Here is a 44,912-nt window from a genome sequence, read left to right as displayed (position 1 = left end):
GCGACAGGCAGCGGGGATTGAGCTAGCGCTGACGAAGCTGAAGCTGTTGCCGGATTTGCGCAGCCCATCGACGGTGAAGAACGGAGTCGCCGGGTCGACGGCCAGGGTGCCGCTGTCGTAGCCTTTGCTGCGAACCACATCGATGACGAGCGCCGTCGGGTCCTCGTGCTCCTCCCAACAGCGGATGTCGGTGCCGAATTTGAGGTATTCCCGGGTCTTCGGCTCCTCGAAACTGGGGCTGAGATAGGCGACCTCGCCCTCCACCGGGATGACGGCGCCATGCAGCCGCTCCGTCAGGTTCAGCGCAACGCCGGTGAAGTAGCGCAGGTTGGTGGAGGTATCGAGGTAGAGCGCCGTCACGCCTTGCTCCCGCATCAGGCGCTGCGCCTTTTGAATGCGCTGCTGATACTCCTCGACAGGAATGGGCGTGACGCAGCCCGTCATGGGCTTCATCCGCTCCAGCTCCGCCGCGAAGGTCGAGCCACCGACACCGAGTACCATGTGCGCCAATCCCTGGGTTGCGACGGGGCGCGACGCTAGGCGACCAGCTCGCCATGCGCTAGGGGCAATGCAGATTGCCCGGCGTCGCCGGTCATGGCACGCTGATTGCTCCCCACGATGGTCATGTCACACCGGATGAGACTGGACGGCCCCTCGCATGCGTGACTCTTGGCGTGACCGGTCGGGCCGGGTGGCGGTGCATGCGCTCGTCGTGGCCGGGGCGGCGGTGATTTTCGTGCCGCTGGTGCTGACGCTCTATCTGAGCGTGTTCGACGAGCCGCTGATCGTGTTCCCGCCCCATGGCTACACGCTGCGCTGGTATGCGCGGATTTTGCCGGAATTTGCAGCACCGCTGGAGACGAGCCTGTGGACGGCGGGTGTGGCCGTCATCGTGAGCCTCGTGCTGGGCGTGCCGGCGGGCATCGGCCTGTCGCGCTACCGGTTTCGCGGGCGGGACGGGGTCGCCACGCTGCTGCTGGCGCCGCTGACCATTCCCGGCGTCGCCATCGGGCTGGGCATCTACGTGCTGGCGGTGATGATCGAGGAACGGACGGAGATGGCGCTGTCCGGATCGGTTCTGCTGATGGTGGCCGCCCATGTGGTGATCACCCTGCCCTGGGTCGTGCGGCTGTGCCTCGCCTCGCTGGCAAACCACGATCGCGCGGCGGAGGAGGCGGCGGCCAGCCTCGGCGCACGGCCGCTAACGGTCATCTGGCGGGTGACGCTGCCGGCGATGCGCGGCGGGATCGTGGCTGGGGCGCTGTTCGCCTTCATTTGGTCGTTCGAGAATTTGGAGATGACGCTGTTTCTCACCGCACCCGGCGTCACCACGCTGCCGATCGCCGTGCTGTCCTACCTGCAGTATCATATCGACCCGCTGGTCGCCGCGATGGCGGTGGCGCAAGTGGTGCTGGTGGGCGCGGTATTGCTGATCCTTGACCGGCAGGTGCCGGTGGCGCGGGCGCTCGCATGAGCCGGCTGCAACTGGATCGGCTGGGCAAGAGCTACGGCACATCCGTCGTGGTCGATTCCGTCAGCCTGGATATCGCGCAGGGGGAAATGGTGGTGCTGCTGGGCCCGTCCGGCTGCGGCAAGACCACGACGCTGCGGATGATCGCCGGGTTCGTGGCGGCCAGCAGCGGCGACATCCGGCTGGATGGCAGCAGCATCTTGAACCTGCCACCGTACAAGCGCGACTTGGGCCTGGTGTTCCAAAGCTACGCGTTGTTCCCGCATCTGTCGGTCGCACGCAACGTGGCATTCGGGCTGGAGATGCGGGGCGTGGCACGCGCGGCGCGGGAGGCTCGCGTAGCGGAGATGCTGCGCCTAGCCCGGCTGGAGGCACTGGCGGAACGGCTGCCGAAGCAGCTTTCCGGCGGCCAGCAGCAGCGCGTGGCGCTGGCCCGGGCGCTCGCGATCGAGCCGCGGGTGCTGCTGCTGGACGAGCCGTTGTCCAACCTGGACGCGGCCCTGCGTGGCGAAGTGGGCCGCGACATTCGCCTTCTGCAACGCGAGAGCGGCCTGACCACCATCATGGTGACGCATGACCAGGACGAGGCAATGGCGATGGCCGATCGCCTGGTGGTGATGAAGGACGGCCGCGTGCAGCAGACCGGCACGCAGGAAGATCTATACGAGCGGCCTGCGACGCCGTTCGTCGCCGGCTTCATCGGTCGCAGCAACATGCTGCCGGGCACGCTGACGAATGGCATGGTGGTCGCCGGCGACGCCACGCTGCGGCTGGCCGGGCAGTTCGCCGGCACTGGCGCCTGCACCCTGGCGCTGCGGCCGGAGCGTTTGTCGCTGGCCCCCGCCGGCACCGACGGACCCGGCACCGCGCCGGGCATCGTGGAACTGGCCAGCTATCTGGGCCCGGTGCGCGAATATCTGGTGCGCCTGGGCCAGGATGTGCGGGTGCTGGTGCGCGACACCACGGCCCGGCCGACCCCCCTGCTCGCCGCCGGGGAGGCGGTGACGATCCAATGGGACACCGGGGCGGAGCGTCTGTTCGACGCGGCCGATGCCCCCATGCCCTGTCTGCAAGACGACCCCACCGAAGCAAGGATCACCCATCATGTCTGACGCGTTCCGCCTGCCGCGCCGTGCCTTGCTGGGCGGCGCCGCCGCATTGCCGCTGCTCGGCCGCGGCGCATCGGCCGAGGAAACCATGGTCATCGCCACCTGGGGCGGCGACTATGCCAATCTGCTGAAGGCGAACGTGGAAGAGCCGTTGATGAAGCCGCAGCAGATCGCGGTGACGCAGGATATCAACGACGAAGACCCGCGCGTGGCGAAGATGTATGCATCCCGCCGGCTGCCACGCGGCGCAGATGACGTGATCAGCCTGCAGGCGGTGCGTGGGCACGAGGTGGGCGCCGCCGGGCTGGTGGAGGCGATCGACGTGGCCAACGTCCCGAACCTGGCGCATGTGCTGCCGAACCTGAAGTCGCCGTTCTACGCGCCACATATCTGGAGCCCCCAGGTCATCATCTACAACCCGGATAAGGTGAAGGAGCCGCCTAAGACGTTCACCGATTTGCTGGACCCCAAATATAAGGGTCGCGTGGGCGTGGGCGACATCAACTACTTCTACATCATGATGGCCGCCGCCCTGGCCGCCACCGGCGACGTCAACAAGGTGGATGCGCCGGAGACCAAGGCATTGGCGTTGAAACTGAACGCCAACGGGCTGCGGCTGTATCCGTCCACCGACTCCATCGGCGCAGGCATCAAGTCGGGCGAGATCGACGTCGGCATCATGTGGCTGGCGCGGGTCATCATGTGGCAGAACGCCGGCATCCCGGTGAAGGCGCAGTTCCAGACCGAGGGTTCGGTGCTGTACATTTCCGGCATGGTCGTGCCGAAAAACGCGCCCAACAAGCCGGCGGCGTGGAAATACCTGAACGCCATGTTGGAGCCATCGGCGCAGACGCGGTTTGCCGAGCGCATGGGCTATTTGCCGACAGTCGATAACTGCAAGCTGACGGGCAAGGTCGGCGAGCAGCTTGCCCTGCCCGACCCGGCGCCGAAGCTGGCACCGCCGAACTACGACATCACCGGCACGCTGCAGGGACCGCTGTCGGAGTGGTGGAAGAAGAACATGCAGGCCTAGCGGGATGGAAGCCGTCGCTGCCAAGCTGCCCGTCGCCTATGGCGAGCGCCAGGCTCGGGCGGCGACGGCGTTTCTGTCGCCGGCGCTGCTGGTCGTCAGCATCATGCTGGTGGCGCCGCTGCTGCTGGTGATCCGGTTCAGCCTCAACCGATATGACCCGCAGGAATTGATGATCGAGGCGTTTACCGGCGCCAACTACCTGCGGTTCGTGTCGGACCCGTTCTACGTGGCGGTGCTGCGCACCACGCTGGGTGTGGCGTTTGCGACCACGGTGATCTGCCTGCTGCTGGGGCTGCCGATGGCGTATCGGCTGGCGCGGATGACCAGCCGGTGGAAGACGTTCTGCATGTTGTGCATCGTCCTGCCGCTGTTCGTCAGCAGCGTGGTGCGCATGGTGGGATGGATGATCCTGTTCGCGCATGGCGGGGTGATCGACAATCTGGCGCGCTGGGTGACCGGGAATGGGTTGGAGCTGATGTTCACCCCGTTCGCAGTGGTGATGGGCATCGTGTCGGTCAATTTGCCCTACGTGGTGCTGACGGTGCAGAGCACGATCGAGACGATCGACCCGCGGGTGGAAGAGGCAGCGCAGAGCCTGGGCGCGGCCCCGGGTCGCAGCTTCTGGCGGGTGGTGTGGCCGTTGGCGCTGCCGGGCATCGCGATTGCGGGGATCCTCTGCTTCATCCTGGCGATGAATGCCTACGCGACGCCGTATTTGCTGGGCGGTCCGCGGTTCCAGATGATGGCGCCGCTGATCTATCAGGTGTTCACCAACAACAACGACTGGCCATTCGCCTCCGCCATGGCGATCATCCTGATGGCGACGACGCTGGTGCTGACGGCGGGCAGCAGTCTCCTGATCCCTCGCCGCTATCGCGGGTGAGCGTTCGCGTTCGGCAATGCGTGTTGCCAGCATCGGGCGCGGTGGCGGCGATGCGGGAGTTGGCGCGGTTCGGCGTCACGGAGTTCGTGCTGCTGGGTGACGAAACTTCGCCGCCTGCTTTGCCGATTTCAGTCCGAACGACGTATCGGCCCAAAATGCCAGCGGCGCAGGATGTGTTGGAGGATCGGTTTCTCCTATGCGAGCCGGGCACGATGCTGAACTTCAACCTTGCTCGCTTCTTGGCGGCAGCCGTTCCTGGCCGCAGCTGCGTCGCTTCTGGCACCGGGCTGAGCCTGCGTGTCCAAGCCGGCAGCCAGCCGCCACTCTCGATCGCGGTCGCTTCGTTGCCAACACAATCGCCGCGCCCGGCGCTGTTCCTGGACCGGGACGGCACCATCAACATCGACCACGGCTATATCGGCACGCGGGAGCGGTTCGAATGGGTCGATGGCGCGCTGGAGGCGATCCGCATGGCGACCGATGCCGGGTGGCACGTCTTCGTCGTCACCAACCAATCCGGCATTGCGCGCGGAATGTATGACGAGCCGGCGCTGGTGACACTGCACCGCTGGATGGTGGATGAAATCCGCGCCACCGGCGGCAATATCGACGACATCCGGGTCTGCCCGTTTCACGAACAGGCGAGCGTGCCGCAATACCGCCGGGCGAGCGACTGGCGCAAACCCGCCCCAGGCATGATCCTGGACCTGATCGCCCGATGGAGCCTGGACCCGGCGACCTGCGTACTGGTGGGCGATCAACCGACCGACATCGCCGCCGCCGACAGCGCCGGGATCGCCAGCGTCCTCTTCACCAGCGGCAACCTGGTCGACACCGTGGCGCCCCTGCTGGGCCGCGCCTAGTCTGGACGCCCCCACTGCGCCGCCGCACACTGGTTCCAAACGCTGGAAGCGACGCATGACCCTGGACGAGACCCACGACACCGCCCGGCGAAGCTGGGTTCCCGGTGCCGACGACAGCGATTTCACGCTGCAGAACCTTCCGCTCGGCATCGTCGGCCCGCGTGGCGCCCCGCCCCGCCCGGGCATCGCCATCGGCAACTCGGTGCTGGACCTGGTGGCCGCCGGGCTGCTGCCGCCAATGGCGACGCTGAACGAGTTTCTGGCACAGGGCCGGAGCGCCCGGCAGGATCTGCGCCAGGCCGCGTGGGCGTTGCTGGAGGCATCTTCACCCTCCCGCCCCGATCTGCTGCACGCGCTGGCGGATTGCACGGTGCATCTGCCCTGCGCGATCGGTGACTACACGGATTTCTATGCGGGCATTCACCACGCCACGAACGTCGGCCGGCTGATGCGGCCCGACAATCCGCTGGCGGCGAACTATAAGCACATGCCGATTGCCTATCACGGCCGGGCATCCTCGATCCGCGCCAGTGGTGCGCCAGTGCGCCGCCCCAACGGCCAGCGCAAACCCGGCAAGGCGACGGAGCCGAGCTTCGGCCCCTCCCGCAACCTGGATTATGAGTTGGAACTGGGCGTGTGGATCGGCCCCGGCAACACCGACGGGACGCCGATCGGCATCGAGAATGCGGCCGACCACATCGCCGGGTTCTGCCTGCTGAACGACTGGTCGGCCCGCGACATCCAGGGGTGGGAAGCACAGCCGCTTGGGCCGTTCCTGGCCAAGAGCTTCATCACCACCATCAGCCCCTGGATCATCACGCCGGAGGCGCTCGCCCCCTATCGCTGCGCCGCCATGATTCGGGCCCCCGGTGACCCGGCCCCGATGCCATACCTGCTCGCCGCATCCGACCAGGCGGCCGGCGGGCTGGACCTGGCGCTGGGCGCGACCCTGTCGACGGCCCAATCGCGTGAAGCCGGGGCGGCCCCGCACCGGCTGACCCAGAAAGGCACATCGCGGGACCTGTATTGGACGGTGGCGCAGATGGTGGCGCACCACACCAGTAATGGCTGCGATCTGCGCCCGGGGGATCTGTTCGGCTCGGGCACGATCTCCGGCACCGCGGTCGAGGCGCGGGGCAGCTTGCTGGAAATGACCGAGGGCGGGCGGCAACCGATCCGGTTGGGCAGCGGCGAGGAACGGCGGTTCCTGGAAGACGGGGACGAAGTGGCGCTGACCGCTCGGTTCGGCAGGGCCGGGTTCGGTCCGTGCGTCGGCCGGGTGGTCGGATGAAGCACGCCCCGAACGCCAACGAAATCCACGACGCCGAATTGAGCCGGACGGAGCGGCTGTGCCGCGCCATCGCCGAATGGACGGGCGCGCCGGTCGCGTTGATGCTGGCGATCATTGTGCAGTTGGTCTGGATCACGGTCGGGATTTGGACGCGGCTGGACCCGTTCCCCTTCGTGTTCCTACTCACCGTCTCCAACGTCATCCAACTGATCCTGATCTTCGTGATCGCCGTGGCGCAGCGCCAACAATCCCGCCACGACCAGATCCGCGCCGAAACCGATCACGAAGCGTTGTGCCGGCTGCTGCTGGCGCAGGAGGCGCAGGGGAAAATACTGGCAAGTCTGGCGGCACGGCAGGGTGTCGACGTCGCGGACGTCGCCGTCGCACATACTTGACGCCCTTCGGTCCCCCCGCGAGGGTTCGGCCAACGAAGTGAGGGAAACGGTCATGGCAAAAATCGGCTTTATCGGGCTGGGCAATATGGGCGCGCCGATGGCTGCGAATTTGCTGCGCGCCGGGCATAGTGTGCGCGGGTTCGACTTGTCGCCGGCCGCCAGCGCCGCGGCGACGGATCTTGGTCTGGATCTGGCGGCCTCCGCGACCGAGGCAGTAAGCGGGATGGACATCGTCATCACCATGCTGCCTGCCGGCAAGCACGTTGCCGCCTGTTATGCCGACATCCTGCCGGCGGCCAAGGCGGGCACGCTGTTCATCGACTGCTCCACCATCGATGTCGGGGCTGCCCAATCAGCGCACGCCGCCGCCGCCGCCGCTGGGATGGCCAGCGTGGATGCACCGGTGTCCGGTGGCGTTGGCGGCGCGCAGGCGGGCACGCTCACCTTCATGGCGGGCGGGGCGGAGGCGGCGTTCGCCCAAGCGGAGCCGATCCTGACCGCCATGGGCAAGAAGATCGTCCGCTGTGGCGAGGCTGGCGCCGGGCAGGCGGCAAAGGTTTGCAACAACATGATCCTGGGCATCTCCATGATCGCCGTGGCGGAGGCGTTCGTGCTCGGTGAGAAACTGGGGCTGACGCATCAGGCGCTATTCGACGTCGCCAGCACCGCGTCTGGCCAATGCTGGGCGCTGACCAGCTATTGCCCGGTGCCAGGCCCGGTGCCCGCGTCGCCCGCCAACCGGGATTACGTGCCCGGTTTCGCCGCGGCGCTGATGCTGAAAGACCTGAATTTGTCGCAGGACGCCGCGGCCGCATCCGGCGCGCAGACGCCGCTGGGCGCCCATGCCGCCGCGATCTACCGCAAGTTCGCCGAGCACGAGGCGGGTGCCGATTTCTCCGCCATCATCAAGGCCGTGCGGGACGGCACCGCCGAGTAGCGGTTGCGGGCCAGGCCCCGACCTGGCTTCATGGCGGCAAGAAGACCAGAGGAGCCGCCATGAAGCTGTATGATTCGGTTGGGCCGAACCCGCATGTCGTTCGCATGGTGCTCGCCGAGAAGGGCATCGAGGTGCCGAAGCAGCGCATCAATTTGCGCGACCGGGAGAACCGCCAAGGCGACTATCTCGCCATCAACCCGATGGGCGAGTTGCCCGCGCTGGAGTTGGATGACGGCACGGTGCTGACCCAGATTACCGCAATTGCCGAGTATATCGACGAGACCCACCCCTCCCCGCCGCTGATCGGCACCACCGCGGTGGAACGCGCGCAGACCAGGAAATGGGTGCGCTGGGTGGATTTGAACGTGCTGGAGCCGCTGACCGCCGGGTATCGCTACAGCGACGGGCTGGAATTCTTTCGCGACCGGGTGATCCTGATCCCGGAGGCGGCGGACGGCCTGAAATCCATCACACGGCATTGGCTGGGCTGGTTGGACGGACAAATGGCCGGCCAGCCATTCGTGGCTGGGGAGCGGTTCACCTTGGCCGATATCACCCTGTTCTGCTTCACCCGGTTCGGCAGCAAGGTCGGCCAGCCATTGGACCCGGCGTGGACCAATCTGGCCGCCTGGTACGCCCGCGTGGCGGAACGGCCCAGCGCCCGAGCCTAACCGGATGATCCCCGCGACCCGCCGGGTGATGAACCTGTCGCACTTCCTGCGCCAGGCTGCGCGGCGCCAGCCGAATGATGTGGCAATCGTGTGGGGCGAGGCGACATGGACCTGGCAGGATTTCGATCGCCGGGTCGACGCAATGGCAGCGGCGCTCGCCGCACGCGGCATCGGCAAGGGCGACCGCGTGCTGGTGCAGTCGACCAACTGCAATCAGTTGCTGGAGTCAATGTTCGTCTGCTTCCGCATCGGCGCGGTGTGGGTGCCGGCGAATTTCCGCCAGACCCCGGTGGAGGTCGCCTACCTCGCCCGGTCCAGCGGCGCAGTTGCGATGCTGTGCGGCGCGTTGTTTCCGGACCATGCGGTTGCCGCGCAGCAGGCAGCGCCCGATCTGCGGCTCGTGGTTTCCATCGGCGGCGCCGGGCCGCTGGAGGCGTATGACGATCTCGTTGCCCAGCATCTTGGCGCCGACTACCCGGCAGCGGATGTGGAGCATGACGATCCCTGCTGGTTCTTCTTCACCTCCGGCACGACGGGGCGGCCGAAGGCAGCGGTGCTGACGCATGGGCAGATGGGCTTCGTCGCCACCAATCATCTGTGCGATCTGATGCCGGGCACGACGCCCGACGATGCCTCGCTGGTGGTGGCGCCGTTGTCGCACGGGGCCGGCATTCATCAATTGGCGCAGGTGGCGCGCGGGGTGAAAACGGTCATGCCCGGCGGGCAGCGGCTGAACCCGGAGGACGCCTGGGCAATGGTGGAACGCTGGCACATCACCAACATGTTCACCGTCCCCACCATTCTGAAGCTGCTGACCGAACACGAGGCGGTGGATCGCTACGACCATTCCAGCCTGCGCCACGTGATCTACGCCGGGGCGCCGATGTATCGGGCGGACCAGAAGCACGCGCTGCGGAAGCTGGGCCCGGTGCTGGTGCAGTATTTTGGGCTGGGCGAAGTGACGGGGAACATCACGGTCTTGCCTCCGCATCTACACGATGCGGAGGATAGGCCAGGCCTACGCCTTGGCACCGCCGGGTATGAACGCACGGCGATGCAGATCCAGATCCAGGGTGATGACGGGCGCGAACTGCCCGCGGCCGAGACTGGCGAGATCTGCGTCTGCGGCCTGGCGGTGTTCGCCGGCTATCACGACAATGCCGAGGCGAATGCGAAGGCGTTCCGCAATGGCTGGTTCCGCACTGGCGATTTGGGCCACATGGATTCAGCAGGGTTCTTGTTCATCACCGGTCGCGCATCGGACATGTATATCTCCGGCGGGTCGAACGTGTATCCGCGTGAGGCGGAAGAGGCGATGCTGACTCACCCGGCCGTCGCCGAGATCGCCATCGTCGGCATGCCCGACCCGACATGGGGCGAAATCGGCATCGCCGCCGCGGTGTTGCGACCCGATGCCACGGTGGACGAAGCGGCGCTGCTGGCCTGGCTGGACGACAAGGTGGCGCGCTACAAGATTCCCAAGCGTATTTTCTTTTGGGAGGAACTGCCTAAGTCGGGCTACGGCAAGATCACCAAGAAAACGATCAAGGAGGAGTTGCTAGCGCGGGGCTGCCTGCCGCCTGCCGAATGATCGCCTGCGGCACGTCGTATTCGCACAGTGTTCGCCAATGCCGGTCCAGGTCGCCGGTGAACAACCCGCGCGTGAGCCCCGACACCAGCTTGGGCACGGCCGTCGTCATCGCATTGATGGAGGAGCCGGAGGGGCCGAAGCTCATGGTGGAGGCGATGTTGAACAGATGGATGTCGCTGATCCAGTCGGCGTTGCCAGGGCAGCGCGGTACGAAACTGTAATCCTGCGCCAGATAGGGGAAGCGGCCGAGGCGGTCGTCCCGTTCTTCTTCCGGCGGATCGTAGCGGTCGCACCAGCGGGCGATGTCGGCGGCGATGCGGGCGAGTTCCGGGCGCAGCGCGAAGTCCATTTCCACGCCCGTACCGCAAATCAGGAAATCCGCGGTGAACGTGCCGATCGGAGTGTCGATCTCGACACCATCGCCGGACGGTCTTGCGGCTGTCCACGCCGCGCCGGTGCGCAGGTGGAACGCCGGATGGCGGGCGCAACGGTCGTAGGTCGGCTGCGGAAAGCCCTCGCGCAGGCCGAGGATGCGGCTCATGAAGCGCCAGCGCCACTCGTCGTCGAGGTCGGACAAATGGCGCAGGAAGCCGGTGAAGGTCAGCCAGCGATAGGGCTGGATCACCTGCGGCTCGGCCCGGCGGCAGTAGAGCGAGACGTCGGCGGCACCCGCCTCCAACGCCATCGCCGCATTGTCGAAGGCGGAGGCGCCGGCCCCCAGCACCGCCACGCGCTTGCCGCGCAGGGCGGCGAAATCGATGGGGTCGGCGGTGTGGGCGCGCAAGTGCGTGGGCAAAGCGGCGACGAAGGGCGGCATCCACCAATGGCCCGCGCCCTCCTGCCCCGTCGCCAGCACGAGCTTGCGGGTGTGGCGCACAATGCCGTTCAGCGTGACGGCGAGCAGGCCGCCGGGGGCGGGCGCGATGTCGGTGACAGTGGTTTCGCTCTGCACGGGAACGCCGACGGTGTCGCGCACCCAGCCGAGATAGGCTGCCCAATCCTGCCGGGTAATCAGATCCAGCGCCGCCCAATGCGCGGCGCCGTATCGCGCCTCGTGCCAGCATTGATAGCCCAGGCTCGGCAGGTCCAAATCCGGCCCGGTGTAGTCCTTCGGCGAGCGCAGCGTGTGCATGCGGGCGTAGCTGAGCCACGGCCCCTCCTCGTCGCGCCGGGCACGGTCGACCACCAGGATATTCGGCACATGCGCACGCAGCAGCCCGATGGCGATGCCCAGGCCGGATTGCCCGGCGCCAACCACCAGCACATCCAGCGCCGGCTCGCCGTCGGGGCCGATATGCGGTTGCAGCCAGGGCATGCGCGGGTGGGCGATCCGCGCCAGATCATCCCGCACCCGGGCCGCCAGCGTATCCAGCTGGCTCATCCTTCGGCGACTTGCAGCAGCGGTGCGGTGGCGTGTGGATCGAAATGCGGGATCGCGTCGAGCAGGCTGCGCGTGTACCCGGACTGGGGGTTCTCGAACACGGCCGCGCTCGGCCCCGCCTCCACCACCTTGCCGTGTTGCAGCACCACCAGGTCGTCGCACAGCATGCGCACCACATTCAGGTCGTGGCTGACGAACAGCATGGCCAGATCGTCTTCCTTCCGCAGGCGGTCCAGCAATTGCAGGATCACCGCCTGGATCGACACGTCCAGCGCCGCGGTCGGCTCGTCCAGCACCAGCAGGCGCGGCCGGGGCGCAATGGCGCGGGCGATCCCGACGCGCGCCTTCTGCCCGCCAGAGAGTTGATGCGGATACCGCTCCAGCAGATCCATTGGCAGCCCGGCGCGGGAGGCGGCTTCGTGCACCCGCGTGGTCAACGCCGCCCCGTCGCGCATCTTTTCCAGCCGGCGCAGCGGATGGGCGATGCAGTCGAACGCCGTGAAGCGCGGGTTGAGGCTGTCATGCGGATCCTGGAACACGATCTGCACGTCGCGCCTGCGCGGGGAGCGGTGGAAGTCGTTGGCCGGGATGGCGGAGATCGACTCGCCCTGGAAGATGATGTCGCCGCCATCCAGATCGATCAGCCGGCAGATCAGGCGGGACAGCGTGCTCTTGCCCGAGCCGGATTCGCCGACCAGGCCCAAGCTGCCGCCAGGCGGCAGGCTGAACGACACGTCGTCCACCGCGCGCACGTCGCCGGTGAAGACTTTCAGCACATGGCGAAGGTCCAGCAGCGGGCCGGTGCCGGGCGGGCGTTGGATGACGCTGGCGGGGGCGACCGGTTCCCCCTGCGCCAGGTCGGCCAGGGTGGAACGCCGTGTTGGGGAGGCGGCGATGAGCCGTTGCGTGTACGGGTGTTTTGGCGCCTGGAACAGCGTGGCGGTTGGCCCCTGCTCCACCATCAGGCCACGCTCCATCACCGCGATTTCGCCGCAGTAGCGGGCGGCTAGGCCAAGGTCGTGGGTGATCAGGATCATCGCCATACCGCGCTGGGCGGTAATGCCGGCGAGCAGGTCCATCACAGCCTTTTGGGTCGTCACGTCCAGCCCGGTGGTGGGCTCGTCGGCGATGAGGAGCGCGGGTTCGCAGGCCATTGCCATGGCGATCATGACCCGCTGACACATGCCGCCGGACAGTTCGGCCGGGTAGGCATGCAGGCGCTGCTCCGGATTGCGGATCAATACGGCGCGCAGCAACTCCAGCGCCTGCGCCCGGGCGGCGGAGAGCGTGATCGGCTTGTGGGCGCGCAGCACGTCGACGATCTGCTGCTCCACCGTGCGGATCGGGTTGAGCGCCGAGCGCGGGTTCTGGAAGATCATCGACATCGCGGCGCCGCGCAGGCTGCGCAGGTCGCCATGCTTCGCCCGGGTGATGTCGCGGCCCTGGAAGACGATGCGGCCGGACGCGATCCGGCCAGCGCGGTCCAGCAGGCGCATGACCGCGAGCGAGGTGACGGATTTGCCGGAGCCGCTTTCGCCGACGATGCCGAGCGTTTCCCCGGCCTTCAGGGCGAAACCGATGCCATGCAGGGCGGCGACCATGCCGTGCCGGGTGGAGAAGCTGACGCGGAGGTCCTCGACCCGCAGAAGGTCGGTCACGTGCGCATCCTCGGGTCCAGGATGTCGCGCAGGCCGTCGCCCAGCAGGTTGAAGAACAGCACCGTCAGCATCAGCGCCAGGCCGGGGAACGCCACCAGCCACCACTTGCCGGTGGTGATGAAGCGGGCGCCCTCGGCCACCATGATGCCCCATTCCGGCGTTGGCGCCTGGACGCCCAGGCCGATGAAGCTGAGCCCGGCGGCGTTCAGGATGGCCCAGCCGAGATTGAGCGAGATTTGCACCGCCATCGCCGGCAGCACGTTCGGCAGCAGGAAGCGCAGCACGACGGAGAGGTGGCTGTCGCCGCAGGCGCGCGCGGCCTCCACCCAGCCGGCGTTGCGGCGCACGTTCACCTCGGCGCGGGCGAAGCGGATGTAGAATGGCAGATTGATCACCGCGGTGGCGATGATGATGTTCTCCATCCGGTTGCCCAAAGCGGCCACCAGCGCCATGGCCAGGACGAAGAGGGGAAACGCCATCAGCACGTCCACGAAGCGCCCGACCCACCGGTCCAGCCGGCCGCCGCGATAGCCACAGAAGCCGCCCACGACGGCGCCGACCACGAAGGAGAGGCCGACTGCGGTGACGGCGATGAACAGGTCCAGACGCGCCGCGGCGACGATGCGGCTGAAGATGTCGCGGCCCAATTGGTCAGTCCCGGCCCAGTGCGCTGCATCTGGCGGGGCTAAGGCGTGGGCTACGTCGGAGGCGATCGGGTCGTAAGGCGTCAGGAACGGCGCAAAGATCGCGATCAACACCAGCAGCGCCGTGCCGAGCGAGGCGATGGCGGTGACCGGGTTGCCGCGCAGGATGAACAGCACGTGCCTGGCGGTGCTGGTGCGCTGGATCGCGGCGGCGCTCATTCGATCGACACCCGCGGGTCGGCAATCCCGTACAGCACGTCGATCAGCACGTTCACCAGCACGAAGATCGTCGCCATCAGCAGCACAAAGGCCTGCACGGGCGCGTAGTCGGACGCCAGTAGCGCGTCCAGCGCGTAGGACGCGACGCCGGGCCAGGAGAACACTTTTTCCACCAGCACGTTGGCGCCCAGCATGGTGGAGAAGACGATCCCAGTGATCGTCAGCACTGGCAGCAGCGCGTTGCGCAGGGCGTAGGTGATGACGACCCGGCGGCGCGATAGACCGACCGACTGCGCCGTGCGGATGAAATCGCTGCCGAGCACCGCCAGCATCGAGGCCCGTGTCATCCGCGCCAGCGGCGCCAGCACGAACAGCGCCATGCTGATCGCCGGCAGCAGCAATTGGGTGAACGCCGCCCACCAGCCGGACCAGTCCCCGGTCATGGCGAAATCCACCAGGTAGAAGCCGGTGATGTCAGGCGGGGTGGACGCAAAAATATCCAGCCGCGCCGTCGGGTCGGGCGCCCAGCCGAGCAGATAGTAGAACACGTAGATCAGCAGCAGCCCCGACACGAAGGTGGGCACGCAGACGCCCAACGTGCACAGCATCCGCACGGCGTGGTCCACTGGCGAGCCCGGCCGCAACGCCGCCGCCACGCCCAATGGCACCGACAGCAACAGCGCGATCACCAGGGCGGTGAAGGTCAGCTCCAACGAGGCTGGTAGCCGCCGCTCCATATCCTGCGTCACTGGTTGCCCGGTGGTGAGTGAGTGGCCGAGATTGCCGGTGGCGACATCGGCCAAATAGCGGGCGAGTTGGATCGGGATGGGCCGATCCAGGCCCATCTGGTGGCGGATCTGCTCGATCTCCTCCTTCCCGGCGCTAGGGCCGGAGGCGAAGAACACCGCCGGGTCACCCGGCAGCACGCGCATCAGCACGAAGGTCACCACCACCACGCCCAACAGCGCCGGGATGGAGGATAGCAACCGACGCCCCACCCGGCGGGCGATGCCGGATAGGACGCTCATGCTGGGCTCCGCGACGCGGTCAGCCTAGACCCGCTTCAGGTCGCGGAAATCGGCCTGGCGGTAGAATTGGTAGGTGTAGCCGTCGATCGACTTGGCCATGACGGCGTCCTGATTGGGCTGCCACAACAGGACCAGCGGCACCTGCTCGGCGAAGATTTCGATCATCTTCTTGCACTCGGTCTCGTATTTGGCCGCATCGGTTTGGAAACGGGCGTCCGCCGACAGATCCTCGATGTCGGTGTTCTTCCACGAGGCGAAGTTCCAGCGCTGGTCGCGGGTAAAATACAGGTAGAAATAGTAGTAGGTCGCCGGCAGCCAGGCGGTGGCGCCGTCGGTGTAGAAGGGCAGCTTCTTGTCCGACTCCATAGTGTTGAACTCGGCATCCGGCTTCTTCTGGATGTCCACCTGGATGCCGACCTTGCCCAGCGCTTCCTTCACCAACGCCGCCATCGGTTCGGCCGTGGCGGCCTGTCCGGCGCTGATGGCGAAGGTCGTATTGAAGCCATTCGGCATCCCAGCCTCGGCCAGCAGCGCCTTGGCTTTGGCGACGTCGGTCTTGAACGGCATCGCCTGGGGGAAGCCGCTGCTGGTGGGCGTGCCCTTCCAGGACCCGTCATACAGCTTGGCGCCGCGGCCGAAGATCGCGGCCTTGAACATGTCGTCGTACGGCAGCGCGGCGGCGACGGCTTGGCGCACCTTCACATTGTCGAACGGCTTCATCGTCGTGTTCATGGTGATGTGGGTGAAGCCGTTATTCTGCGGGATCGAGGCGACCTTGGCCTTGGACGATTGCTCCATCGTCGGCATGTCGCTGGCGGCCAAGTCGATCGACAAATCGGCGTCGCCACGCTCGATCAGGTTGGCGCGGGTCGCCGGCTCCGGCACGGTCTGCAGGATGATGCGCTTGAAGTCCGGCAGCTTGCCATCGGCGCTGCCAACCCATTTCTCGTTGCGGCGCAGGATAACGCTCTCGCCGGCCTTGTAGCTCTCGATGATGTAGGCGCCGCTGGCGGCGGTGTTGGTCTTCAACCATTCCTGCGCCCACGGGTCGTCCGCGGTGGCGTGCTGCTTGGCCAGCTTGCTGTTGATCATGATGGCGTAGCAGACGCAGAGGTTGGACAGGCCCAGCCGGTCCGGCTTCGGCAGCGTCATTTCCAGCGTCTGCGGGTCGACGATGCGGAACTGGTCCGCACTGGTGATCGACCCGGTGGACATCTGCGGCGGGGCCAGCGACTTGGCCAGCACCATGCGGTCCAGCGACCACTTGATGTCCTCGGCAGTTACGGGGGTACCGTCGTGCCAGGTGGCATCGGGGCGCAAATGGATAGTGACCTTCAGGCCATCCGGGCTCATCGTGTAGCCCTTGGCGAGTTCGCCGCGGATCACCGTGGGGTCGAACGTCCAATATTCGCCGAACTTCTTGCGGCCGAAACTGAACAGCCGGTCATACACGTTCATGCTGAGCCCGAACGATTCGCGGGTGGCGCCCGGCATCGTCGTGTCCAGCGTGTTGATCGTGTTGCCGGTGACATACCGCAACGTTTCCGCCCGCGACTGGCCGAAGGCGAGTTGCGGCCAGGATGCCAACCACGTGGCACCGGCCGCGCCCTGCAGGACCGACCTACGATTGATCTTCATAACTTCACCACCCGGGGCTGCTGGAAAAGGATAAGGGTGGCGCTTCGTCCCACAGGCTTTTGATTTCGGCTAGTCTTAAAGGGCTGGCTGGCCGGGTGCAATCGGCTCAGCGCCGGGCCGGGCGGTCCAGCCCCAGATGGTCGCGCAGGGTGTTGCCGGAGTAGTCGGTGCGATACAGGCCGCGCTTCTGCAGGATGGGGATCACCTGGTCCACGAACTCGTCGAACGCGCCGGGGAAGTGGGCGGGCAGGATGTTGAACCCGTCGGCCGCGCGCTCCACGAACCATTGTTCCAGCGTGTCGGCGACCGATTCCGGGGTGCCGCACAGCACCCAATGCCCGCGGGCGGCGCCGGTGAGGTTATACAAATCCCGCAGCGACATATTCTCCCGCTTCGCCTTCGCCAACATGGTGCGGGCGAAGCCATGGGAGGTGTCGGGCAGCGGCAAATCCGGCACCGGACCGTCCAACGAGAAGCGGGACATGTCGGTGCCCATGCGGTTGGACAGCATCTTGATCGCATTGGTCGGCGTCACGAAGCTCTGCAGGAAGTCCAGCTTCTGCTTCGCCTCTGCTTGGGTGCTGCCGAGCACGGGCATGACGCCGGGCAGGACGGAGATGTCGGATTGCGGGCGGCCATACTCCGCCATGCGGGATTTGAGCGCCGCGTAGCCCGCCTTCGCCTCGCCGAGGTCCTGCACGACGGCGAACACCACGTCCGCGGTGCGGGCGGCGAGCGCCAGGCCGGGGTCGGAGGCGCCGGCCTGCAGCACGATGGGGCGGCCCTGGGGGCAGCGGCCGATGTTCAGCGGGCCGCGCACATCGAAATAGGCGCCGTGGTGGTTGAGTTTATGCACCTTTGCCGGGTCGATATACTGCCCGGTCTCGCGGTTGATGGTGATCGCGTCGTCTTCCCAGCAATCCCACAGCCCGTTCACGACATCGACGAACTCCTCCGCGATGACGTAGCGCTGGTCGTGCGCCGGGTGGGTGCGGCCGAAATTGCCCGCTGCCTCGGGGCCGGAGGAGGTGACGGCGTTCCAGGCGGCACGGCCGTTGCTCAAATGGTCCAGCGAGGCGAAGGCGCGGGCGACGGTGAACGGCTCGTTGTAGGTGGTGGACGCCGTCGCCCCCAATCCCACGTGGCTGGTGGTGGCGGCCAGGGCGGCCAGCATGGTGATCGGCTCCAGCCGGACGGTGAAGGACGGGTGGGCCGCCGGGTCGGCGGACAAGCCGTCGCCCAAAAACAGCAGGTCGAACTTCCCACGCTCGGAAATACGGGCGATGTCCTGCACGACGGACAGGCTCTGGAACGTGTCGAACGCGCCGGGCACGCGCCAGCCGGCGATGTGATTGCCGGTTCCCAGCACGAACACGCCCATATGCATTTGCCGCTCGGTTGCCATTCGCCGTCCTAAACGTGTTCGCCCAATGCTGCGGTGCGTTGCAGCATGGGTCAATCGGGGCATAGGCTGCGGCATGGACCAGGACATGACAGCGCCGCCCGCCGTGCTCGGCTGGTTGCAGGCCCGCCAGGGTGAGATGCTCACCCTATTGGAGACGCTGGTGAACAGCGACTCGCCCTCCCGCGACAAGGCGGGGGTCGATGCGACGGGGGAGATCCTGAAACGGTTCTTCGCCGCGCACGACATTCCCGTCGAGATAGAGGGGCACGAGATCTACGGCGAGGCGATCCATGCCAGCGTGCCGCAGGCGGGCGCCAACGACACGCGGCCGATCCTGCTGATGGGCCATCGCGACACGGTATTTCCGCCGGGTGAGGCCGGGCGGCGACCGTTCAAGATCGAGGGCGATCGCGCCTACGGACCCGGCGTTGCCGACATGAAGGCCGGGCTGGTGATCAACGCCTTCGTCATGGCGGCGTTCAAGGCAGTCGGCGGGCATCCCGGCCCGCTGGCAGCGCTGATTACCTCCGATGAGGAAATCGCCTCCCCCTCCTCCCGTCCGATCATCGAGCGTGTGGGGCGGGAAAGCCGCGTGGTGCTGAATGGGGAGCCGGGGCGCGCCAGCGGCAACATCGTGTCGGGCCGCAAGGGCAGCGTGTTCATGCGATTCGCGGTGGCCGGGCGGGCGGCGCATTCGGGCGGCAATTTCATCGAGGGTCGGTCGGCGATCGGCGAATTGGCGCACAAGATCGTGGCGCTGCACGCGCTGACCGATCTGGAGCACGGTATCACGGTGAATGTCGGGCTGGTTGCCGGTGGGCAGACGGTGAACACGGTGGCGCCGAGCGCCACCGGCGAGATCGATTTGCGCTACGTCCATGCCGCCGACCGGGCATTTGCGCTGGAGAAGATCGGCGCGATCATGGACCACAGCACCGTCGCCGACACCACGGCGACGTGGGAGATCCTGGGCGAGTTTCTGCCGATGGAGATGACGCCGGACGCGCAGAAGCTGATGGATCTGTATGTCGAGGTGTCGGGCGAACAGGGCTTCACCGTGGGCGGCGAGTTCACGGGGGGCTGCGCGGATAGCGGGTTCACCGCAGCCCAGGGCACGCCGACGCTGTGCGGCCTGGGGGCGGTTGGCGGCAAGGCGCACACGGTGGACGAATACATGGAGGTGCCGACTTTGCTGACCCGGGCACAGGCACTGGCCGCATTGATCGCGCGGCTGGGGGAAACCGGGCTTTGAGCCAGGCGGTCTGCGACCCCGTCACGCTGGAAATCCTGCGTGGCGCGATCCGGGCCGCGCAGGCGGAGATGGAGGCGCTGCTGGAACGCACCGCCATTAGCGCGTTCATTCGCGAGAAGAAAGATTTCTACACCGCGCTGTTCGACGCCACCGGGCAATTGGCGGTCGGCTCGAACGTGCCGATCTTCGGCGACGTGGCAGCGCCGGTGCTGGCGGCGTTTCCGCCGGCGGGAATGCAGACCGGTGATCTGTATTGGTTCAACGATTGCTACAGCTCGCACGGGGCAGTGTCGCACAGCAACGACCAGGTGTTCCTGGCGCCGGTGTTCAGCGGGGCGACGTTGTGCGCCTTTGTGATGGGGTGGGCGCATTTCGCCGATATCGGCGGGTTGCGCCCTGGCTCCATCAGCCCCGATACGACGGATATCTTCCAGGAGGGGATCATCATCCCGCCGACGCGGCTGATCGCTGCCGGGGTGGTGAATGAGGCGGCGCTGGAGATCTTCCATCGCAACTCCCGCTTTCCGGAACAGAGCCGCGGCGACACCAGCGCGCTGATGGCGAGCGTGGCGTTGGGCGTGCGACGGACGGAGGAAATCCTGGTCCGCTTCGGCGCCCCCGTGGTGGCCGACGCACTGCGCCAATTGCTGGCGCGGACCGAGGCGCTGGTCCGCCGCCGCCTGGCCGAAACGTTCCCGGTGGGCACGCACCGCTTTACCGACATCATCGATTCGGACGGCCACGGCAACGGCCCCTTCCGCATGCGGTTCGCGCTGACGCGGACGCCGGACGACCGGTTCCTGATCGACACCACCGCGACGGACGACCAGGCCATCGGGCCGGTGAACTTCCTGATGAACAGCCACGTGCCCGGCACCGCGCTGGGCCTGTTCTTCCTGGGCGGTGACCCGGCGCAGGTCTGCAACGCCGGGGGCGCCAACGCGCTGGACGAGGTTCGGGTGCGCGAGGGCTCGCTGCTGCAGCCGCGCTTCCCGGCCCCGCTGGGGCTGCGCGGGCTGACGATGATGCGCGTGCTGGCGGCGCTGAACGGGCTGGTGAACGTGGCGGGCGGCGCGGCCCCGGCGGCGCATTCGGCCTATGTCATTCTGCTGCTGCGGGGGACGGCGGATGGGCACTCGTTCCTGATGTCGGACGGGGTGGGCGTCGGCTATGGCGGGCGACCGGACGCGGACGGCATCGATGCGGTGTATTTCGTGGCACAGGAAAACTATCCGGTGGAATTCCTGGAACTCGGCTACCCGGTGCGGCTGATTCGGTACGGCATCAGCATCGACAGTGGCGGCCCGGGGAAGCATCGCGGCGGGTGCGGGCTGGTGCGGGAATACGAGATCCTGGCCGACCGCGCCGTGCTGGCGATGCGCATCGATGGGGTGGACAACCCGCCCTGGGGTGTGGCCGGCGGCAAGGGTGGCGGATCCGGCCGGGCCGTGGTGAACCCGGGCACGCCGAACGAGCGGGTGTTGGCGCCGCTGTCGGACGGAAACGTGCTGGTGCGGGGCGACGTGCTGCTGCTGGAAACCGGCGGCGGTGGCGGCCATGGCCACCCCTACGACCGCCCGGCGGATATCGTGCTGGGTGACGTGCTGGACGGCTTCGTCTCGCCCGAGGCGGCTTTTTCCCACTATGGCGTGGCGATCGAGGCAGGGCGGGTGAACGACGCCGCCACTGCCTCCCGTCGCGCCGACCGCCCGGTCGCGGGCGCGTTCCACCGTCGCGAGTATGTCGATGTCCTTGAGTGAGCGTGGGCTGATCATCGCCGTCGATATCGGCGGCACTTTTACCGATGTGACGGTGCAGGATGCAGCGACGTCCCGCGTGATGCGGGCAAAGACGCCGTCCACACCGGGCGACCCGTCCGAGGCGTTCCTGACGGGCGTGGCGCTGGCGTTGAAATCCGTGGGCGCGAAGGCCGACGCGGTCGGTCGCGTATTGCATGGCACGACGGTCGCGACGAACCTGATCCTGGAGGGCAAAGGCGCCTCCGCCGCGCTGGTGACCACCGCCGGGTTCCGCCATGTGCTGGAGATCGGGCGGCAGGATATCCCGCGCGCCGCGAACCTCTACGCCTGGATCAAGCCCGCCCGTCCCGTGCCGCCGCGCAATGTGCTGGAGGTGACGGAGCGCGTCGGCCCCGGCGGCGCGGTGCTGACGCCGTTGGACGAGGACAGCGTCGCCGTCGCGGCCGGGCGGATTCGGGAGTTGGGCGTGGCCGCGGTGGCGGTGTGCCTCATGCACTCCTTCGCGCATCCGGCGCATGAACGCCGGGTCGCGGACCTGCTGCGGGCGGCGTTGCCGGGTGTGGCGGTGACGGCGTCGGTGGATGTGTTGCCGGAGGTGCGGGAGTACGAACGCTCCCTGGCCACCGTGCTGAATGCGCGGGTGATGCCGGCGGTGTCGGCCTATGTCGGGCAGTTGGAGACGCGGCTGCAGGCGGCGGGGATTACGGCGCCGCTGCTGCTGATGCAGTCCAATGGCGGCGTCGCGGGGGCGGCCACGGTGCGGCGGGCGCCATTGGTGACGGCGCTGTCTGGCCCGGCGGCGGGCGTGGTCGGCGCGCGGGCGGTTGGTGCGGCCGCCAGGTTCAGCGACCTGATCACCGTGGATATCGGCGGCACCAGTGCGGATATCTGCCTGATGAAGGACGGCCAGGTGGCGCTGACGCAGCGCGGCCGGGTCGGCGTGTGGCCCCTGCCCTTGCCGATGGTGGACATGGTGACGATCGGCGCAGGCGGCGGCTCGATTGCGCGGGTGGAGGATGGGGCGCTGCTGGTGGGTCCCATCAGCGCTGGCAGCCGACCTGGGCCGGCCTGTTATGGCAATGGCGGCCAGGCCGCGACGGTGACGGACGCGCATGTGGTGCTGGGGCATTTGCCCGCATCGCTGCTGGGTGGGCGGATGCGGTTGAACCCGGCCCTGGCTGCTGCGGCCGTGCGTGCGGTCGCCACGCCGTTGAATCTGTCGTTGCATGATGCCGCGCGTGGCATCCTGGCCATCGCCGACAGCACGATGATCGGCGCCATCCGTGTCGTGTCGGTTGAGCGTGGGCATGATCCGCGCAATTTCGCGCTGATGCCGTTCGGCGGCGCGGGCCCGCTGCATGGCTGCGCGCTAGCGGAGATGCTGGACATCAACACGGTGCTGATCCCGCCCGCGCCCGGCGTGCTGTGCGCCGACGGGCTGCTGGCGGCGGATTTGCGGGCGGAATTCACCCGTTCCGTCAGCAGCATGGATGTGGAGGCGGTGTTCGCGGAGTTGGAGGCGGATGCGCAGAATTGGCTGGCCAGCGAGGCGATTGCCGAGGCGGACCGCTGCACCGAACGGGTGGCGCTGATGTGTTACGAAGGCCAGGGCGGCGAATTGGCGGTGCCTTGGGCTGGCGACCGGGTCGCGACCGAGGCGGCGTTCGCGGCTGCGCATGACGCGCTGTACGGCTTCACGTTGATTTCGGCCGTGCGGCTGGTGACGGTGCGGGTGGAGGCACGCGGCTTGCTGCCGGAGCCGGTGCGTCCAACGCTATCGCCGGGCAATGGCGCGTATGCGGCTGGCAGTGCGGTCGTGCACTGGGCGAGCGGGACCGAGCACACGCCGTTATACGATCGGGATGCATTGGGTGCCGGCGATAATTTCGACGGGCCGGCGATCGTGACGCAGTTGGACACGACGACGTTGGTGCCGCCGGGCTGGTCCGCCGAAGCGCACGCCAGCGGCACGCTGATCCTACGGCGGAGCCTCGGTTAGGCCAACTCACGCCAACGACGGCAGGCGACTTGGCGGCCGGGTTCGGCATCGACCAGCACTTGATCTTCGGCACGGCAGGCCGGTTCGGCGTGCGGGCAACGGGCGGCGAAAACGCAACCGCGGTCGGGTCGGACGGCGCCGGGTGGCTCCCCTGGGAGCGGGGCGGGCATCTTAATGTTTGGATCGAGGCTGGGGGCGGCGGCGAGCAATGCGCGGGCGTAGGGATGCAGCGGGCGGGCGAATAGCGCCGCGGCTGCAGCGACTTCGACGATGCGGCCGGCATACATCACGGCCACGCGGTCGCACAGCCGGTGCATGACGCCAAGGTCGTGGGAGATAAAGAGATAGGACAGGCCTAACCGCTCGCGCAGATCCAGCAGCAGCGTCAGGACCGTTGCCTGCACCGACATGTCCAGGCCGGAGGTCGGCTCGTCCAGGATCACCAGGCGGGGATTCAGCGCCAGGATACGGGCCAGGCCCACCCGGCGGAGTTGCCCGCCCGAGAGTTCGTGCGGGTAGCGGTGGCGGATGCCGACGTCGAGGCCGACGGCGGCCAGAACCTGGTCGATGCGGGCGGCGCGGCCGGCCGGTTCGCCGACGATGACCAGGCCTTCCTCCAGGGTGCGGCCGATGCTCCACCAGGGGTCGAGCGCGGCGCCGGGGTCCTGGTGGACGTATTGGATCTGGCGACGCCGGGTGCGCGCCTGCGCTGGCGGCAGGTTGCCGACGGGGGCGCCGTCCAGCGTGATGGTGCCCGAATCCTCCCGTTGCAGGCCTAATATAGTGCGGGCGAGCGTGGTCTTGCCGCAACCGGACTCACCGGCCAGGCCCAGGATTTCGCCCGGCATGACGGCCAGGTCGACGCCGGCCACGGCGCGCACGGGGGGCACGGTCTTGCGCAGCCAGCCGCCCTGCCCGCCCAGCGACACGCGCAGGCCTTGCACGGATAGCAGCGGGGTCATGCCGCGGTCTCGTACAGGATGCAATCGGCCGTGTGGTCCGGCCCAACCGTCAGCAGGTGGGGCTTGCGCGCCGGGCAGGCGGATTGGGCGATGGGGCAGCGTGGCGCGAAGCGGCAGCCCGGCGGCATGTGCAGCGCCGGCGGCACCGTGCCGGGGATAGAAGCGAAACCCGTGCTACGGTCCGGATGGCAGGCAAGCAGGGCACGCGTGTAGGGGTGGCGCGGATTGGCAAGCACGTCCCGCGTGGGGCCGGTTTCCACCATCTGGCCGGCATAGATGACCGCCATTTCGTCGCAGGTTTGCGCGACCACGCCGAGGTCATGGGTGACGAACAGCAGGGCAGTGCCGGTTTCCGCGACCAATTCCTTCAGCAGGATCAAGATTTGCTGCTGCGTCGTCACGTCCAGCGCAGTCGTCGGCTCGTCCGCCACGATCAGCGCCGGGGCGCAGGTGAGTGCGGCTGCGATGAGAAGCCGTTGGCGTTGACCACCGGAGAATTGGTGGGGATAGCGCCGCAACGCGCCCTCGGGGTCGGGCAGTTGCACGCGGCGCAGCAGGTCCAGCAGGCGGGCGCGGTGGTCGCCGGGTGCGGCGTGGTTGCGCATGATCTCCAGCAATTGGGTGCCAACGCGGAACAGCGGGTTCAGCGCCAATAGCGGGTCCTGCGGGATGAAACCGATGCGGCGGCCGCGGATTTGGCTGTTCATGGCGCGATCGCTCATCGCCAGCAGGTCAATGCCGTCGAACGCGATGCGGCCGGATTCGACCCGCCCGCCCTTGGCCAGCACGCCCAAGATGGTGCGGATGAAGGTGGATTTGCCGCAGCCGGATTCGCCGACCAGGCCCATGATGCGCCCACGCTCCAGCCGCAGCGCGATGTGGTGCAGGATGCGGGCGACCCCTGCCTCGCCATGGATCGACACGCGCAGGCCGGAGACGTCCAGGATGGGGGCGCTCATCGGGAGCGCCGCAGCCGCGGGTCCAGGATGTCGCGCAGCCCATCGCCCAGCAGGTTGAAGCCCAAAACGGTGAACAGGATCGCCAGGCCCGGGAAGGTCGCGAACCACCAGGCGGCGGGCAGATACGTGCGGCTTTGCGCGACGGCCAGGCCCCAATCCGGGTCCGGCGGGGTGGCGCCCATGCCCAGGAAACCGAGCGTAGCGGCGACCAGGATGGTGAAGCCCAGGCCGATGGTGGCGCGCACGATGATGGGGGACGCAGTGTTGGGCAGGATGTGCAGCAGCAGGATGCGGGTGCGGCTGGCGCCCAGGCCCTGCAGCGCGTCCACGAACAAGGCGGTGCGCAATTGCCCGGTTTCGGAGAACACGATGCGAGTGAAGAACGGCCAGTACGTGACGACCAGCGCGATCATCGCACTTTCCAGCGACGGTCCGAGCATTTGCGCCAGCGCCAAAGCCAGCACCAGTTGCGGCAAAGCCAGGAACACGTCGGTGACGCGCATGATCGCCTCCGACACCCAACCGGTGCCGTAGCCCGCCACCAGGCCCAGCGGCACGCCGATCGCCATCGAGGCGCCGACCACCAGCAGCGAGACTTCCAGTGCGCCGCGTGCGCCGAGAATGACGCGGGAGAAGATGTCGCGGCCCAAATTATCGGTGCCGAATGGAAAATCGGCCGAGGGTGGCTTCAACCTGCGGATCAAATGGGAGGCGGATGCGTCCCCCGGATACGGCGCCAGCCATGGCCCGGCAATCGCCAGCGCCACGACCACCAGCACGATCAGCAAACCGACGCTGGTGGGGATGTCGCGCAGCAGGCGGCGGATTGCGGGCGGCATTATCGGCGCTCCCGCAGGCGGGGGTCGATGGCGGCCTGCGCCAGGTCGGTCAGGATGTTCACCACCGCGTAGATGACGCCGATCAGCAGGGTCACGGCCAGCAGCACCTTGCTGTCGGCAGTCAGGATCGCCTGGACAGTGTAGTTGCCGATGCCGGGCCAGTCGAAGATGCTTTCCACCACCACCGACCCGGCGATGAGCCCGCCGAATAGCAGCCCGATCTGGGACACGGCGGCGAGAACCGAGTTGCGCAACACATAGATCCAGATCAGCCGTTGCCGGGGCGTCCCCGTGGCGCGAGCGTATTGCACGAAGTCGCGGCTCATCGTGTCCAGCACGCCGGCGCGGGTGAAGCGGGCGATGGTGGCGATGCCGCCCAGGGCCAGCGTTGCGGCGGGTAGCACGATGTGGGCGAACGCGTCGGTGAACACGGTGAGGTCGCCGTGCAGCAGGCTATCTACCAACAGCAACCCGGTGGGACCGGCGGGGGCGGCGAGCCCATCCGTCAGTCGTCCGCGCAGCGGCAGCCAGCCGAGCCGCATGGAAAAGAACATCTGCAGCATGATGGCCAGCCAGAACGTCGCCACGGCGACGCCTGCCACGGATAACAGGCGCAACGTGATGTCCGGCCAGCGGTTGTGGTGCATGGCGGCGACCACGCCGATCGGGATGCCGAGCGCGGTTGCCAGGATCAATGCCACCAGCGTCAATTCCAGCGTGGCCGGCAGGCGGCCCAATAGATCGGTCGCGACGGGGCGGCTGGAATATTGGCTGTCGCCGAAATCCAACTGCGCCACATCGGCGACGTAGCGCACGAACTGCACAGCCAAAGGCTGGTCAAGCCCATATTGGTGGCGGATGCGCGCAATCTGCTCCGCCGTGGCGTTGTCGCCGGCGAGCGTGGTGGCCGGGTCGGCGGGCGAGACGTGGATCATCAGGAACGTCACGACCAGCAACCCGAATAGCGACGGGATCGCCAGCAAGGCCCGGCGTAGGATGAAGCTCATTGCGTCAGGTGAGCTGCATCCATCGGATTTCGCCGCCACTGCCAACGGGGCAGAAGCGGTAGTTGGAAATACGGCGCGACAGGCCGCGCAATTCCACCGTGTTGTAGACCCAGATATCCACGCAATCGTCGACGATCTGCTTGGTCGCCTTCTCGTACAGCGCCTGGCGCTGTCCCTGGTCCACCTGGCCGCGCGCCTGCCCCAGCATGTCGTCCACCGCCGGGTTCTTGTACCAGGAAGACGCCTTCCACGTGCCAGAGAATTGGCTGTCGTACATCTGTCCGACCCAGTTCTCGGGGTCGACGAAATAGGTGCTGACCCAGTGGATCCACATGTCGGGCGTGGTGTCCGCCTTGGCCGTGTTGCTGGTGATATTGGCCCAGGTGTCGCCGACGACCTTCAGGTTGATCCCAATGCTTTGTAGGTCGCTTTGGAACAGCTGCGCGGCCTGGTTGGTCTGTTCCAGTTGGGACTGGATGTGGATCTCGACCGGACGCTTCATCGGTGCGCCCTCGGCCATCGCCTTCTTCATGTAATCCTTCGCCTTGTCGAGGTCGTACTCGTACAGCGCGGCATCCTTCGGGAAGCCCCATAGCGTGTTCGGCATGGGCGTGCCGTCGCGGTCGGCGTAGCCCTTCAGGATGTCGGTGATGAAGCCGCCGTAGTTGAAGGCGTGGGCAAAGGCCTTGCGTGCGTTGAGGTTGTCGAACGGCGGCTTGGCATTGTTCATGCGGATGACGAACACCCGCATCGAGGTCGATTTTTCAACCCGGGCGGATTTGCTGGACTGGATCTGCTCCACCTGGTCGGTCGGCAGGTAGCTGTCCGTCATGTCGATGGAGCCGTTCATCAGGCCCAGCACGCCGGTGGAGGTTTCGTGCGCCAGGCGATACAGCACGGTTTCCACCGGCTTCGGATTGTCCTTCCAGCCGTAGAAATGGTCGGGGAAACGCTGCAGGTCCAATCGCTCGATCGGGGTGTAGCTCGCTGGGTCTAGTTTGTACGCGCCCGACCCGGCCTCGTTGGAGGCGAGCCAGGTGGCGCCCCAGTCATTCGCCTTCTCGTTCGGCTTGATGGCGCGGGGGTTGACGATGGCGACGATGGGGATGGCAGCCAGGAAGGGACCGTACGGCTTGTCCAGTTGGAACTTCACCGTGGTCGCATCCGGAGCGGTGATGTTGGCAGGTTTCAGGATCGGCAGGAACGCACTTGCCGGCGCCTTGCCCAGCGCCAGTACGCGCTGGAAGCTGTAGACGATGTCGGCCGCGGTAACGTCGCTGCCATCGTGGAACTTGGCGCCCTTGCGCAGGGTGAAGGTCCAGGTGAGGCCATCGGGCGACGAGGTGTGGCTTTCGGCCAGCCAGGGCTGCATTTCGGGCGGGTTACCCTCGTAGCGATACAGCCCGTCATAGGTGTTGAGCGCGTAGCCCATCATCGGCACGTCGAAAATCTGGTGCGGGTCCAGGTTCTGGGGCTGCCCATCCGACCGGACGATAGTGCCAGCCTGGGCGGCGCTGGCGCGGCCGGCCGTGGCAAGCATGGCGGCGAGCGAGAGCGCACCGGCCTGGCGTCGGGTCAAATCCATTTGGTAGAGATCCTCATCGCAACTTTGTTCGGACAAGCAAGGCGCATGCCGCACGCCGGACCAGCTTCGGCGCAGCGACTGCCTGCATTCCCGCCAGTTTGTAACACCGTTTGCCTATCTCGTCAGCGTCTGTGGATCGTGGGCGGAATACTACACCAATTCCTTGCGTTCGCTGCTTGACTCGAACGGCCCGGTTGCGATCCAGTGCCGCGCATAAGGATCCGACGGCAAGGAGCGCGGCAACGCCTGCCTCCGCCGCGGGCCAGGCCGGGTGAGACGCTGAGGGGGGATGCCGCATAGGCGGAGCCGCCACAACCGGAGTGCCACCAATGTTGCCCACTCTGTCGCGTCGAGACCGACTGACACACCACCTGGCCCTGCCTGGGTTCGGCCACTTCCTTCCTGCCGCCTCCTGATCGAAAGCACTTTATCCTATGCAGCTCGGCGTCTTTCTTCCTATCGGCAATAATGGTTGGCTGATATCGACCACCTCACCGCAATACATGCCGAGCTTCGAGTTAAACCGTACTGTGGTGGAAAAGGCCGAGAAGTTCGGCTTCGACTTCGCGCTGTCCATGATCAAGCTGCGCGGGTTTGGCGGCCCGTCCGAGTTCTGGGACCATAACCTCGAATCCTTCACCATGATGGCCGGGTTGGCGGCAGTGACCAGCCGCATCCAGCTATTCGCGACCATTGGCGTGCTGACCATGCCAGCGCCGATCGTCGCGCGGATGGCGGTGACGATCGACAGCATCTCCAACGGCCGGTTCGGGGTGAACGTCATCTCCGGCTGGCAGGAGAAGGAGTACAGCCAGATGGGAATCTGGCCCGGCGATGCGCACTATCAGCGCCGCTACGAGTATTGCGAAGAATACGTGACCATCATGAAGGAGCTGTGGGCCACCGGTCACTCCGACTTCAAGGGTGAGTTCTTCCAGATGGATGATTGCCGCTGCAGCCCGCTGCCGAGCCGCCAAATCCCCATCGTATGCGCCGGGCAGAGCGACCGTGGGACGAAGTTCGCAGCCGAATATGCCGATTTCAACTTCGTCGCCTCCACCGCCTTCAACGACCCGTGCACCATCGCCGGGCCAGTGGCGCGCCTGGTGGCAAAGAATGCCGAGTTGGGCACCAAATGCGGCGCGCTGGTGCTGCTGATGATCATCGCCGACGAGACGGATGACGCCGCCCTCGCCAAGTGGGAGCATTACAAGACCGGCACCGATTACGAGGCGATGGCCTATCGCGACGGCCAGGCGAGCAATGACAAGCAGGCCGATGTCAATTCCACCGTCGACCGCTTCGCCAAGACGACCAAGGCCCGGCTGCCCACCGCGCAGAGCGTGTTGTGCGGGTCCTACGCCAAGATCGCCGCCTTGCTGGACGATTTGGCCGCAGTGCCCGGCGTGCAGGGCGCCATGCTCACCTTCGACGATTTCGTCATCGGGATGGAACAGTTCGGCACCCGCATCCAGCCGTTGATGAAGAGCCGCCAGCAAGCCCTGTCCCAAGCCGCCTGATCCCTTAAACCCCGAGGAACCCGCCATGACCGACAAGACGAAGCCAGGCCTCACCCGACGCCGCCTGTTGACCGCCGCCTCCGCTACGGCTGGCGTTGCCGTTGGCAGCGGGGCGATCACCGGGTTCCCCACGATCTGGGCGCAGAACATCAAGGATATCGAGCTGAAGCACGCCGGGCAGCCGGTGACCGCGATCCAGGCGATCGGCGACCAGGCGACCAAGGACCTCGGGTTCAAGGTGACGATGCAGGCCGCGGAAAGTGCCGATCTGCTGAACCGGTTCCTGACACAAGCCAACCAGATCGACATCGCCGACGTCAGCCTGCCCTATCTGAAATACCTGGTGGGCCGAAACGTCCTGCAGACCATGCCGGTGGCCAAGCTGAAGCATTGGGATGCGACATACTCGCTGTTCACCGCCAGCAAGTATCCGGATGGACGCGATGCGTCCAAGCAGGGCATCGCGCCGTACACGGTGCTGTACGCAACGGATGCCAGCGGGTCCAAATTCGCGACGTCGCCGACCGACTTCATCACCAGCATGCCCAGCATCACCAACGCCGACACGCTGGGCATCCGGCCGGATTTGACGGGGCGGCCGATCACCAGCTGGGCGGACCTGATTGCGCCGGAGTTCAAGGGCAAGGCCGCGCTACAGGACAACCCGACCGTCGGTGTGATCGACGTGGCCATGGCCGTGGAAGCCGGCGGCCACCTGAAATACGTCAACAAGGGGAACATGACGAAGGACGAGATCGACAAAACGATCACCTTGATGACGGAGATCAAGAAGTCCGGCCAATTCCGCTCGTTCTGGGGTTCGTTCGACCAATCGGTGAACCTGATGGCGTCGGGCGAGGTGGTGATCCAGTCCATGTGGTCCCCCGCCGTGACCGCCGTGCGCACCCGCGGCATCCCGTGCATCTTCCAGCCGCTGAAGGAAGGCTATCGCGGCTGGGGCTACCAGCTCGGCATGATGAAGCATTTGACGGGGTTGCAGCTGGATTGCGCGATGGAATACGTGAACTGGTACACCGCCGGGTTCGCCGGCGCGTTCGTGGCGCGTGAAGGCTATTATTCCGCGCAGCCGGAGAACGCGAAGAAGTTCCTCAGCACCGCCGAGTGGGATTATTGGTATGGCGGCAAGGTGGCTGCCGAGGATATCAAGGACCCGTTCGGCAAAGTGATGGAAAAGGCCGGGCGCGCCCGCGATGGCGGCTCGTTCGAGGCTCGGATGGGCAACATCGCGGTCTGGAACTCCGTCATGGACGAAGACCGCTACCTCACCCGGCGCTGGAACGAATTCATCAGCGCCTAATCGGGACACACGATACTATGCAACTCGGCGTATTCATTCCCATCGGCAACAATGGCTGGCTGATTTCCACCACGTCGCCGCAATATATGCCGAGCTTCGACCTGAATCGGACGATCGTGGAGAAGGCGGAGAGGTTCGGCTTCGACTTCGCCCTGTCCATGATCAAGCTTCATGGCTTCGGCGGCCCGTCCGAATTCTGGGACCATAATCTCGAATCGTTCACGCTGATGGCGGGGCTGGCGGCGGTGACCAAACGCATCCAGCTTTTCGCCACATGCGCCGTGCTCACCATGCCGCCGCCAATTGCGGCGCGCATGGCCGTCACCATCGACAGCATCGCCAAGGGGCGGTTCGGGGTGAACATCATCTCCGGCTGGCAGCGGGCGGAATATGCGCAGATGGGCATCTGGCCGGGGAAGGAGCATTACACGCGCCGTTATGAATACTGCGCCGAATACGTGACGGTGATGAAGGAGCTGTGGTCGACCGGGCATTCCGACTTCAAGGGCGATTTCTTCCAGATGGATGATTGCCGGTGCAGCCCCCTGCCCTCGCGCGACATCCCGATCATCTGCGCCGCACAGAGCGACGCGGGCACAAAATACGCCGCGGAGTATGCTGACTACAATTTCTGCGGCAGCTTCGGCGTGAACAAGCCGCGATCGATGGAGGCCAGCGTGGCGCGGCTAGTGGCGGCGAACAAGCTGACAGGGCGGAACTGCACCGCGCTGATCCTGGTGATGATCATCGCCGACGAGACCGACGAGGCCGCCATGGCCAAGTGGGAGCATTACAAGGCCGGCACCGATCTGGAAGCGCTCGCCTGGCGGGATGCGCAGTCCGGCGACGACCCCAGCACCGACCCGATGGCGCAGCCGAACAAGCGCCGGACCATGGGCGACGAGAAGCTGCCGACCAACCAGGGCGTGCTGTGCGGTTCCTACGCCAACGTTGCAGCCATGCTGGACGAAATGTCGACCGTGCCCGGCGTGCAAGGCGTGATGATGACGTTCGACGACTTCGTCATCGGGATGGAGCAATTCGGCACCCGCATCCAGCCGCTGATGCGCTGCCGCGCCAACCTTACCCAGGCGGCCTGATGGCGTCGGACACCGCGGCCGAGATTACCAATTCCGCCTACCGGCCGGCCCGCCCACGCGTGCGGGTCGGTCCGTGGGCAATCTCCTGGCTGGAGGTGTCCCCGCTGGCGATCATCCTGGTGGTGCTGTTCGCGGCACCCACCGTGCTGTTCTTCGTCATCAGCTTCTTCGATTACGACCGGGTGGGGATCTACCCGGCGTTCCTATGGGACAATTACCGCGAATTGCTGACGACGCCGGCGACCTGGCGCATCTACGTCAGTTCGCTGCGCTTCGCGGTGATCGTCTGGGCGATCACGTTGTTCGTCGGGTTCAATATCGCGCATTTCCTGGTGTTCCACATCCGCAGCAGCACCACGCGGATGGTGCTGTTCATGCTGTGCGCCGTGCCATTCTGGACATCCGCTATCATCCGAACCATTGCCTGGATCCCCTTTCTGGGGCGCAATGGTGCATTCAACACAATGCTGATCGACCTGCACATCGTGCACCAGCCGCTGGAATTCCTGCTGTTCTCCGATTTCGCGGTCGTCATCACCTACGTGCATCTCTACACGCTGCTGATGATCGGGCCGATCGCGAACTCACTGTCCAAGATCGACAAGTCGTTGCTGGAGGCGGCGCGCGATGCCGGGGCTTCGCGATGGCAGATCATGCGCAACATCATCATTCCGCTGGGACGCACCGGGATCACGCTCGGCTCCATCCTCGTATTCACGCAGGTGATGGGCGATTATTTCGTGGTCAAGCGGATGAGTGGCGGGCAAAGCGCCTCCATCGTGTCGGCCCTGTCGACGGAGATCCAGGCGATGCAGTATCCGCCGGCCTCCGCCAGCGCCGTGGTTCTGGTGCTGTTCGTGGCGTTCCTGGTGGCGGGGATGATGCGCATCGTGGACGTGCGGAAGGAATTGGTGAGCTGATGGCGCGCGAGAGGGAGCCTCGGCCCTACACGTTCTACCTGCTCGCCGGGTTGATGGGACTGTTCCTGCTATTCCTGTACGGCCCGATGCTGGTCATCTACGTGTTGTCGTTCCAGGGGCCGAATGGCGGCGTCACCTTCCCGATGGTGGGCGTCTCGACACAATGGTTCGCCAACATCATCAAACCCGGGCAGGTGGCGAATATACCGGCCTCGTTCGAACGCTCGATCGTGCTGGCGATCGTGGTCAGCCTGCTGACGGTGGTTATCTCGGTCGCCGCCGGGCTGGGATTCCGGCGGCGGTTTCCAGGGGCCGGGCTGCTGTTCTACATCGCGATTGCCAGCCTGGTGATGCCCAGCCTGCTGGTCGGCTTCGGTATCGGGCTTGGCTTCCAAATGCTGGGCCTGCCGCAGGGATTGTACACGTCAACACTCGGTGCGCAGCTGACCTGGACGCTGCCGTTCGGGCTGCTGACCATGTTCGCGGTCGTGGCGCGGTTCAACCGGTCCTATGAGGAGGCGGCGCGGGATCTGGGCGCCTCGGCCTGGCAGCGGTTGCGCTACATCACCATCCCGCTTTTGCTGCCGGGTATCATCGGCGTAGCGGTTGGCGCGTTCACTCTATCCTACGACGAGTATGCCCGCACCACACTCACCATCGGCAGCTACAACACGCTGCCGCTGGAGCTTTACGCGCTGGTGTCCAGCGACAGCACGCCGACGTTGTTCGCCATCGGCACGGTGACGACGGCGGTGTCGTTCGTGCTGATCGGGCTGACGATGTTTGCCGTCATCCGGATGCAGCGCCGCCGTCGCATGCTGCCGACCTAAGGAGTATCGACTATGGATCCTCGGTTCGATGTCGAACTCGTTGGCGTGTCGAAGCGCTATGGCGGGGCGGTTGCGGTCGACAACATCTCGCTGCGCATTCCGAAGGCGAGCTATTGCTGCCTGCTGGGGCCCAGCGGCTGCGGCAAAACCAGCACGCTGCGGATGATCGCCGGGCACGAAAGCATTTCGGATGGCGACGTGCTGATCAACGGCGCCAACGTCACCGGGCTGCCGCCGATCAAGCGCGGCACGGCGATGATGTTCCAGAGCTACGCGCTGTTCCCGCATCTCAGCTGCATCGAGAACGTCGCCTTCAGCCTGAAGATGCGCGGCATGGCCAAGGCGGAGCGGCTGAAGAAGGCGCGCGAGTTCCTGGCGCTGGTGCATATGGAGACATTTGCCGATCGGTTGCCGGCGCAGCTTTCGGGCGGGCAGCAGCAGCGCGTGGCACTGGCCCGTGCGCTGGTGAGCCAGCCGAAGGTGCTGCTGTTGGACGAGCCGCTGTCGGCACTGGATCCGTTCCTGCGCATTCGCGTGCGGGAGGAGTTGAAGCGGCTGCAGCGCGACCTCGGAATCAGTTTCATTCACGTGACGCACAGCCAGGACGAGGCAATGGCGTTGGCTGACATGATGGTGGTGATGCAGGACGGGCGCATTCGCCAGTCCGGCTCCCCGCGCGAGGTGTTCGGTAACCCGGCGACTAGCTTCGTTGCCCGGTTCATCGGCGGCCACAACGTGCTGCAGGGCGCGGCTGGCCCGGTGGCGGTGCGGGCGGATCGGTGCCGGTTGGACGCCGCCGGGTCGGGCCTGCCGGCGCAGATCGCGGCGGTGGAGTATCAGGGCAGCATCGTGCGGGTGGCGCTGACCACGGATGCCGGGGAAGACGCGTCGGTGCTGATGCCCGATTCCGTCTACGACGCCGACCCGGTGCAGGCCGGCGCGCGGACGCATCTCGTCTGGGCTGCCGAGGATGAGCGGCAACTGGCCGCGTAAAAGGAGATCGGAGTGGCTATGACACTGGATTTGATCGAGGCGCAGATCGCCGCCTGGAGCGGGATCACTGCGCCCAATGACGCCGCCAAGCGGATGGCGCTTGAACTGGCCGGCACCATCGCCGCGTTCGAGGCCTTGCGCGGCACGCTGGAATTCGAAGACGAGCCCGCCAGCTTCACCGCTGCCCTGCAGGCCGCCAAGGCATGACCGACCTCGCATCGCTGAGCCTGGTGGACGCCGCCGACGCGGTCGCCAAGCGGGACGTGACGGCCAGGGCGCTGCTCGATGCCTGCTTCGCCCGGCTGGACGCCGCCGAAGACCGGGTGAACGCCACGATCTGGGTGGATCGCGAGGGCGCGTATCGCTCTGCCGAGGCAGCGGACAAGGCGGTGGCGAACGGCGCGAAGCTGGGCAAGCTGCACGGCCTGCCGCTGGTGCATAAGGACATGTACTACCAGGCCGGGCGCCCCTGCACCTGCGGGTCCAAGATCCGCAAGGATTTCGTGCCCACCACCACCGCGACCGTGCTGGAGCGGATGGCGGCCGAGGGCGCCTATGCCTATGGCGGCCTGAACATGGCGGAGTTCGCGCAGAACCCGACCGGGCACAACGCGCATTATGGCGACTGCCACAACCCGTGGAACCTGCCCTACATCACCGGCGGCTCGTCCAGCGGGTCGGGTGCGGCGGTGGCGGCGCGGTTTACCTACGCGGCGCTGGGGTCAGACACGGGTGGCTCGATCCGCTTGCCCGCCTCCGCGTGCGGGGTGACGGGGCTGAAGCCGACGCAAACCCGCGTCAGCCGGGCCGGGGTGATGCCGCTATCGTTCTCGCACGACAATGTGGGGCCGCTGACCCGAACGGTGCGCGATTGCGCCCGGGTGATGGGCGTGATTGCCGGGCACGATCCGCTGGATCCGACCAGTGCCACCGAACCGGTGCCGGATTACGAGGCCCTCCTGAGCGGCGACGTCCGCGGGCTGCGGATCGGCGTCCCCAGCACGTATTTCCTGGAGGGCGCGGACGCCCCGATCGTGGCCGCGATAGACGCGGCGCTGGCGGTGCTGGCAGCGCGTGGTGCGGTGATCGTGCCGATGACGCTGCCGCTGATGGATGCGGTGTCGGCCTATGGCAGCATCGTCTCCCGCGTGGAGGGTGCGACGATCCATGCGCAATGGATGCGCGATCATCCGCAGGATTACTCCGTGCATCTGAGCGCCCGGCTGTTCGGCGGCAACGCCATCCCCGGCACGTATTACGTGGAGGCGCTAAGCCGCCGGGGACCGATCCTGCAAGCCTTCGCCAAGGAGGTGTTCGCCAAGGTGGACGTGCTGGCCAGCCCGGCCATCAAGACGGTGCTGCCGACCCTGGCCGCAACGGATATCGACCACGGCCCGGCCGGAACGGAGAAGACGTTCATGGCGGTGTCGGCGAATACGCGGCCGTTCAATTATCTGGGCCTGCCGACGATCAGCGTGCCCTGCGGGTTCGACCCGAATGGCTGCCCGATCGGGCTACAGATCGCCGGGCGGCCGTTTGCCGAGGCGAAAGTGATGATGGTGGCGGACGCATTTCAACGCGATACGGATTGGCACGCGCGGGAGCCCACGCTTTAGCGGCGCACAAGATCGGGGCGTTGCCCCGAACCCCACCAGAGGATAGTCATCCCCTGGGCCCCTTGGAATAAGGGTTGAGAGGGATGACTATCCCTTTCCGGGTGCAGGGCGGAGCCTTGCGGTTGCTATCTGGCCGTAACCTTCACGCAAGTTGCGGATTGTCGAAACGCGGGTTGCGCCAGCGGTGCAACGCCGTCTCCAACGCGTTTGCCAGGTCAAGCTTCTCCGGCTCTCCCAGGCTGGCGGCGATTTCGATCTGGGTGCCGTGCGCCATCAGATACAGGCCGGAGACGCGGCCGGGGCGCTCCTGCCAGTGCATGCGCAGCCAGGCGGGGGGCACGGTCTGTTCGGTCCGGCGGCCATCGCGGTCGGTGCGGATGATGCGCAGGGCGGAATCCGATAGCAGGATCACCTCGTTGGAACGGACGGCGCGGGCGTTATGGCGCAGCAGCAGCAGGGCGGTGGTGATCTCGACGCCATTGAACCCGGCGATCGGCCAGGCGCCCAGCCACCAGAACACCGCTGTCGTGCAGACGCTCAGTGTGCAGATGGCGCCGATCAGCAAGCGCAGCCCGTTCGCAGACAGGCTGCGGTGCGGCACGATCACGGCCTCGAAGAAGGCGGGCTCGGCGTCCATGGATGGAAGATTGGTGCGCGACCCCGGCTTGTCATCACCCGGGCAGGCACGGCAGGTTGGCCACCATGCCCGCCCCGCCAAAACCCAAACGCCTGCGCAAGACGCCGCGCATGCCGCTTGCCAACATCCGCCCCTTCCTCAGCGCGCTGGAGGCGGCCAACCCCGACGCCAAAAGCGAGTTGGTCTACACCGACCCGTTCACCCTGCTGGTCGCGGTGGCGCTGTCGGCGCAGACCACGGATGCCGCGGTCAACAAGGCCACGCCGGCGCTGTTCGACGCCGCGCCCACCCCGGCGGCCATGGCGGCCATGGGGGCGGCGGGTATCGGCCCGTTCATCCGCCGCATCGGGCTGTGGCAGGGCAAGGCGCGCAACGTGGCCGCCCTATCGCAGATCCTGGTGGACCAGCATGGTGGGAAGGTCCCGCACGATCGCGCGGCGCTGGAGGCGCTGCCCGGCGTGGGGCGCAAGACCGCGAACGTGGTGCTGAACATCGCGTTCGGGGAGAGCGCGATGGCGGTGGACACCCACATCTTCCGCCTGGGCAACCGCACCGGGCTGGCGCCGGGCAAGAACGTGCGGGAGGTGGAGGACGGGCTGGTGCGCCGCCTGCCGCCCGACATGCTGCGCCCGTCGCATCACTGGCTGATCCTGCATGGCCGCTACGTCTGCAAGGCGCGTACGCCGGAATGCTGGCGCTGCGCCGCGGCCGAATCGTGCGGCTTTCCTTACAAGACGCCTGCCCCGGTGGCGAAACCGCCGCGTAAGCCCAAGCTGGAGGCGGGGCTTTAGTCCTGTTCCAGCGCGGCGATGTCGTCGTCGCTGAAGCCGAAATGGTGGGCGAGTTCGTGCACCAGCACGTTGCGCACCAGGCGATACAGATCCTCGCCGGACTCGATCCACTCCAGCAGAATTGGCTCGCGATACAGGATGATCATGTCGGGCTCGTGCGCCGGGGCGGCGTTGCTGGCCAGGCTCATCGGGGTGCCGCGATAGAGGCCGGTCAGGTCGTAGCCGCTCTCGAGCCCCAGATCGTCCAGGATCTGTTCGTCCGCGATCTCCTCCACCACGATGCCGATGCGGCGGGCGTGCTGGGTGAAGCGGTCGGGGATGGCGGCCAGGGCGCGCTCGGCGAGGACGACCAGGTCCTCGAGGGTGGGAGGGGTTTGGGACATGGCCGATGGTTCTAGACAAGTGCCGCGCCGGTGCCCACCTTTCTAATGGGGCACCCGATAGGAGGCAGGCATGAAGCCAACCCGATTGACCGAGGCGGAAGTGGTGGGGCTCGCCGAGCGACTCCCGAACTGGCGCGTTGCGGATGGCGCGATCCGCCGGACGTTCGAATTCGCGGATTTCAGCAGTGCGTGGGCGTTCATGTCCCGGGTGGCCCTGCTGGCGGAAAAGCAGGACCACCATCCCGACTGGTCCAACAGCTACAACAAGGTGGAGATCGGGCTCAGCAGCCACGATGCCGGCGGGCTGACGGCCCGCGATGTGGCGATGGCGAAGGCGATCGACGGCCTAGGCTAGCGCCGCGCAATAGCGTTGCCACCCGGCGGCGCGTAGCTCGCACGCCGGGCAGGTGCCGCAGCCGAGGCCCCAATTGTGGCGATGGGTGCGGTCGCCCAGGTAGCAGCTATGGGTTTCGTCGCGGATGAGGTTCACCAGTGGCGCGCCGCCGAGCGCTTCGGCCAGGCGCCAGGTCGCAGCCTTGTCGCGCCACATCAGCGGCGTGTGCAGGACCATGCGGCGGTCCATCCCGAGGGTGAGGGCAACCTGCAGCGCCTTGATGGTGTCGTCGCGGCAATCGGGGTAGCCGGAGTAATCCGTCTCGCACATGCCGCCCACGATGTGCCGTAGGCCGCGGCGGTAGCCCAGGGCTGCGGCATAAGTGAAGAACAGTAGATTGCGGCCAGGCACGAAGGTGGAGGGTAGGCCGCCAGCCTCCAGCGTGATCGCCTGCTCCCGCGTCAGCGCGGTTTCCGACAGGGCGCCGAGGGTGGAGAGATTGAGAACGTGGTCCTCCCCCAGCCGCGCGCCCCAATCCGGGTTGATGGCGGCCAGGCCGGCGCGCACGGTACCGCGGACCTGTAGCTCCACCACGTGGCGCTGGCCGTAATCGAAGCCGAGGGTTTCGACCCTGGCAAACCGCTCCAGGGCCCAGGCGAGGCAGGTTGCGCTGTCCTGGCCGCCGCTGAACAGCACCAGGGCGTTTTCGTCCGATCGTTCCATCCCGCCAAATACACCCTCGCCGGGGGTCGGGCGCAACACGTCTTCTCCGTCATCGCCCGGCATGCCATGGTCGCGCACAGGGAGACGACGATGCGATACCGAGTGGCGCTGGCTGGCCTGTTCACAGCCGGGTTGCTGTCTGCGGGCACGGCGCATGCCCAAGGCATCGATTGCACCAAGGCGCGCAGCCCGACAGAGAAGGGGATTTGCGGCTCCCCGGCGTTGTTATCGCTCGATCACCAGGTGGCGGTCGCCTACGGGGACGCATTGGCGCGGCAGCCGGATCAGCGGGCGACGATGCGGACGGAGTTGCTGCAGTGGTTGAAGCAACGCGACACTACCTGCAATGTGCCTGCGGCCGCGATGGAGCGTTGTCTGTCCGGGCAGTTGACCGCCCGGCTAGTGGCGTTGGCTCCGCCTGCCGCCACTCCAACTCCTACGGTCGCGACGGCACCGGTGCGGCCGGTGGCCCCGTTGGCGACGGTCGCCCTCCCCGACCCGGCATTGCCGCCGGTTAGCGACACCCCCCCTGCCCCGGCCGCCACGCTGGACGCGGCCAGCCTGCCAGCCGCTGCCGAGGCGGACACGCTGCTGCACGTCACGTCGCCCGGTGCGTTTACGCTGGCGGTGCACAGCGCCTCGGGCGCCGGGCTGCAATTGGTGGATATGCTGACCGGCCCGACGGAGATCGCCGGGGTGGCCGGGTCGCAGGATGGGCGGCTGATGCGGCTGCTGGATGTCGGCACCTACAAACTGCGCGTGTTCTCCGCGCCAGCTGCGGCCGGGATGGTGAGCGTGGCGGTGACGCCGTTCCACGACGCGGCGCCGCCGGCCGCATTACCGCGCCCCGGCCATCCGGTCGCAACGACCCTGCGCGATGGGGAGCAGCGTGCGTTCTGGTTGCTTGTGCCTCCTGGCGGCGATGTGCGGATCGAGGCCGCGGGCCGTTCGCTCGCCGATCTGCGCCTGTGGCGAGATGGGCGCGACCTGACAGCGCTACTGCCAACCCGCCAGCAGGTGGAACCGACGCCGGGGCACCCGATCGACGATCTACGGCTGACCGGGCGGGTGGAACCGGGGACCTACCTCGCCATCGCCTATGGCGGCCCGGCGGTCACGTGGACGGATGGTGCGGCCGACCAACCATTGCATCTGCGTGCCGGGCTGTCGGACTCGTTGGCCGAGGGTTGGGCCGGCGGCACGATGGGCCCGTTCGGGAGTGAGGTTTTCGCTCTGCCTGCAGCCGCCCGGATGCTGCGGTTGGACCTGCCGGCTGCTGCCGTCGCGGAATTGCGGGTTGGTGATGCGGTGGCGAGCCTCGATAAAACCAGCCGCGAGCCAACCGCCCGGTTGGAGCGGGCAAGTAACGGCCCGAATTGGGTGGAGGTGCGCGCCGCCGCCGGACAGGCCTACACGTTGCGCGCACTGGATACGACGACGGCGACGACGTTCGCCCGCCCGGGGAATTGGTGGGTGTCGGCCGTCACCACGGGGATGGGTGGCGACGAGGTTCCGCCCGCCCTGTTGCTGCAACGGTCGGAGCAGCGGGGCCAACCGCTGCGGATCGTCACCAGCACGGCGCCGCGGCTCGCGCCAGGTAGCCCATGGCACGGACGGTTCAACCTGCGTGGGCCGACGGATCTGCTGTTCCAGCTCCCGATGGGCGGCGATGTCGGGTTCAGCAGCACCGGCGTGGCGGTGCAGCACCGGCGCGGCCGGTCGGACAATCTGCCGCCTGATTTCTACGCGCTGACCCTGGTGCCTGCGCCCGGTGCGCTGGGCGCGCTCGACCTGGTGGTTGGGCAAGCTGGCGCGACGCCGCCGCCATTGGGCAAGCCGTTACCGGCCGATCCGGTAATCCCCTTCGGGATGCAAACCCTGACGCCGGGGCAGTTCCTGCAACTGGATTCAGGCACGGCGCCGGCCACCACGGTTGGGCTGGCGGCGCGGGCTTTGCCGGTGGCGCTGGTGGAGGGGCCTCTGCTCGCAACGGTCATGGCGGGCAACACGCTGTCGGTGCCGGTGCGGGTGGCGCCGGGGGGCCAGTTGGTGGTGTCCGAACTCGGCGGCGGACCAATCCCGTTCGGGGTGCAGGACAGCACGCAGCCGGGGCAAACGACCGTGTTGATCCCCGTGTCCGACCGTACCCGCACGGTGGCGCTGGCCTGGCGGCGGACCGAAACGGCATTGCCCGCCATCCCCACGCCGCCGCCTTTGAGCCAAGTCGCTTCGGTCCAGGCTGGTAGCCCGGTGTATCTGGATCTGCGCCGGGGCGAGGAACGTGGCTTCGCGCTGACCGTGCCGGAGGGCGGGCTGTATCGGGTCGAGACTCTCGGCCGGCTGCACACATCGGGTCGGCTGGCGACGCCATTCATCCCCAATCTGGCGCAGGCGGACGGCAACGGCGTCGGCCAGAACATGCTGATCCAGTCGGCGCTGCGAGCCGGCCGGTATCGGGTCGATGTCAAGGTCTCGGACTCCGAGGGGCATCTCGGCGTTCTGGCCAGCCGCGCCCCGCTGCCCACGGGCGGCACCCTGCTGCCCGGCGGCAGCGTGCGGGCGAGTTTGCGCGGGGGCAGCGGCGTCACCTTCCCGATCGAGATCGCCGGGGGTGCGGATGATCGCTACCATCTGGACGTGCTCTCACTCGGCGCGGCCTGGACGGGACGGCTGGAGGATGCGGAGGGCTGGCCTATCGTGCCCCCCGGCACGCTGGATGGGTTGGAGCCCACGCTGCGAGCCGGGCCGTACCGCCTGGTGGTGACGCCCGACAGCGTGGACCGGCAGGTGGTGGCTCGGCTGATCGCCATCGCGACGCCCGTCGCCATCGCCGGGCACGGCCCGCACCCCCTGCCGTTCGAGGCGGAGCAGCACGCGACCTGGCGGGAGCCGGATGGCAAGGATCAGCCACGGGAGCCGGATGTGTGGCGCTTCACCCTGGCCGGCCCGGCAGAGGCGACGCTGGCGCTGGGAGACGGCATGGTGGGCGATCTGCTTCGCGGCGGCGACCATGTGGCGCGCGTGGTCGGGTCCTGGAAAGGAGCGCTGGAGGCCGGAGATTACCGGCTGGCGACGACCAGCCTCGGGCGCAACGATCGGCTTGGCTACACGGTGATGCTCAGCAGCCCGGCGCTGCAGCCGGGCACGCCGCGATCCGTCGGCCTGCCTGCGACCACGCCGTTCAGCCTGGCAACCGCGCGGGTGGTGAGCCTGACGAGCTGGGGCAGCACGCCGGTGAAAGCGGTCTTGCGCCGCAAGGACGGCAGCGTGGTGGCGCGATACGGCGCCCGGCCGGATGACTGGAACATCGCCGCGTCCCGGCTGCTGCCGCCTGGGGCGTACACGCTGGATCTGCAATCCGCGGCGCCACCCAACCTCAGCTCGGCGTCGTCGGATGATTCGTCCGATAGTAGCGATGGCGACGCGCCGGATGATGACGATCAAGCGCAGCAGACCAAGGCGACCCAGGGCGTGCGACGCGGGCCTGCGGCCGACACTAGCAGTGGCGATGCGACGGACAACTCGGACAATGCGCCCCAGGTGACGCTGCGGTTGGACCTGCCACCCGGCTTGGCGCCCACGGCGGCACCGGCACAAGCCGCCGAACTGGCTGGCAACGGCGTGCACGTGCTGACGCTGCCCACGCCGGCGCCGGGCACTCTGGTCGTGGCCCAGGCGCGCGCTGCGGCCACGGCCGTGCTGGCGCTGGAGCGGCAGCATGGGGATGGCTGGCGCACCGTAGCGATCGATAGCGGCCGTCGCCCTCTGGTCGCCGCGCCCGCCGATGCCGACCCGGCCGCCTGGCGAGTGGAGACATGGACGGTCGATGGTGGGGCGGATCCGATCCGCCTTGCCGCGCGGGCGTTGTCGGCGACTGGGCAGGCGCCGGGCCAGGTCACGCTTGCCGCGGTAGACGGTATGCCGGCCGCTTTGGCTGCGGCGCGGGTGCGGTTGGATGCCGCCGGGATTGTGGCATTGGGGGCGGCGCCGGGGTTGTTGGCAGGCGGGTGGCCGGGCCATGCCGTCGGGCCGGCGAGCACGGCGATGGCCATGGCGGGTCAGGATGCCTGGCTGTTGGCAACCCAGCCGATGACCGTATCGGCACGGGCACAGACCTTCCCAGCCGGGGACCAAACGGCCCTCGAACTCGCGCCGGGCCTGGCCGCGACCTTGTCGGCACCGCCCGCCGAGGAGGGGAAAATGCAGCTTTGGCGGGCGGAGAGCGGGTCGGGCCAGCCGTATCTCGGGCTTGGTGGCGGCGTGGCGCCCGGAAGTGCGGTGGCCTTGGGCGCCGCACCCGTGTCGTTGCGCGGCGATGAGGCCGGGCGGGTGCGTGTGACGCGCTTGGCAGCAAAGCTGGCGCCGTCGCAGGGGCTGGAGGCAAGCGGGCAGTTGACGGTGCCGCCGGGCATGGCGCAGCCGATCAGCCTGCCGGGCGGTAGCAAGACGATCCAGTTGGATCTGGCACCCGGCATTGCGGCCTTCGCTGGGTGGCACGATGCGACGCCGGTGGCGGTTTGGGGTGCGGATAGCGCCGTCAGCCGCACCTTGACTGGCGCGTGGACCGAGCTTTTGCTGGTCAATACCGGCGCCTCCGCCGCCCCGGCGCGTGTGTCCGCCCAGCCGGCGGCGGACGCGGTGACATTGCGGGCGGGCGTGGTGATGAAGCGGTTCTTCGGCGCCGCCGGGTCGTTCGACGTGCCGTTCGAGGCTGCGCCTGGCGCCACGCTGGTGGTGACCGGCGATGCCAGCCTGACGGTTGCGACTGCCGACATGGCGGCACGGGGCATGTCCATGCCGGTCTCCGGTGGTGGCCGAGCGATCGTGCAGCACGGGCCGGGTGCGGTTGCTGTGTGGCTGGAGGCACCGGGCGAGTCGCCGTGGCCGGAGCCGACCGCGCAGGCCGTGACATTGCCGGCGCGTATGGCACTCGGCCAAGCTGCGACGGCGCTGTCGTTCACGGCGGATACGCCGATTCTGTTGCACGTCAGCAGTTCGGCGCCGTTGTTGGCGGGGTTGCAGCAGGCTGGCCGCACCGACGCGCCGGCGCTGTTCGCGGCCGGGGCGGAATGGCATCGGGTGGTGGCGCCGGGTGCGGGGGGGCGGCGGCTCTACTCCGCCGATGAGGGGCCGATGAGCGGCAGCGGGTCGATTTGGGCGGAACGGC

The 44,912-nt window shown here is 67.2% G+C and carries 38 protein-coding genes and 1 pseudogene; 24 read left to right on the top strand and 15 right to left on the bottom strand.

The genetic code is table 11. The features are described 5' to 3' along the window. Positions 1 to 501, bottom strand: a 501-nt coding sequence (locus GSQ76_RS31615) for an aminopeptidase P family N-terminal domain-containing protein (protein ID WP_254070230.1), incomplete at its 3' end; no start/stop codon positions are given. A 157-nt stretch (positions 502 to 658) separates the two neighbouring features. Between GSQ76_RS31615 and GSQ76_RS04465 the strand changes: the two genes are divergently transcribed. Genes GSQ76_RS04465 through GSQ76_RS04420 form a run of 10 tightly spaced genes read left to right on the top strand, consistent with a single transcriptional unit; the run spans position 659 to position 10,244 of the window. Continuing rightward, positions 659 to 1,474, top strand: coding sequence for an ABC transporter permease (locus tag GSQ76_RS04465; protein WP_158742692.1), 816 nt, complete (start codon positions 659 to 661; stop codon positions 1,472 to 1,474). Further along, positions 1,471 to 2,583 (top strand): ABC transporter ATP-binding protein, encoded by a 1,113-nt coding sequence (locus GSQ76_RS04460; RefSeq protein ID WP_158742691.1) that lies wholly within the window; start codon positions 1,471 to 1,473, stop codon positions 2,581 to 2,583. The genes GSQ76_RS04465 and GSQ76_RS04460 overlap by 4 nt, the downstream gene beginning before the upstream one ends. Next, positions 2,576 to 3,613 carry a PotD/PotF family extracellular solute-binding protein gene (locus GSQ76_RS04455; protein ID WP_158742690.1) on the top strand — a complete coding sequence of 346 codons (1,038 nt, stop codon included), beginning with the start codon at positions 2,576 to 2,578 and terminating at the stop codon, positions 3,611 to 3,613. Before GSQ76_RS04460 ends, GSQ76_RS04455 begins: the two co-directional genes overlap by 8 nt. A 4-nt stretch (positions 3,614 to 3,617) precedes the next feature. After that, positions 3,618 to 4,496, top strand: a complete 879-nt coding sequence (locus GSQ76_RS04450; RefSeq protein ID WP_158742689.1) for an ABC transporter permease — start codon at positions 3,618 to 3,620, stop codon at positions 4,494 to 4,496. Positions 4,497 to 4,519: 23 nt separating this feature from the next. Continuing rightward, a complete protein-coding gene (locus GSQ76_RS04445; RefSeq protein ID WP_216850891.1) occupies positions 4,520 to 5,359 on the top strand; it encodes an HAD-IIIA family hydrolase in 840 nt (279 codons plus the stop codon). 55 nt (positions 5,360 to 5,414) lie between these two features. Further along, complete coding sequence (gene fahA, locus GSQ76_RS04440; protein ID WP_158742688.1) at positions 5,415 to 6,650, top strand: fumarylacetoacetase; 1,236 nt, start codon at positions 5,415 to 5,417, stop codon at positions 6,648 to 6,650. Beyond that, positions 6,647 to 7,045: a DUF1003 domain-containing protein gene (locus tag GSQ76_RS04435; RefSeq protein ID WP_158742687.1), complete on the top strand. Its 399-nt coding sequence runs from the start codon at positions 6,647 to 6,649 to the stop codon at positions 7,043 to 7,045. Before fahA ends, GSQ76_RS04435 begins: the two co-directional genes overlap by 4 nt. 52 nt (positions 7,046 to 7,097) lie before the next feature. Further along, on the top strand, positions 7,098 to 7,982 hold the full coding sequence (gene mmsB, locus GSQ76_RS04430) for a 3-hydroxyisobutyrate dehydrogenase (RefSeq protein WP_158742686.1): 885 nt from the start codon (positions 7,098 to 7,100) through the stop codon (positions 7,980 to 7,982). Between the two features lie 59 nt (positions 7,983 to 8,041). Then, positions 8,042 to 8,653: a glutathione S-transferase family protein gene (locus tag GSQ76_RS04425; protein ID WP_158742685.1), complete on the top strand. Its 612-nt coding sequence runs from the start codon at positions 8,042 to 8,044 to the stop codon at positions 8,651 to 8,653. Between the two features lie 4 nt (positions 8,654 to 8,657). Next, complete coding sequence (locus GSQ76_RS04420) at positions 8,658 to 10,244, top strand: acyl-CoA synthetase (RefSeq protein WP_158742684.1); 1,587 nt, start codon at positions 8,658 to 8,660, stop codon at positions 10,242 to 10,244. Here the strand turns inward: GSQ76_RS04420 and GSQ76_RS04415 are convergent. The 6 genes from GSQ76_RS04415 to GSQ76_RS04390 form a co-directional block, all read right to left on the bottom strand. Then, on the bottom strand, positions 10,198 to 11,625 hold the full coding sequence (locus tag GSQ76_RS04415; RefSeq protein WP_158742683.1) for an NAD(P)-binding domain-containing protein: 1,428 nt from the start codon (positions 11,623 to 11,625) through the stop codon (positions 10,198 to 10,200). The genes GSQ76_RS04420 and GSQ76_RS04415 overlap by 47 nt on opposite strands. Next, positions 11,622 to 13,283: an ABC transporter ATP-binding protein gene (locus GSQ76_RS04410; RefSeq protein WP_254070229.1), complete on the bottom strand. Its 1,662-nt coding sequence runs from the start codon at positions 13,281 to 13,283 to the stop codon at positions 11,622 to 11,624. The genes GSQ76_RS04415 and GSQ76_RS04410 overlap by 4 nt, the downstream gene beginning before the upstream one ends. After that, positions 13,280 to 14,146: an ABC transporter permease gene (locus GSQ76_RS04405; protein WP_158742682.1), complete on the bottom strand. Its 867-nt coding sequence runs from the start codon at positions 14,144 to 14,146 to the stop codon at positions 13,280 to 13,282. The genes GSQ76_RS04410 and GSQ76_RS04405 overlap by 4 nt, the downstream gene beginning before the upstream one ends. Further along, on the bottom strand, positions 14,143 to 15,174 hold the full coding sequence (locus tag GSQ76_RS04400; RefSeq protein WP_158742681.1) for an ABC transporter permease: 1,032 nt from the start codon (positions 15,172 to 15,174) through the stop codon (positions 14,143 to 14,145). Before GSQ76_RS04400 ends, GSQ76_RS04405 begins: the two co-directional genes overlap by 4 nt. Before the next feature lie 24 nt (positions 15,175 to 15,198). Then, positions 15,199 to 16,812, bottom strand: a complete 1,614-nt coding sequence (locus GSQ76_RS04395; protein WP_158742680.1) for an ABC transporter substrate-binding protein — start codon at positions 16,810 to 16,812, stop codon at positions 15,199 to 15,201. A 106-nt stretch (positions 16,813 to 16,918) separates the two neighbouring features. Next, positions 16,919 to 18,217: an LLM class flavin-dependent oxidoreductase gene (locus GSQ76_RS04390; RefSeq protein ID WP_158742679.1), complete on the bottom strand. Its 1,299-nt coding sequence runs from the start codon at positions 18,215 to 18,217 to the stop codon at positions 16,919 to 16,921. An 85-nt stretch (positions 18,218 to 18,302) separates the two neighbouring features. Between GSQ76_RS04390 and GSQ76_RS04385 the strand changes: the two genes are divergently transcribed. Genes GSQ76_RS04385 through GSQ76_RS04375 form a run of 3 tightly spaced genes read left to right on the top strand, consistent with a single transcriptional unit; the run spans position 18,303 to position 23,228 of the window. Then, positions 18,303 to 19,469 (top strand): M20 family metallopeptidase, encoded by a 1,167-nt coding sequence (locus tag GSQ76_RS04385; RefSeq protein WP_158742678.1) that lies wholly within the window; start codon positions 18,303 to 18,305, stop codon positions 19,467 to 19,469. Then, on the top strand, positions 19,466 to 21,229 hold the full coding sequence (locus tag GSQ76_RS04380) for a hydantoinase B/oxoprolinase family protein (protein WP_216850890.1): 1,764 nt from the start codon (positions 19,466 to 19,468) through the stop codon (positions 21,227 to 21,229). Before GSQ76_RS04385 ends, GSQ76_RS04380 begins: the two co-directional genes overlap by 4 nt. Then, positions 21,216 to 23,228: a hydantoinase/oxoprolinase family protein gene (locus GSQ76_RS04375; protein ID WP_216850889.1), complete on the top strand. Its 2,013-nt coding sequence runs from the start codon at positions 21,216 to 21,218 to the stop codon at positions 23,226 to 23,228. Before GSQ76_RS04380 ends, GSQ76_RS04375 begins: the two co-directional genes overlap by 14 nt. Here GSQ76_RS04375 and GSQ76_RS04370 read toward each other — a convergent pair. The 5 genes from GSQ76_RS04370 to GSQ76_RS04350 are packed head-to-tail and all read right to left on the bottom strand — an operon-like array spanning position 23,225 to position 28,580. After that, the gene (locus GSQ76_RS04370; RefSeq protein ID WP_158742676.1) at positions 23,225 to 24,190 is read right to left on the bottom strand and encodes an ABC transporter ATP-binding protein; all 966 of its coding nucleotides are present in this window, start codon (positions 24,188 to 24,190) and stop codon (positions 23,225 to 23,227) included. The two genes, GSQ76_RS04375 and GSQ76_RS04370, sit on opposite strands and share 4 nt — an antisense overlap. Then, complete coding sequence (locus tag GSQ76_RS04365; RefSeq protein WP_158742675.1) at positions 24,187 to 25,149, bottom strand: ABC transporter ATP-binding protein; 963 nt, start codon at positions 25,147 to 25,149, stop codon at positions 24,187 to 24,189. Before GSQ76_RS04365 ends, GSQ76_RS04370 begins: the two co-directional genes overlap by 4 nt. Continuing rightward, positions 25,146 to 25,988 (bottom strand): ABC transporter permease, encoded by an 843-nt coding sequence (locus GSQ76_RS04360; protein WP_158742674.1) that lies wholly within the window; start codon positions 25,986 to 25,988, stop codon positions 25,146 to 25,148. The genes GSQ76_RS04365 and GSQ76_RS04360 overlap by 4 nt, the downstream gene beginning before the upstream one ends. Then, positions 25,988 to 26,995 (bottom strand): ABC transporter permease, encoded by a 1,008-nt coding sequence (locus tag GSQ76_RS04355; protein ID WP_158742673.1) that lies wholly within the window; start codon positions 26,993 to 26,995, stop codon positions 25,988 to 25,990. Before GSQ76_RS04355 ends, GSQ76_RS04360 begins: the two co-directional genes overlap by 1 nt. Positions 26,996 to 26,999: 4 nt before the next feature. After that, positions 27,000 to 28,580: an ABC transporter substrate-binding protein gene (locus GSQ76_RS04350; RefSeq protein WP_158742672.1), complete on the bottom strand. Its 1,581-nt coding sequence runs from the start codon at positions 28,578 to 28,580 to the stop codon at positions 27,000 to 27,002. 434 nt (positions 28,581 to 29,014) lie between these two features. Here GSQ76_RS04350 and rutA (GSQ76_RS04345) point away from each other — a divergent pair, with 434 nt between their 5' ends. Genes rutA (GSQ76_RS04345) through GSQ76_RS04310 form a run of 8 tightly spaced genes read left to right on the top strand, consistent with a single transcriptional unit; the run spans position 29,015 to position 36,877 of the window. Then, positions 29,015 to 30,100, top strand: a complete 1,086-nt coding sequence (rutA, locus tag GSQ76_RS04345; RefSeq protein WP_158742671.1) for a pyrimidine utilization protein A — start codon at positions 29,015 to 29,017, stop codon at positions 30,098 to 30,100. A 25-nt stretch (positions 30,101 to 30,125) separates the two neighbouring features. Further along, positions 30,126 to 31,418 (top strand): PotD/PotF family extracellular solute-binding protein, encoded by a 1,293-nt coding sequence (locus GSQ76_RS04340; protein ID WP_158742670.1) that lies wholly within the window; start codon positions 30,126 to 30,128, stop codon positions 31,416 to 31,418. A gap of 17 nt (positions 31,419 to 31,435) precedes the next feature. Further along, positions 31,436 to 32,518, top strand: a complete 1,083-nt coding sequence (gene rutA, locus GSQ76_RS04335; RefSeq protein WP_158742669.1) for a pyrimidine utilization protein A — start codon at positions 31,436 to 31,438, stop codon at positions 32,516 to 32,518. Next, a complete protein-coding gene (locus tag GSQ76_RS04330; protein WP_158742668.1) occupies positions 32,518 to 33,438 on the top strand; it encodes an ABC transporter permease in 921 nt (306 codons plus the stop codon). Before rutA (GSQ76_RS04335) ends, GSQ76_RS04330 begins: the two co-directional genes overlap by 1 nt. Beyond that, positions 33,438 to 34,268, top strand: coding sequence for an ABC transporter permease (locus GSQ76_RS04325; RefSeq protein WP_158742667.1), 831 nt, complete (start codon positions 33,438 to 33,440; stop codon positions 34,266 to 34,268). Before GSQ76_RS04330 ends, GSQ76_RS04325 begins: the two co-directional genes overlap by 1 nt. Positions 34,269 to 34,280: 12 nt before the next feature. Continuing rightward, positions 34,281 to 35,261 carry an ABC transporter ATP-binding protein gene (locus tag GSQ76_RS04320; protein WP_158742666.1) on the top strand — a complete coding sequence of 327 codons (981 nt, stop codon included), beginning with the start codon at positions 34,281 to 34,283 and terminating at the stop codon, positions 35,259 to 35,261. A 12-nt stretch (positions 35,262 to 35,273) separates the two neighbouring features. Continuing rightward, complete coding sequence (locus GSQ76_RS04315) at positions 35,274 to 35,468, top strand: hypothetical protein (protein WP_408836165.1); 195 nt, start codon at positions 35,274 to 35,276, stop codon at positions 35,466 to 35,468. Further along, entirely contained in the window at positions 35,465 to 36,877 is a 1,413-nt protein-coding gene (locus GSQ76_RS04310; RefSeq protein WP_158742665.1) for an amidase, read from the top strand. The genes GSQ76_RS04315 and GSQ76_RS04310 overlap by 4 nt, the downstream gene beginning before the upstream one ends. A 142-nt stretch (positions 36,878 to 37,019) precedes the next feature. Here the strand turns inward: GSQ76_RS04310 and GSQ76_RS04305 are convergent, their stop codons facing one another. Beyond that, entirely contained in the window at positions 37,020 to 37,514 is a 495-nt protein-coding gene (locus GSQ76_RS04305) for a DUF2244 domain-containing protein (RefSeq protein WP_158742664.1), read from the bottom strand. Between the two features lie 65 nt (positions 37,515 to 37,579). On the opposite strand from GSQ76_RS04305, the gene nth reads away from it, so the two are divergent. After that, positions 37,580 to 38,305, top strand: a complete 726-nt coding sequence (gene nth / locus GSQ76_RS04300; protein WP_254070228.1) for an endonuclease III — start codon at positions 37,580 to 37,582, stop codon at positions 38,303 to 38,305. On the opposite strand, the gene GSQ76_RS04295 is transcribed toward nth, so the two are convergent. Next, the gene (locus tag GSQ76_RS04295) at positions 38,302 to 38,688 is read right to left on the bottom strand and encodes a metallopeptidase family protein (RefSeq protein ID WP_158742663.1); all 387 of its coding nucleotides are present in this window, start codon (positions 38,686 to 38,688) and stop codon (positions 38,302 to 38,304) included. The genes nth and GSQ76_RS04295 overlap by 4 nt on opposite strands. A 70-nt stretch (positions 38,689 to 38,758) precedes the next feature. On the opposite strand from GSQ76_RS04295, the gene GSQ76_RS04290 reads away from it, so the two are divergent. Further along, on the top strand, positions 38,759 to 39,043 hold the full coding sequence (locus GSQ76_RS04290) for a 4a-hydroxytetrahydrobiopterin dehydratase (RefSeq protein ID WP_158742662.1): 285 nt from the start codon (positions 38,759 to 38,761) through the stop codon (positions 39,041 to 39,043). On the opposite strand, the gene queC is transcribed toward GSQ76_RS04290, so the two are convergent. Continuing rightward, the gene (gene queC, locus GSQ76_RS04285) at positions 39,035 to 39,745 is read right to left on the bottom strand and encodes a 7-cyano-7-deazaguanine synthase QueC (protein WP_158742767.1); all 711 of its coding nucleotides are present in this window, start codon (positions 39,743 to 39,745) and stop codon (positions 39,035 to 39,037) included. The genes GSQ76_RS04290 and queC overlap by 9 nt on opposite strands. A 90-nt stretch (positions 39,746 to 39,835) precedes the next feature. On the opposite strand from queC, the pseudogene GSQ76_RS04280 reads away from it, so the two are divergent. Continuing rightward, a pseudogene (locus GSQ76_RS04280) lies at positions 39,836 to 44,912 on the top strand (lysozyme inhibitor LprI family protein); the annotation flags it as partial.

It is taken from the genome of Acidisphaera sp. L21, assembly GCF_009765685.1.
Lineage (GTDB): Bacteria > Pseudomonadota > Alphaproteobacteria > Acetobacterales > Acetobacteraceae > LMUY01.
The sequence above is the reverse complement of the archived record's forward strand: the minus strand, read 5'-3'. Positions and strand labels throughout refer to the sequence as shown.

Bases quoted from the DNA above. Each gene is read 5' to 3' on its own strand.
- GSQ76_RS04465 (WP_158742692.1), top strand. From the start codon at position 659: ATGCGTGACTCTTGGCGTGACCGGTCGGGCCGGGTGGCGGTGCATGCG.
- GSQ76_RS04460 (WP_158742691.1), top strand. From the start codon at position 1,471: ATGAGCCGGCTGCAACTGGATCGGCTGGGCAAGAGCTACGGCACATCC.
- GSQ76_RS04455 (WP_158742690.1), top strand. From the start codon at position 2,576: ATGTCTGACGCGTTCCGCCTGCCGCGCCGTGCCTTGCTGGGCGGCGCC.
- GSQ76_RS04450 (WP_158742689.1), top strand. From the start codon at position 3,618: ATGGAAGCCGTCGCTGCCAAGCTGCCCGTCGCCTATGGCGAGCGCCAG.
- fahA (WP_158742688.1), top strand. From the start codon at position 5,415: ATGACCCTGGACGAGACCCACGACACCGCCCGGCGAAGCTGGGTTCCC.
- GSQ76_RS04435 (WP_158742687.1), top strand. From the start codon at position 6,647: ATGAAGCACGCCCCGAACGCCAACGAAATCCACGACGCCGAATTGAGC.
- mmsB (WP_158742686.1), top strand. From the start codon at position 7,098: ATGGCAAAAATCGGCTTTATCGGGCTGGGCAATATGGGCGCGCCGATG.
- GSQ76_RS04425 (WP_158742685.1), top strand. From the start codon at position 8,042: ATGAAGCTGTATGATTCGGTTGGGCCGAACCCGCATGTCGTTCGCATG.
- GSQ76_RS04420 (WP_158742684.1), top strand. From the start codon at position 8,658: ATGATCCCCGCGACCCGCCGGGTGATGAACCTGTCGCACTTCCTGCGC.
- GSQ76_RS04415 (WP_158742683.1), bottom strand. From the start codon at position 11,625: ATGAGCCAGCTGGATACGCTGGCGGCCCGGGTGCGGGATGATCTGGCG.
- GSQ76_RS04405 (WP_158742682.1), bottom strand. From the start codon at position 14,146: ATGAGCGCCGCCGCGATCCAGCGCACCAGCACCGCCAGGCACGTGCTG.
- GSQ76_RS04400 (WP_158742681.1), bottom strand. From the start codon at position 15,174: ATGAGCGTCCTATCCGGCATCGCCCGCCGGGTGGGGCGTCGGTTGCTA.
- GSQ76_RS04395 (WP_158742680.1), bottom strand. From the start codon at position 16,812: ATGAAGATCAATCGTAGGTCGGTCCTGCAGGGCGCGGCCGGTGCCACG.
- GSQ76_RS04390 (WP_158742679.1), bottom strand. From the start codon at position 18,217: ATGGCAACCGAGCGGCAAATGCATATGGGCGTGTTCGTGCTGGGAACC.
- GSQ76_RS04385 (WP_158742678.1), top strand. From the start codon at position 18,303: ATGACAGCGCCGCCCGCCGTGCTCGGCTGGTTGCAGGCCCGCCAGGGT.
- GSQ76_RS04375 (WP_216850889.1), top strand. From the start codon at position 21,216: ATGTCCTTGAGTGAGCGTGGGCTGATCATCGCCGTCGATATCGGCGGC.
- GSQ76_RS04370 (WP_158742676.1), bottom strand. From the start codon at position 24,190: ATGACCCCGCTGCTATCCGTGCAAGGCCTGCGCGTGTCGCTGGGCGGG.
- GSQ76_RS04365 (WP_158742675.1), bottom strand. From the start codon at position 25,149: ATGAGCGCCCCCATCCTGGACGTCTCCGGCCTGCGCGTGTCGATCCAT.
- GSQ76_RS04360 (WP_158742674.1), bottom strand. From the start codon at position 25,988: ATGCCGCCCGCAATCCGCCGCCTGCTGCGCGACATCCCCACCAGCGTC.
- GSQ76_RS04355 (WP_158742673.1), bottom strand. From the start codon at position 26,995: ATGAGCTTCATCCTACGCCGGGCCTTGCTGGCGATCCCGTCGCTATTC.
- GSQ76_RS04350 (WP_158742672.1), bottom strand. From the start codon at position 28,580: ATGGATTTGACCCGACGCCAGGCCGGTGCGCTCTCGCTCGCCGCCATG.
- rutA (WP_158742671.1), top strand. From the start codon at position 29,015: ATGCAGCTCGGCGTCTTTCTTCCTATCGGCAATAATGGTTGGCTGATA.
- GSQ76_RS04340 (WP_158742670.1), top strand. From the start codon at position 30,126: ATGACCGACAAGACGAAGCCAGGCCTCACCCGACGCCGCCTGTTGACC.
- rutA (WP_158742669.1), top strand. From the start codon at position 31,436: ATGCAACTCGGCGTATTCATTCCCATCGGCAACAATGGCTGGCTGATT.
- GSQ76_RS04330 (WP_158742668.1), top strand. From the start codon at position 32,518: ATGGCGTCGGACACCGCGGCCGAGATTACCAATTCCGCCTACCGGCCG.
- GSQ76_RS04325 (WP_158742667.1), top strand. From the start codon at position 33,438: ATGGCGCGCGAGAGGGAGCCTCGGCCCTACACGTTCTACCTGCTCGCC.
- GSQ76_RS04320 (WP_158742666.1), top strand. From the start codon at position 34,281: ATGGATCCTCGGTTCGATGTCGAACTCGTTGGCGTGTCGAAGCGCTAT.
- GSQ76_RS04310 (WP_158742665.1), top strand. From the start codon at position 35,465: ATGACCGACCTCGCATCGCTGAGCCTGGTGGACGCCGCCGACGCGGTC.
- GSQ76_RS04305 (WP_158742664.1), bottom strand. From the start codon at position 37,514: ATGGACGCCGAGCCCGCCTTCTTCGAGGCCGTGATCGTGCCGCACCGC.
- nth (WP_254070228.1), top strand. From the start codon at position 37,580: ATGCCCGCCCCGCCAAAACCCAAACGCCTGCGCAAGACGCCGCGCATG.
- GSQ76_RS04295 (WP_158742663.1), bottom strand. From the start codon at position 38,688: ATGTCCCAAACCCCTCCCACCCTCGAGGACCTGGTCGTCCTCGCCGAG.
- GSQ76_RS04290 (WP_158742662.1), top strand. From the start codon at position 38,759: ATGAAGCCAACCCGATTGACCGAGGCGGAAGTGGTGGGGCTCGCCGAG.
- queC (WP_158742767.1), bottom strand. From the start codon at position 39,745: ATGGAACGATCGGACGAAAACGCCCTGGTGCTGTTCAGCGGCGGCCAG.